This is a genomic window from Pseudomonas sp. SIMBA_068 (genome assembly GCF_046534705.1).
Taxonomy (GTDB): domain Bacteria; phylum Pseudomonadota; class Gammaproteobacteria; order Pseudomonadales; family Pseudomonadaceae; genus Aquipseudomonas; species Aquipseudomonas putida.
Genome location: NZ_JAWRYI010000003.1, coordinates 55,144 through 112,050, shown reverse-complemented (window position 1 = coordinate 112,050; position 56,907 = coordinate 55,144). Strand labels below are relative to the sequence as shown.

Below are 56,907 nucleotides of genomic sequence, written 5' to 3'. Positions count from 1 at the left end.
TCGGCACGGGCCGCTGCCACTTGGCTGATGGCCTGGTCGCGGGTGGCCTGGGCGCCTTCCAGGCGGCGCACCGATACCGTGCCTGGGTCCTCATCGATCAGGCGCTTGAGCCGCTCGGCATCCTGCCGCGCCTTGCGCTCGTTGGCCTGAGCGGCCACCAGCGCTGCTTGGGCCGAATCGATGCCGGCGGTACTGGCGCCGATCTGCCGGCGCACCGTATCGAGGTCTGCTTTGGCGCGGGCTAAGGCAATGCGGTACTGCTGCTGGTCGAGTTCGAACAGCACATCGCCCTGGCGCACGTCCTGGTTGTTGCCTACTGCCACCCGCTTGATCTGCCCTGCCACCTCGGCGGCCACCGGCACCACGTAGGCCTGCAGGCGCGCCTGCTGGGTGTAAGGCGTGAAGCGGTCGGCCAGCAGGTACCAGAGCAGGCTCACGGCGATCAGCAGCAGTACCCAGCGCATGCCGCGATCAGGGGCTGGCGGGGGCGTGGCGTCGCTCATTGGCTTTCACCTTCTGCATGTGCGGTGGGGGCTGGCGGGTCGAGCAGGTCGCCCCAGTCGGTACGTTGTTGCATCTGCTGACGCGTGGCTGGGTCGATTGGTGCGCGGCTGGTGTCCCAGCCACCGCCCAAGGCCTTGTACAAGGTCACCAGGCTGCTTACGGCATTACCGCGGCTGACCAGGTAGCCGTCCTGTTGTTGCAATAGCAGTTGCTGGGCGTCGAGCACGCGCTGGAAGTCGGCGAAGCCTTCGCGGTACTGCGAGCTGGCCAGGTTCAGCGAGCGTTGCGCAGCCTGGGAGGCCTGGTCGCGAATGGTTGCACTCTGCAGCGAGCGCACCAGCCCGCTGGCGGCATCGTCGGCCTCACGGGCGGCTTCGCGCACGCTCAGGTGGTACAACTCGATCAGTTGCTGCAAGCGGGCATCTTCTACGCGCACAGCGTTCTTGCGCCGGCCATAGTCGAACGGGTTCCAGATCAGGCTGGGCCCGGCGGCGATGTCGAAGGTATTGGGCAGGTGGCTGGCCGAGACAAAGCTCCAGCCGATGCTGCCCAGCAGGCTCAGCTGTGGATAAAGATCCGCCTCGGCCACGCCGACCAACGCCGACTGCGCCGCCACTGCCTGCTCGGCGGCGCGGATATCCGGGCGACGCTGCAGCAGGCTGGCAGGTACGTCCTGCAGCACGGCGCGGTCTGGCAACGGCAGCTGGCCATGGCCGCCATCCAGCTGCGGCAGCGGCCCGGGTGGGCGGCCCAGCAACGTGCACAACACATTACGCAGGGCGTTGAGCTGGTTCTCGAATTCGGGGATGGTGGCCAGGGTTGCCAGATATTGAGTACGCGCTTGCTGCCAGTCGAGTTCGTCATTTTCGCCATGGCGGAACAACCGTTCGGTGATCTCCAGGCTGCGCGCCTGGCGCTTGCCGTTCTCTTGCGCGATATCCAGCCGCGCCTCGGCAGTACGCAGGGCAAAGTAGGTGTCGGCCACTTGGGCACGCAGCAGCAGCATGGCGTCGGCATAGTTGGCCTGAGAGGCGAAGTACAGAGCATCGGCGCTTTCGATGGCGCGACTGAAGCGGCCCCAGAAGTCGATTTCCCAGCCAATGTCGAAGCCGACACTGGATTGCCAGAACACCGAGTCGCGCGCAGTGGCAGTGCCGGACTGGTTCTGCTTCAGGTACAGGCTCTGCGCACTCAGCTGCTGCAGCTGTGGATAACGCCCGGTCTGCACGATGGCCAACTGGGCGCGGGCTTCAGCGATGCGCAGGCCAGCCAGGCGCAGGTTGGTGTTGTTGGCGTCGGCCTCGGCAATCAGCGCGTCCAGCATCGGGTCGGCAAACACCGCCCACCACTGGCGCAGGTCGGGTGTTGCGGCGCTACGCCCTGCCTGTTCCAGCAATGGCGTGCTCCAGCCGTCCAGCCACGGCGCCTGGGGCTTTTCGAAATCCGGGCCGACCTGGGTGCAGCCGGCCAGCACCATCAGCAGGCCCAGGCCACAGCGGCGGTTGGGCATGGCTCAGGCAGCAGGTGGTGCCGGTTGCTCCGGCACCTGCAGCGCAACCCATTGCCAGAACAACACGTAAGTTACGCCAAGGATCACCGGGCCGATGAACAAGCCGATGATGCCTTTGACCACCATGCCGCCCAGTGCCCCGATCAGCACCACCGGCATGGGTACGTCCACACCGCGCCCCAGCAGCAGCGGCTTGAGCACGTTGTCGGCCAGCCCGGCGACAAAGGTGTAGATGGCGAAGATGATGGTCGCCACAGTGAAGCCTTCGACGTTGAACACGTAGATGATCACCGGCACCGTGACCAGGGTAGCGGGTGCCTGGGCAATCCCCAGCATGAGGATGACGATGGCCAGCATGCCGGCCCCGGGCACCCCTTTGACCACAAAACCGACGCCGATCAGCAGCATCTGGATGAAGGCGATGCCGATCACGCCCTGCGCCACCGCGCGAATGGTCGCGGTGCACAGCCTGGCCAGTGGCTTGCCCCGCTCTTCGCCCGATACCCGCATGGCGATGCGCTGCGCCGCGACCTGGCCGCGGTCACCAAAGGCCATGATCACCCCGGAGACAATGATCGCGCCGATAAACAGCAGGAAGGCCGCACCAGCGCTGGCTGCCGCCCCCAACAGGGTGCGCCCGGCGCCCTTGAGCTGGGGCATCCACTGGTTCAGCACACTGGCCATGTTTTCGGAAGCCGCCAACCACAGCGCGTATACCTTTGGCCCGATCAATGGCCAAGCCTGCACGGACTCGGCAGGTGCAGGCACGCTCCAGGCACCGCTCTTGAGCAATGCCACCAGGCTGTCCACCGATTCGCCGATCGACATCACCACCAGGTATATCGGCACCAGCAGCACGAGCAGTACCAGCAGCACGACCAGCGTTGCCGCATACCCTTGCCTGAACCCGGTACGGCGCTGGAGGCGGCAATGCAACGGGTACAAGGTAACCGCCAGGATCACCCCCCACAGCATCAGCTCAAGGAACGGCTGGAACACCTGGAAGGCGAATATCACCAAGGCGGCCACCAGGCCAGCCTTGATCAACACATCGAGCAAGCCACGCGACAGCGCGCTGTCCAGCTTGATACCCGGTTGCATGCTGCACCTCCGAACATTCCGTTCGCCGTGTGTTTCGATTCAGGGGTCCGTTTCCGGGGTTGCCTGCGCGGGGGGGACGTCGCGCAGCCGCCGCGCCAAGGCCATCATCACCAACGGCACCACGGCCATCGACAGGGTGATGGCCAGTACCAGCAAGTCATGCACCTGGGGCGATAACACCTGGTGGTCCCGCGCCAGCTTGAACACCACGAAGGCAAACTCGCCCCCGGAGGCCAGCACCACGCCCAGGCACAACGCCTGGGACGGGTTCAGGCCACCGGCCATGCGCCCCAGGCCATACAGCAACGGCAGCTTGATGCTCACCAGCAGTAGCGTCAGCCCCAACACCGCCAGCGGCATGCCGAACAGCAGGTGCAGGTCGGCACTCATCCCCACGCCCACGAAAAACAGCCCCAGCAGCAAGCCCTTGATCGGTTCGATCTGGGTTTCCAGCTCGTGGCGAAACGGCGACTCGGCCATCAGCACGCCGGCCAGAAATGCCCCTAGCGCCATCGACACGCCCACGTGTTCCATCAACCAGGCGGTGCCAAGCACCACCAGCAAGGCCGTGGCGGTGGACAGCTCGGGCAGGCCCGAACCCACCGTCCACTTGAACACCGGGGTCAACAGATAGCGACCAAAGATAATCAGCACACCAATGCCCACAGCCACAGCCAGCAGCGGCCAGGCCCCTTCGTCGGCGGTGCTGACATTGCCACCGAGCAGCGGCACCACGGCAATCAAGGGAATGGCGGCGATGTCCTGAAACAGCAGGATGGCCACAGCCAGGCGGCCGTGCGGTTTGCCCAGGTCCTTGCGCTCGGCCAGTACCTGCAAACCAAAGGCAGTGGAAGACAGCGCCAGGCCAACGCCCAGCACGATGGCGGCCGGCCTGGACTGGTCGAACAGCCAATAGGCCAGCAGCCCAAGCACCACGGCGGTCAGCCCCACTTGCAGGGTACCTACACCGAACAGCGCCCGGCGCATGGTCCACAACCGCCGGGGCGACAGCTCCAGACCAATGACGAACAACAGCATCACCACGCCCATCTCCGACAGACGCGCCACGTTGTCGGGGTTGTTCAGCAGGCCGAACACTGATGGGCCGATAAGCATGCCTGCCAGCAGATACCCAGGCACAGCGCCCATCCGCAAACGCTGCGCCAGTGGCACCAGAAGCACCACGGCCAGCAGGAACACCACCGTCGCCTGCAACAGGCTGCCGTCATGTGGCATGAGCTCTTACCCTCGCAGCTCCCCGCAGGGAGGGGTTCAGAAGCGTTCTTCGACGACCTTGAACGGGTAGGCCACAGCCTTGTACTTGCCGATCTTGCCCCGCTTGGGCAGCTTCACCACCTGGTCACGGGTGATGTCCTTGTACGGAATCCGGCTGAGCAGATGGCTGATGATGTTCAGGCGGGCGCGGCGTTTATCGTTGGAATGGGCCATGAACCACGGCGCCCAGGCGGTATCCGAGGCGGTGAACATGTCGTCACGCGCCTGGGTGTAGTCATCCCAGCGGGTATACGACTTGAGGTCCATGGGCGAAAGCTTCCACAGCTTGCGGCCATCGTTGATGCGATCCTGCAGGCGCAGGGTCTGCTCCTCGGCGCTGACCTCGAGCCAGTACTTGATGAGGATGATCCCCGACTCGACCATGACCTTTTCGAACACGGGCACACCGGTGAGGAACTTGTCGACGAGTTCGTCGGAGCAAAAGCCCATTACCCGCTCGACGCCCGCACGGTTGTACCAGCTGCGATCGAAGATCACCACCTCGCCCGCTGCGGGCAAATGCCCCAGGTAGCGCTGCAGGTACATCTGGGTTTTTTCCCGCTCGGTCGGTGCCGGCAGCGCCACCACGCGAAACACCCGCGGGCTGACGCGCTCGGTAATGGCCTTGATGGTGCCGCCCTTGCCGGCGCCATCGCGGCCTTCGAAGACGATGCATACCTTCAGCCCCTTGGCCACCACCCACTCCTGCAACTTCACCAGCTCCACATGCAGGTGCTTGAGCGCTTTCTCGTACGCCTTGCCGCCCAGTTTCTCTGGCTGTTCCTGGGTGGGTTTCTTCCTGGACGGCTTCGACATGACACTCTCCTGAAGGCGAATGAAGAGTCAGTATGGTCGATTCATGACGGTTTGCCGCTTCGCTTGCAGATTGGTGAGGGGCTGCCTTGCAGCCCCCACGAGGCGCTATTTGGCCAACTTGTTATAACTGGTCATCAGGTTGCGATAGTCCGGGATATGGTTGGAGAACAGCGTCCCCAACCCTTCGATGTCATTGCGCCAGTCGCGGTGCAGCTCGCAGGCCACGCCAAACCAGGTCATCAACTGCGCCCCGGCCGCCTCCATGCGCCGCCAGGCCGAATCACGGGTCAGTTCGTTGAAGGTGCCGGAGGCGTCGGTGACGACGAACACCTCAAAGCCCTCCTCCAGCGCCGACAAGGCCGGGAAGGCCACGCACACCTCGGTGACCACACCAGCAATCAACAGCTGCTTCTTGCCAGTGGCTTTTACCGCTTTGACGAAATCTTCGTTGTCCCAGGCGTTGATGTTGCCGGGGCGTGCGATGTAGGGGGCGTCAGGGAACTGCTCTTTCAGCTCCGGCACCAGCGGGCCGTTGGGGCCGGTCTCGAAGCTGGTGGTGAGGATGGTTGGCAGCTTGAAATACTTGGCCAGGTCGGACAGGGCCAGCACGTTGTTCTTGAAGCGGTCGGGGTCGATGTCCCTTACCAGCGATAACAGACCGGTCTGGTGATCGACCAGCAGCACGGCGACGTTGTTCTTGTCCAGACGCTTGTATTGGAAGGCCACGGTGAACTCCTTGCTTCAGCGGGTTGGGAGTATCAGCGTAGGCAAGGATCAAGGGTGGGACAGACCGTCAGTCGGTTCGCTTGTTGCTGCGTGTACCGGCCTCATCGCCGGCAAGCCAGCTCCCACAAGGTACTGTGTCTTCCTTAGGCATCAGGCACGGGGAGATGGCAGAAATGCGACTGAACATTCGCTGCTGTGAGATGACAGTTGGATAACTGCGGCAGATCTCAATGGGAGCGGGACGTAGCCTACTTTGCAACCCGACGATACTGCTGCTTGGGACTGCGAGGTGAATCGGGATCTGTCATTTCGATCAACCCAGCAGCCAAGGCCGGGTGCAAATAACTCTTACGGAATGTGGCACGGTGCGAGAGGCCCAGCTGATGCATGAGATCACTTGTCTTCAAAGCAACACCAGCAGGCAGCACCTTGAGAAGATTTGCTACTTGGTCGGTTACTTGGTCGGTTACTTGGTCGCTCTCTTTGGCTTCTACAAGCGCACTTAGCAATGCTTCAAGCATGTACTCGACAAACGGGGTAGCTTCAGCAGCCTGGTCAGCCGCAGCCAGCGCAGCGTAGTAAGCGTCCTGCTGCTCACGGATAACAGTTTCGACCGGCAGGTATGCCATCGCTGGTCGCCACCGGCTAAGCAGCAGGGTTTGCCATAGCCGTCCCATGCGCCCGTTGCCGTCAGCAAACGGGTGGATGAATTCGAATTCGTAGTGGAATACACAGCTGGTAATCAGCGGATGCCAATCGTTGTTCGAGAGCCAATACAGTAAATCGTGCACCAGTGTCGCCACCCGGCTGGCCGGTGGTGCCATATGTAACAGGCGAGAACCCCGATAAATCCCCACACCACCGCGCCGGTAACGCCCAGCGTCGTCTATCAGGCCATGCATCAGCATCCCGTGCGCGGCAAGCAGGTCGCTCCGGGATTCGGCACGCCAGTCAGGCATCGCATCGTAGGTAGCAAATGCATTGCGGACCTCCTGAATTTCACGCGGCAGACCTAGAACACGCTTGCCATCCAGCAGCGCGGTTACCTGCTCGACACTCAGGGTGTTGTTTTCAATGGCAAGCGATGCCTGAATGGTACGAATCCGGTTGCCTCGCCGAAGTTGCGGCGTAAGCGCTGCATTGCGATAGGCAGTCAATAACCCCACTTGCTCGCTGACTTCGGCAACCAGAGCCAGAATCCGGGGGGTCACCGTCAGCGGTGGTTGGTAATTGCTCATTGCCTGCAACCTGAAGGAATGGTGAACGACCCCGGCCATGGAAGGGATCGTCCAAATGCTGGATGCCATAGCTGCAGACACCTTAGTCGACACATTACGCGAGGGTAAAGGAAGCATTGCCATCACTTCACAAATTCCTGAACTGATTATTTGCCTCCAGCGATTTGTTCCCTCGCCAACCATCACCAGAATCGCTTCACCATAATCACAAAAACCGTGAGGCCACTCCCGTGGACCAGACCCTTCAGGTGCGCCAAGCCGCCGCCGACCTCGTTGCCGCGTTCGCCAGCAACGACACCGCCCGCTATTTCGCCTGTTTCAGCGAAGACGCCACGTTCCTTTTCCACACCTTGCCGCAACCGCTGCTGTCGCGCCGTGCCTACGAAGACCTCTGGGCGCAGTGGCAGGCCGAAGGTTTTGCCGTGCTCGCCTGCGAGTCGGGCAATGCCCACGTGAGCCTGCAAGGTGACGTAGCGATCTTCATGCACGATGTGGCCACGCATATCCGCATCGCCGGCGAAGAACACCAGTTGAGCGAACGCGAGACCATCGTCTTCCGCCGCCAGGGTGACCAGTGGCTGGCCTGCCATGAGCACCTGTCGGTCGTCTCGCCGGCCTGATCACCTTTTTACGCGGCCCTGCCGCCCTGCCATCGCACCCACAAGAAGGCCCGCGCACGCGCAGGCCCACAACAACCGCGCTGGAGCATCACCATGAGCCACTCGACCGGTATCGAGACCAACGGCGTCGAACAGATCCCCGACGATCAACGCGACGCCTCCCCGCTGGACCTGTTCCGCCTGATTTTCGGCGGGGCCAATACCTTCGCCACCGCCGTGCTGGGCAGCTTCCCCGTGCTGTTCGGGCTGTCGTTCCAGGCGGGCGTGTGGGCCATTCTGCTCGGCGTTGGCGTGGGCGCGCTGATTCTTGCGCCAATGGGGTTGTTTGGTGCGCTTAACGGCACCAACAACGCCGTGTCGTCGGGCGCACACTTTGGCGTGCACGGGCGTATCGTCGGCTCGTTCCTGTCGCTGCTCACGGCGGTGGCGTTCTTCTCGCTGTCGGTGTGGAGCTCGGGCGATGCCCTGGTCGGCGGCGCCAAGCGCCTGGCCGGCCTGCCGGAAACCGACCTCACCCTGGGCCTGGCCTACGGCCTGTTCGCGGTGCTGGTACTGGTGGTGTGCATCTTCGGCTTCCGCTTCATGCTGTGGGTCAACAAGATTGCCGTGTGGGCTTCAAGCCTGCTGTTCCTGCTGGGCATCGTTGCCTTTGCCGGGCCGTTCGACGCCAGCTACGCAGGTAGCGTCAACCACGGCCAGGCGGGCTTCTGGGCGGCGTTCGTCGGCGCAGCGATCCTGGCCATGAGCAACCCGGTGTCGTTCGGCGCCTTCCTGGGCGACTGGTCGCGCTATATCCCGCGTGCAACACCCAAGACGCGCATCATGCTGGCGGTAATTGCCGCCCAGGGCGCAACGCTGATTCCGTTCCTGTTCGGCCTGTGCACCGCCACCTTGGTAGCGACCCAGGCACCGGACTACATCGCCGCCAACAACTATGTGGGTGGCCTGCTGGCGGTGGCGCCAAGCTGGTTCTTCCTGCCGGTGTGCCTGATTGCGGTGATCGGCGGCATGTCCACCGGCACCACTGCGCTGTATGGCACCGGCCTGGACATGTCCAGCGTGTTCCCGCGCCTGCTCAGCCGCGCCGGCGCCACGCTGCTGATCGGTGTGCTGGCGATCGGCTTCATCTTCGTCGGCCGTTTCACCTTCAACCTGGTGCAGAGCGTGTCGACCTTTGCGGTACTCATCATCACCTGCACCAGCCCGTGGATGGTGATCATGATCCTCGGCCTGATCACTCGCCGCGGCTTCTACCACGCCGATGACCTGCAGGTATTCACCCGCGGCCAGCGTGGCGGCCATTACTGGTTCCTGCATGGCTGGAACTGGCGCGGCATGGGGGCGTGGCTGCCCAGCGCGGCGGTCGGCCTGTGTTTCGTCAATCTGCCGGGGCAGTTCGTCGGCCCGCTGGGCGACCTGGCTGGCGGCATCGACCTGAGCCTGCCGGTCACCCTGGGGCTGGCTGGCGTGCTGTACCTGCTGCTGCTCAACCTGTTCCCTGAACCTGCTGGCGTGTATGGCCCCCGGGGCCCGCGTTGGGTGCGTTGCAAAAGCACCGCGCACACGCCTGTGACCACTGCCGAAATGGCCTGACTGGAAACCGACCATGACCAATTCCCACTACATCGCCGGCCGCTGGGTCGAAGGGCAAGGCAGCGACTGCATCAGCGTCAACGACCCTGCGCTGGGGCAACCGTTCGCCGAGTTCATGGCTGCCAGCGTGGCCCAGGTCGACCAGGCCGTAACCGCTGCCCGCAGCGCCCTGCCCGCCTGGAAAACTACCAGCGCCAGCGAACGCGCGGCCTACCTGCGCGGCTTTGCCGAACAGCTCGGGCAACGCCGCGAAGCGTTGATCACCTTGCAAATGCGCAACAACGGCAAGCCGCGCCACGAAGCCGAGATCGACCTGGACGACGCCATCGCCACCTTCGGCTACTACGCCGAGCTGGCCGAGCAACTGCCTGCGAAGAATCGCGACGTGCCACTGGCCGCCCCAGGCTTCACCGCGCGCACTCGCCTTGAGCCGGTGGGTGTAGTCGGCCTGATCGTGCCATGGAACTTCCCGCTGGTGACCAGCGCCTGGAAGCTAGCCCCGGCGCTGGCTGCCGGCTGCACCGTGGTGCTCAAGCCATCGGAAGTCACCCCGCTGATCGAACAGGCCTACGGCCACATCGCCGACGCCCTGGGCCTGCCGGCCGGGGTGCTGAACATCGTCAACGGCAAGGCCGAGACCGGCGCCGCGCTGAGCAATCACAATGGCCTGGACAAACTGTCGTTCACCGGCAGCAACAGCGTCGGCAGCCAGGTAATGCGCAGCGCGTCGGCACAGTGCCGGCCGGTGACGCTGGAGCTGGGCGGCAAGTCGGCCATCGTGGTGTTTGACGATTGCGATGTCGATCAGGCGGTCGAGTGGATTGTCGCTGGTATCAGCTGGAACGCGGGGCAGATGTGTTCGGCCACCTCGCGGCTGCTGGTGCAGGACGGTATTGCCGATGCGCTGCTGCCACGCTTGCAGGCGGCACTGGAAAACCTGCGGGTTGGCAACCCGTTGACCGAAGAGGTCGACATGGGCCCGCTGACCAGCCAGGCCCAGTGGCTGAAGGTGGCCAGCTACTTTGCCACGGCGCGGGAAGAAGGCTTGCAGTGCCTGGCCGGTGGCAAGGCGTTGGACCGCGACGGCTGGTTCGTCAGCCCTACGCTGTATACCGATGTGCCGAAACACAGCCGCTTGTGGACCGAGGAAATCTTTGGCCCGGTGCTGTGCGCACGCCGGTTTGCCAGTGAAGAGCAGGCGATTGCCGAGGCCAACGACAGCCGCTTCGGGCTGGTGGCGACGGTTTGCTCTGCCGACCTGGCGCGCGCCGAGCGCGTGGCCGATGCGCTGGAGGTTGGCCATGTGTGGATCAACTCGGTGCAGGCGGTGTTCGTCGAAACCTCGTGGGGCGGTACCAAGGGTAGTGGCATCGGCCGCGAGCTGGGGCCTTGGGGCTTGTCCGCCTACCAATCGGTCAAGCATGTGACCCGGTGTCTGGGCTGAATTATCAGGGGCCGCTTTGCGGCCCTTTCGCAGGCAAGCCAGCTCCCACCTCGACCGCATATACCTCAAGCTGTGTGCTCCCCTGTGGGAGCGGGCGTGCCCGCGAAGAGGCCGTCACAGGTGGAACAAAACTCCGCCCCGCGTGACTTTCCCCGCCCGCTGCAAAGTCCCACCTCCTGGTACCCCAACAATCACAACACCAGGCCGGACCACCCATGCACCCTCAACGCGCCGCCTTGCACAACGAATTGCACGCCCGCCCGTCGCTGTACTTCGACGGCCCTGCGCATGTCTTCCACCTGGCCTTGCTCGGCGGTGATGCTGCCTGTGCAGCGCTGCTGCAACGCTGCTGCCCGGAGGCCCTGGACACCGCTGCCGCCCAAGGCATTACCCGCCTGGATGGCCACCCGTTCAAGTGGGAACGGCACACCGAGTTCTTCACCCTGACACTGGTGGTGCCGTGCGCTGCCACCGACACCGAATGGCGCCCCCTGCCTCCCGTGCTGGCCGAAGCCATCGCCCCGCAGGCGGCGCAGGTGATCAACGCCGTGCAGGTGCTGGTGCGTGACGAACAGGGGCTTGAGCTGCCTCGCTACGGTTTCAAAGACCCGTGCGGCTCGTGCGTTGGCGGGGGCGATGCGGTGGTGTGGAGCGATTTCCGCCTGACCGAAGATGGCACCAACCGTTTCCTGTTCATCAACCGCCGCCTCAATGCCTACCGCCAGGGCCGCATGATCCGCCGTCTGCTGGAAATCGAGACGTACCGCATGATGGCCTCGCTGACCCTGGCCACGGCCAAGGCCCTGAGCCAAGAACTGGACACTTTCGACAAGACTTTGGTCAGCCTCTCGGAGCGCAGTGCCGGGGGGGACGGCCATGACTCCAAAGGGCTGCTGGACGCCATTGCCCACTTGTCACGCCAGGTGGTCAGCCACACGGTAAAAACCCGCCACCGCTTCGGCGCCACCCAGGCCTATGCGCAACTGGTGTTCGAACGCCTGGGCGAGCTGCGGGAAAGCCATGTGGGCGACTGCCAGCGCCTGGGAGTGTTCATCGAGCGTCGGTTCAAGCCGACTGTGCGCTACTGCGCGGCGACCGAGCAGCGGCTGGAGCAACTGGCGAAGAACGTGGCAAACCTGGGCGACCTGTTGCAGGCGCGGGTGCAGGTAGAAATGGAAGAACAGAACGCCGAGATCCTGCGCAGCCTCAATGCCCGGGCCGATGCCCAGGTGAAGATCCAGCGGGCGGTGGAGGGGCTGTCGATCATTGCCATCACCTACTACCTGCTGAATTTGTTCAAGCTGCTGTATGGCGGGCTGAATGTGCTGGGGTTGGGGCTGACGGCGCGGGATGGGTTGCTGGCCATGGCGCCGCCGGTGCTGCTGGTATTGTTGGTGATTCTGCTGAGGATCAAGCAGGCCAAGCAGCATTGAATTCGGGGGCGCTATGCGCCCCTTTCGCGGCACGAGGCCGCTCCTGCAAGGGATCGCGTGCCCTGATAGCGTTCGCATTCCCTGTAGGAGCGGCCTTGTGCCGCGAAAGGGCTGCGCAGCAGCCCCGCGCTTTACACCGACTCGTCAGCGGGGCGCGTACCCTCTTGCACCAGCACCATGCTCTGCGGCGAAGACAGCGGAATGCCTTCATCACGCAGGCGACCAAGAATGGTGAACAGCAGGTCGCTACGGGTGCCTGACACCTGCCGCGGTCCCGCCACGTAACCACTGACGCCAATCACCATGCCACTGGCCGTCAGGTCCTTGAACGACACCGAAGTGGCGGGCGCATCCAGAATCGCCTCATGCTCGTGGTACGCCGTCAGCAGCAACTCGCGTACCCGGTTGGCATCGGTCTCCAGTGGCAGGGTCAGGGTAATGCCGACCACGCCCAGCGCATTGCCCATGGTCACGTTGCGCACGTTCTGCGAAATGAACTGCGAATTGGGCACGATCACCGTCGAGCGGTCGGACATCTGGATTTCGGTGGCACGCACATTGATGCGGCGGATATCACCCTCGACGCCCGCCAGGCTGACCCAGTCGCCCACCTTGACGGGGCGCTCGGTGAGCAGGATCAGGCCGGAGATGAAGTTCTGCACGATCTGCTGCAGACCAAAACCGATACCTACCGACAGGGCACTGACTACCCAGGTGAGGCTGGTGAGGTTGATGCGCAGGGTCGACATGACCAGCATGGCCAGGAACAGGAAGCCCAGGTAACCGACCAGGGTCACCAGCGAGGCGCGCATGCCGGCGTCCATATCGGTTTCCGGCAGCAGGCGTTCACTCAGCCAGCGCTTGACTACGCGAATGGCGAACAGGCCACCGAAGAAAATCGCCAAGGCCAGCAGGATGTCCTGCGGCACGATGTTGAGATTGCCAAGCAGCTTGCCGCCGGTGCCGTCCCAGTCGCCCAGGCTCATCAGCAGCTCGCTGGGGCTGGTGCCCGACGGCATCAGCGCCAGCAATAGTGCCAGGAACAGCACGATGGTACGGCCGATGCCGGCCAGGATGGTGCTGGCCTGCGCCTGGTGGCGAGGCGCCAGGCCCAAGGTGGAGGCCAGCGCCAAACCACCTGGCTGACGTGGCGACAGCAAGGTTTCGCACAGGTCACCGAAGAAGGTGGTCAGCAAGTACGCACAGGTGACCACCAGGCTGACCCACAGCAATTTGGCGGTGAGGAAGTAGGCGAGCGTCAGGTAGCCGGTAAGCAGTGCCAGCAAGATCAGTGTCAGCCAGACGACCATCACGAACGGGATCAGCCCGACCAGACCGGTGGGGCGCTCCAGGTCATGCTTGCGCAGGGTTCGGCGATAACGCAGCAGCGCGCCGGCAAAGATCAACGCCACGACCAGCGCGGTGAGGCCATTGACCGCCACGGTCAACGCCAGGCTGGCGCCGATGACGCTGTTGATGCGCTCCATGGTCATCATCACCATCAGCGCCAAGGCCAGTACCTTGGGGAACCAACCGAGCGCACTGGCCACTTCGTCATGCATCGGCGGCAGGCGCCAGGACGGGCGCTGCAGCATCAGCATGGCGCGGCCCAGGCCGGTGATGAAGGCGCTGAACACCACCAGGGTGAGAATGTGGTTGACCAGGCTGGCGATATCCGAGCCCAACTCGGCGCTGCTCTCCAGCCCCCAGCGCAGCAGCGATACAGAGCCGGCAATGGTACCCAGGGTTGCCAGGCTGACGCCCAGCGCCAGGGCGCTGCGGCGCAAGCGGCCCTCGGGCAACCAGCCGACCATGGCACTGGCCAGCAGGCGCTCGAGCACGCGCCGCACCAAGGTCCAGACCAGAATCGCCGCCACCAGGCTGGTAATGAACAGCCAGCGGTTTTCGGCGCTGAAGGCACTGCCGATGGCGTCGGCCGCCTCGCCGCGCAGGTCACGCAGACGCGCCACGTCGTCCTGGGTGGGGCGGATGATGCTCTGCCAGAACGCCGGGGTCAGTGGCGAGGCCGCACGGCTGGTAATTTGCGAGTTGAACTGGCTACGGCGCAGGTTGACGATTTGCGTGGAAAGGTCGCGGGCCGACTGATTCAGCTTGGTGGCCTGGTCCTGCTGCGCTACCAGCGCTTTTTTCTCGGCCTCCAGCGCTTTGCGCTGCTGGGTCAGGGTGGCGGCCTCGTCCGGCTGCACCGGGCCGATGACCTTGAGCTTGTCCTCGAGCTTTTCCAGGTCGGCGGTGCGCTGTGCACTCAATGCATCAGCCTGGCGCTGAACCTGCATCGCCGCCAGGCGCAACTGCGACAGCAAGTCGTCGTTGGCCTCACTGGTGACGCCCTGGCGGATCAGGTCCAGCCGGTCGCTCAGCTGTTCGATGCTGGCGTTTTCATCCAGCGCTGGCGCTTCGGCAGCCGCCAGATTAGACAATGGCGTGGCCGGGGCCGACCAGGCCGGGCTGGCAATAACCAGCATCAGGGCCAGCAGGGCCATCAGGCCTGGGCAATAACGGGCAAGGCTGACACGCCTCATCGAAGTTTCCTCTTTACAACTCGATTTGGCGGGGGATTCTACGCGGCTTCAGGCAATCAGGAGAGTGCCGTCTCTCGCTTGAGGAGTTGCTGTTTGCGCTCGACCCCCCAACGGTAGCCACTGATGTCGCCGTCCCGGCGCACCACCCGATGGCAGGGGATGGCCACCGCGATGTGGTTGGCCGCGCAGGCCTTGGCCACCGCGCGTACCGCTTTGGGCGCACCGATACGTTCGGCAATATCGGTGTAGCTGACCCGGCTGCCGGCCGGCACCTCGCGCAACGCCTGCCACACCCGCTCCTGAAACGCCGTACCTTGCACATCCAGCGGCAGCGCCAGGCCCAACGCCGGGGCTTCGACAAAGCCCACCACTTCGGCGACCAACTGTTCGTAGGCGCTATCGCCACCAATCAGGCGGGCCTTGGGGAACTGGTCCTGCAGGTCGTGCAGAAGGCCTTCAGGGTCGTCGCCCAGCAAAATCGCGCAAATGCCCTTCTCGCTCTGGGCCACCAGGATCGCCCCCAGCGAACACTGGCCGAGGGCGAAGTGGATGGTGGCCCCTGCGCCACCGGCGCGGTACTGGCGGGGGCGCATGCCCAGGCGCTGATCGGCGCTTTCGTAGAAGCGGCTGTTGGAGTTGAAGCCGGCATCGTAGATGGCGTCGGTGACTGAACGCTGCCCGTCTTCCAGGTGCTCACGCAGGCGCCGGGCACGAAAGGCGGTGGCATAGGCCTTGGGGGTAACGCCGGTTTCGGCCTTGAACAGGCGGTGCAGGTGGAAGGGGCTGACGGCGAGTTGCGCACCGAGCTGGTCGAGGCTGGGGGCGGGGTCGCTGGTTTCGATCAGGCGGCAGGCGCGGGTGACCAGTTGGCTGCGGCGGGTGGTGCTGGCCTTGCTGATACAGCGCTTGCAGGCACGGTAGCCCGCAGCTTCGGCACCAGCAGGGGTGTCGTAGAACTCGACATTGGTGCGCTTGGCCATGCGTGATTTGCAGCCGGGGTGGCAGTAGACGCCGGTGGTGCGTACGGCGTAGACGAAGTGGCCCGTGGCGGTGGAGTCACGGGACTCCACGGCTTGCCAGCGTTGGTCGGGGGTGGTGTAGAGATTCATGGGTTAGCATCCAGATAAGTTGTCGCCTGAACGGGCCCCCTTCGCGGGCATGCCCGCGAAGGGGCCCGTTCAGGCGATGCAAAAACCTCAGGCCCGCCACAGGTACCAGGCCGCCACGGTTCGAAACGGCCGCCAGCCGCCGCCCAGCGAGCGCATCTGCGCAGGTGTCGGCGCCTTGTCCAGCCCCTTCAGCCGTCGGTACCCCTCGCGCACGCCAAAATCGTCCACCGGCAGAATGTCCGAACGCTCCAGGCTATAGATCAGCAGCATCTCCACCGTCCATCGCCCTACCCCACGCAAGGCCACCAGGCGTTCGATCAGTGCCTCGTCGGCCATGGCCAATGCCTCTTCCCGCGTCGGCACCAGGCCTTCCAGCCGTGCCTGGGCAATGCCTTGCACCGTGGCCATCTTGCTTGCCGAGAACCCACAGGCGCGCAAGGTTTGCGGGCTGACCGACAGCAACTGCTGTGGCGTCGGGAACGCAACCTCCGGGAACAACGCCAGCAACCGGCCAAGGATTGCTTCGGCAGCACGGGCATGCAGTTGCTGGTAGGCGATGGCCCGCACCAATGCCTCGTAGGGCTCACGCCCGGGCGTGGCCTGGTGCAGGCAAGGCCCGATTGCAGCAATGTGCCGCGACCAGTCCGAGTCGAGTGCTGCCAGGTATTCAGTGGCCTCGCAGTAGGCCTCGGGCGAAAGGTCGGCCAGGATCATGACGCCTCCAACAGGTTGAACGCAGGCCCAGCTTAGCTCAGCCGTTCATCGGGTAAACGCCGGTTCTTGCGCGGCGAATTCCTGGCATACCATTGCCCTGCGCCGCTTTCCCCGCATAGAATTGAGAACTATTCACAATCGCACAGTTCACAGGGCCGGGCCTTCGCTACGATGCAGATCAACGACACGCTCAAGCCGACCGAGGTCGCTCTGCTCTACCAGGCCCACCATAGCTGGCTTCGCGGCTGGTTGCGCAACCGGGTAGGTTGCAGCGAGCATGCCGCCGACCTGGCCCAGGATACCTTCGTGCGGCTGCTGCGGGCCCGCCAGGTTTCACCGCTGAAAGAGCCACGCGCTTATCTCAGCAGCATCGCCCGTGGCCTGATGATCGACCAGTTCCGCCGTCGCGCACTGGAGCACGCCTACCAGCAAAGCCTGGCCCACCTGCCCGAAGCCGAGGTACCCAGCGAAGAGCACCGCCTGGTCATTCTCGATGCCCTGGGCCGCCTCGACCGTGCCCTGCACCAGCTCAAGCCGCGTGTTCGCCAGGCGTTTCTGCTGGCTCAACTGGACGGCTTGAGCATCGTGCAGATCGCTCAGCAGCTGGAAGTGTCGCGGGCCACCGTCGAGCGCGACCTGGCCAAAGCCTTGGGCGTCTGCTACCGGTTACGTTATGCCGATGCATGAGCCCGCGCCAGCGCAGTCGCAGGTCGACCAGGCCATCGACTGGCTGGTGAAGCTGCGCTTCGACCGCCCCAGCCCACGTACCGAGCAGCAATTTCAGCACTGGCTGGCCAGCCACCCGCACAACCCGCTGGCCTGGCAACGGGTCAGTCAACTCGGCGACGAACTGGCCGGGCTGCCCAAGGACCTGAGCCGGCGCACCCTGGACGGCAGCCAGCGCCAGCGCAGCAGCCGGCGTGACCACCTCAAGCTACTGGCCCTGCTGGCCGTGGGTGGCAGCCTGGGTTGGGCCACGCGCGAACCTCTGGGCCTGCCGCAACTGCTGGCCGACAGCAGCACCGCCACGGGTGAACGGCGCCAGTGGCAAGTCAGCGATGGCAGCCACATATTGCTAAACACTGCCAGCGCCATCGACCTGCATTACAGCGCCGAGCAACGCCAGTTGGAACTGGTACGTGGCGAGGTCAGCCTGGACAGCAACCCCAACGATACCCGCCCGTTCTACATCGACACCCGCATCGGCCCGCTGACCACCCTCAACGGCCAGTTGCTGCTGCGTGAAAACAACCAAGGCCTGCTGCTGGCAGTGCGACGTGGTGAAGTTACGCTGTTTCCCACGTCGGCCTCACCGCGTCAGGTGCATTCGGGCGAAACGGTACAGGTTGGGGCCAATGGCAGTGTCCACACGGTGGCGCTGCACAGCGACCCTTGGGGCTGGACCGACGGTGTGCTCAGCGTGCAGCAGATGCCACTGGGCGAGTTTGTCGCAGAGCTCGCCCGCTACCGCCCGGGCCTGTTGCGCTGCGCCCCTGAGGTGGCGAACTTGAGGGTGTCAGGCACCTATCAGTTGGCCGATACCGGTCAGATCCTGCAGTTGCTCACCCGCAGCCTGCCGGTGCGTGTCGACTACAAAACGCGCTACTGGGTAAGCATTGGCGCAGCCTGAAAAGCACTTCACTCCGCCACGGCGCGCATCCGGCCCGCGCGTCGGTACGATTGCCGGGCAAAACACACGAACAACCCGGCCATCAGCGCCAGCGCCATAGGCAGGCCGTGCGGGGCCACATCCATCGCCGCACCACTCACCAGCGGGCCGATCAGGCTACCAACGCCCCACAACAACCCCACACTGGCATTGGCAGTGACCAGATCCTGGCCTTTGAAACGTTGCCCGATCAGCACCAGCGCCAGGGTATAAATGCCCCCCGCAACCGCGCCCAGCACCACCAGCAGCGGCCACAGCAGCCAGGTCATGTTCAGCAGCCACGGCAGGCCGATGCCAATCGACATCGCCATCAACCCGCACACCAGGTGCAGCCCGGTGCGCTCCACTCGGTCGGCCAGCCAACCCAACGGCAGCTGGAACAGCATGTCGCCGGCAAACACCACCGTCACCATCAGCGCCGCCACGCCCACGGCAAAGCCATGGCTGGTGGCGTACACCGGCAACAGCGACAGCACCACGGCATCGAAGAACGAGAAGAACAGCACCGCCACGCACAACGCCGGTGCCACGCGGAAGAAGCCGGCCAGGCCGAAGCTCTTGTCGCCCTCTTCATGTTCGACATGGTCATTGGGAACGGTCAGCACGATGCACAGCAACGCCAGGCCATAGCAGACGGTGACCACTCCGGTGATCCACGGGCTGTTGGCGCCCAGCACCGCGAGCATGGCCGGGCCCAGCACCTGGAAGCCGGTAAAGCTGGTGGCATAAAGGGCCATGATCTTGCCGCGATTGTGCTCAGGGCACAGCTCGTTGACCCACGACTCGCCGAGGATGATCGCGATACCCATGCCCAGCCCCAGGCCCAGGCGCAGCAGGGCCAGCAACCACAGCGAGCCGAAGGCCGATTCGAGGAGGGCGATGCTGACGGTGCACAGGCTGAAACTCAGCAGGTAGATGGTGCGCCGGGTGAGGTGGCGGCAGCAGGCGTCGACCAGAAACGCCGAGAGCATCATGCCCGCAGCGGGGATGGCCGAGATGATGCCGATTTCCAGGGTACTGGCGCCGGCCTCATGCAGGCGCAACGACACCAGCGGCAGGCTGGCCCCCAGGCTGAAACCCACGACGGAAACGGCGAACAACAGGCCCGCCAGCAAACGCATGTTCATGTACCACTCCTTGCAAACCAGAAAGACGTGCAGACACAGGCGCGCTCGCCGGGGGGGCGAGCGACGCAAAAGCGCAGATCAGTTCAGGCGAGGTGTGGCGAGAAGGTGAAGGCGAACAGCACGCTGCGGCGACGCTTGAGCACCGTGTCTCTCGGCCAGGCACGACGCAAGGCCTGGAGGGCAGGCTGGCGGGCATGTGGGAGGGACGGGTTACGGCGCATTGCTCTGGCTACTACGCAGGTGGTGGGTAAAAAGAGGCGGCACTCTAGCCACCTGAAGGAGGGTAGTCAACCGCCCTGGGGCCTCTACGAGGCCCATTCGCAGCACAAGGCTGCTCCTACAACGAGCGCGTGCTGCCTGTAGGAGCAGCCTTGTGCTGCGAATGAGCTGCAAAGCAGCCCCCAGCGATTTCAGCGTTTACCTGTAGACGGCAAGAACACCGCCAATAACCCGAACAACGGCAGGAACGAGCACAGCCCGTACACATACTCGATACCGCGCAGGTCCGCCACATACCCCAGCAGCGCCGCGCCAATGCCGCCAAAGCCGAACATCAGCCCGAAGAAGATGCCGGCGATCATGCCCACGCTACCCGGCACCAGTTCCTGCGCATACACCACGATCGCGGAAAACGCCGAGGCCAGGATAAAGCCGATCACCACGCTCAGCACGGTGGTCCAGAACAGGTCGGCATACGGCAGCGCCAGGGTGAACGGCGTCACCCCCAGGATCGAGAACCAGATCACGGCCTTGCGCCCGATGCGGTCCCCGATCGGGCCGCCAAAGAACGTGCCCGCCGCCACTGCACCCAGGAACAGGAACAGGTGCAACTGCGAGCTGGCCACCGACACATCGAACTTCTCGATCAGGTAGAAGGTGAAGTAGCTGGTGAAGCTGGCCATGTAGAAGTACTTGGAGAACACCAGCAGGCCCAGCACGATCAGCGCCGCGATCACCCGATTCCGTGAAATGCCATGGGTGGCCTGCACCGCCTTGCGCGCCTTGGCCTGGTTGAGGTGTTCCTTGTACCAGCCGCGCAGCATCAGGGTTACACCGAGGAAGAACAATGCGGCCAGGCCGAACCAGGCCACGTGGGTCTGGCCGAACGGAATGACGATGGCCGCCGCCAGCAGTGGGCCCAGTGCGGAGCCGGTGTTGCCGCCCACCTGGAAGGTCGACTGGGCCAGGCCGAAGCGCCCGCCAGAGGCCAGGCGCGCTATACGCGAGGTTTCCGGGTGGAACGTCGACGAGCCGATGCCCACCAGCGCCGAAGCCAGCAGAATCATCGGGAAGCTGCCGACGAAGGCCAGCATCACGATCCCCACCAGCGTGCACAGGGTGCCCATCGGCAACAGGTTCGGCGCTGGCCGGCGGTCAGTAAAAAAGCCGACCCAGGGTTGCAGCAGCGAAGCGGTGATCTGGAACGTCAGGGTGATCAGGCCGATCTGGGCGAAGCTCAGGTCGTAATTGGCCTTGAGCATCGGGTAGATCGCCGGCAGCACCGACTGGATCAGATCGTTGATCAAGTGCGCCAGGGCGCAGAAGCCGATGATGCGCATTACCAGCGGCGTCGCTTGGCTCGCCGCTGCGCTGGTGGATGCCGTGGAGGCGCTACTGGTGGCCATGTGCCTGAATCTCCGTCCTCAGTTTGGGATCCGATTATCGGGAAACAAATAGATACATAGCTACCTTTTTTATCCCTCCGTCGCAACGTACTTGAAAATGGTTCTCAATATAATTAGCATCCTCGGCCCATACCCCTGTCATCGTTGGGCGAAACGGCCCCTATCGTGAGCAGACTGAACCCATGAGCCCGATGCCCGCCAAGCAGCTGCAGCAGCCCGACCCACAGCAGGAAGCGCTGGAATGGTTTTCGCTGTTGCGCCAGCCCGGTTGCGACGAAACCCAGCGCCAGGCATTCGCAGCCTGGTGCCAGGCACCCGAAAACTCCCAGGCCTACGCCGAGCTGGAAACGTTCTGGCAACAACTGCAGCCACCACCCGCCCGCCCTCGCCCACGGCACGTCACGGTACGCCGCAGCCACCTGGGTAAATGGCTGGCGCTGGGGTTCCTGGTCGGGTTGGGCGCCGCAGCCTACCTGTACTGGCCGCTGCTGCAGCGCCTGGCCAGCGAGCTGCACACCGACGTGGGCGAGCGGCGTAGCACACGCCTGGCGGATGGCACGACCCTGAACCTGGACAGCGCCAGCGCAATGAACATCGACCTGCGCGGCCGCACCCGCCAACTGCATTTGGTGCAGGGCCAGGTGTACCTGGAAGTCGTGCTCGACGGCCGGGCCATGGAAGTGGACGTGGGCAACGCACGCATCCAGGTGTTCGGCACCCGCCTGCAGGTAGCCCGCCATGCCGGTCATGATGAACTTGTGGTACTCAGTGGCAAGGCCATGGTCACCCAGGGGGGTGAACAGCGCATGGTCTCTGCGGGCGAGCGGGTCACCTTCAATGACACACGCATCGACCCGGTGCAGAAGGCTGACCTGAAAACCTCAGACAGCTGGCGCAACGGCCGTCTGAAAGCCACCGACATGCCATTGGGCCAGGTGCTGGAGCGCCTGGCCAGCTACCAAGGGCAGCGCGTGTGGATGGTGGATGAACAAATGGCCCATCGGCGCGTGAGCGGTGATTTCAACCTAGACCACCCTCGCGAAAGCCTGCAATCTCTGGCGGCGGCCCAGCATCTGCAGCTTCAGGGCGTGCTCGGGCACTGGCTTGTGGTGCACTGAAACCAAGCCCGGCCGCTAAGTTTTTGAAAGCGTGCAAATTTTTTTTGAAATGAGTGTTGACAGAGGGTCCGTTCAAGAGAATAATGCGCGCCATCGGCTACATAGCTCAGTTGGTTAGAGCATAGCATTCATAATGCTGGGGTCCGGGGTTCAAGTCCCTGTGTAGCCACCAAACAAGACGAAGGGCTTACCGCAAGGTAAGCCCTTTTTCTTTGCCTGCGAAAAAGCTGCACGCTTTCAATTTGAGCAAGCAGCTACCCCTAACATGCAATCGCCCCTCAACGAATCCCCGTCACCGCCACTGCCAGCCCAAGGCCGATCAGCGCCAGCCCGATGACGCGGTCCACCAGCACTTGCCGGTCGATCATCGCCTTGCGCAACGCAGTACTGGAGAAAAACACTGCAACCAGGCTGAACCACAGCCAATGGGCAAAGGACATGAACGCGCCGTAGGCGAAATCCAGCGCCAGCGGGCTGCCCGGCTGCACCACCTGGGTGAAAGCGCTGATAACGAACAACATGGTCTTGGGGTTCAGGGCATTGGTCAGAAAGCCCGTGCGCAGGGCGTTCAGCACGCTGGCAGCGGGTTGACTGCCGCCCTCGAGGTGGATGCGCTGAGTGTTGGTCAGCGACTTGTAGCCCAGGTAGATCAGGTAACCCGCACCGAGCACTTTCATGACCAGGAACAGCGCCGGGCTCTGGCTGATGATCACGGCAATGCCCAGCACCGTGTACAGCACGTGCACCTGCACCCCCAACGCGATGCCGATCGCGGCGGCCAGCCCGGCCTTGCGGCCTTGTGCATAACTGCTGCGGGTGACCATGGCGAAATCGGCGCCAGGGCTGATGACGGCGAGCAAGGTGAACAGGGCGACGGCGATAATTTCGGTCATGCTGATGGCTCTCGATAGGCGATGAAAATGCACAGACTTGGGGATTATCGAGGGCTTATGAACCAGGAAAAATCGATTTATAGTGAGGCATATCTGATAGTTTTCCTCACAGATATTTAGACCCTGTACCGGCCTCTTCGCGGGTTCACCCGCGAAGAGGCCGGCACAGGCAAAAAGGGATGCCATGAAACTGCCGCCGCTCAACGCCTTCCGCTACTTCGACATCGCCGCCCAGACCGAGAGCTTCGTGCGCGCCGCCGAGCACCTGCACGTCACCCACGGCGCGGTCAGCCGCCAAATACGCCTGCTTGAAGAAAGCCTTGGCGTGGCGCTGTTCGAGCGCCGTAACCGGGCCATTTTCCTCACCTCCGCCGGCCGTGCCCTGCAAGGCACCACCCAGGCGATTTTCGAACAGCTCGAAGGCGCCGTGCAGCGCTTGCAACAACAGGCCCGCGACAATGTGCTGGTGCTGTCCTGCGAGCCGACCATCGCCATGCGCTGGCTGATCCCGCGCCTGCCCCGCTTCCATGCGGACCACCCCGACCTGCAGTTGCACCTGGTGGCCGCCGGCGGGCCGCTGGACTTCGCCCGCAGCGGTGTCGACCTGGCCATCCGCCGCGACGACTTCCACTGGGACAACCAGCTGTTCAATCAAAAAATCTGCGACGAATGGATCGGCCCGGTGTGCCACCCCACCTCCCCCACCCAGCTCGACGGCCAACGCCTGCTGCACAGCACCACCCGCGCCGCTGCCTGGCCCACCTGGCTGCGCCTCAGCGGCCAGCAGGCGCGGCACAACGAACGCAGCGACTACGAACACTTCTACCTGACGATCCAGGCCGCCAGCGCCGGCCTGGGCCTGGCCATGGCCTCAGCCCTGATGGTGCGCGACGAACTCGACAGCGGGCAGCTGCAGGCACCGTTCGGTTTTGTGCGCGATGGCTCGGCTTATCACCTGCTTAGCCCACAGCCCCTGGACGACAGCGGCAAGCGCCAGCGCTTCGCAGAGTGGGTAATGGGCGAGTGCCAGCGCTGCCTGGCTCACCTGGGTTTGACGCAAAACGACGACCCCGCGCTGCCATCGCCGCCCCAGGTGCGATAGCCCGCGGTATCCAGATGGATGCGCCCCGACGGGTAGCGCCCCAGGCCCATGCTCCACGCCTGGCCATGCTGCTGCCAGAAACGGCACAGCGGGTTAGGGTCAGCCCAGGCCGGCAACAGAATATCGACGGCGAAGGCGCGGGTATGGGCACTGTCGGCAGCACCGCCTGCGCACGCATTCAGACGAGGGTCGCGATAGGCCGAAACCACCTCGAACTGACGCAGGATGCCTTGGCCGTCGAGCACCTTGATCAGCGAGAGGGTCGAGCGTACAGCCGGCCAGTTGCTCACAGGCGGCACGGCGAAGGGAGACGCGTGGCACAGCTTCCAGTCCGAGGCCGAACGCAGCAGTTGGTGGATAGGCACCACACCGTAAAGACGGGCATCCACCAGCATTTCACGGAAGGGACGGGTTTGATGGTCGCCGGCCCACTGGGCGAACATCCACAGGTCGCGTTGGTCGGCGTGGGCAGTACCCGCTATCAGCAGGCCTGCCGCCAGAAGCAGTTTTTTCATTCTTTATCCATCCCTGCATAGAGAACAAAGAAAGCTACGCGGTGGATGGCGCCGACTGTGCGAGGTCAGTCTTCAAGCAGCGTGCAGGCCATCACCAGGGCATCTTCACGGCCCCCGGCAATCGGATAATAGTCGCGACGGCGGCCGATTTCGTTGAAACCGTAGCGCTCGTACAAACGATAGGCCGACTGGTTGCTGGCGCGTACTTCCAGGAAGCATTCGCGGCCATTGAGCTGGTAAGCCCGGGCCATCAGGTGCTCCAGCAGGCGCAGGCCCAGGCCGCGCCCCTGGTTTTCCGGTTTGACGGTGATATTGAGCAGGTGCGCCTCGTCGATGATCACGTTGATCACCCCATGGCCAACCTGCTGCTGGCCATCGAACATCAGCCAGACTTCGTACGACTTGAGCGCATCCTGAAAGATCCCGCGGGTCCAGGGGTGACTGAACGCGGCATATTCGATCTTAAGTACGGCATCCAGATCCGCCTCGGTCATCGGGCGAAAACTGATCGATTCACTCATTCAACGCTCTTCCAGCGCGCCATCAGCTGGCGCATGGCTTTCCAGACGTCCGCCTTGCGCTGCGGCTCGTCCATCAACAATTCAAGGCCCGGCAGCGCCCAGGCATCGCCCAGGCCGTCCAGCTCAAGGGTTTGGTAATAGGCCTCGGCATCAGCATTGGCGGCAAAGCGCAGTGCCGGCAAGCCGATCAGCCACAGGCAGGTACTCGGGGCGTCTTCCAGGCGCGCCTGGACAAAGCCCTGGACGAAGTCGCGCGCGGCTTCGGGGCCCTGGTCCATGTTGCCGCGTACCAGCAACGGCCAGCGCACCGGTTCGCCGATGATCTGCGGGGCGTCAGGCAGGCCGGCGGCGCGCAGCATGTCCTTTAGCAGCAGGTAGGACGGGTCGCGACTCTGGAACGGCTGGCCGGTGGCCAGTTCTACCAGCAGCAGGCAGCTGCCAGCGCGCAGCAACTGCAGCGAGAAGCGCGGTGGCGGCACCGGGGCCGGCCTTGGCGGTGCGGGCTGCTCTTCGGCCTCGACGGGCTTGGCGGCAGGCTTGGGCACGCTACCCGGGCGCGGGATCTCGATTTTCGGCCGCTCACCGGAGCGGGCCTGGGGGCTGGCGGGCGTTTCGTTTGCAGCCGGTGCCGGCCTGACCTCGAAATCGATGTCCTCGACCGGCACCACCGGCAATAGCAGCTCGGGGCGCGACGGTGCGGCGAACGGCAGTTCGGCGCGCGGCAGCCAGTGCACCACTTGCATGGCGGAAAGGTAGGCGCGGCGACGGGGTTCGGTCAGCAAGGGGCGGGTATCCGGGGGGCTCAAGACAGTTGGGCATTCTAACGTGTACGCCGTGGTTTTTGCAGCGCCTATCAGACCGAGCGCCGCCCGCGCGGCGCTTCGCAGCACAAGGCTGCTCCTACATCTGTTTCGGGCCAGTTATTCCTGAGACAAAGGCGCGCGCCCCCTGGTGTTCACCTGGACATCGTGTCGAACAAACCAGGCGGTCGCGCGCACGGGTACAGGCGTCACTGGCCCGAAACAGATGTAGGAGCAGCCTTGTGTTGCGAAGCGCCGCGCGGGCGGCGCTCGATTTCAACCCCCCCCAAAAACAACGCCATACACCTACTGGCCATAAGGTTATCTCTCATTACAGACCAAGGGGTGAAAACCTCCCCCCCGGATGCAGTACAATCGCCCCCTTTTTCTTGGCAACGAGTCGAAGCCAATGATCGAACCCAAGCGCGTCCTGCGCGCCCTAGCCGAACACTGGGCCCTGATCGAGCCGCTGTGCGAGCGTTTCGACCAGGGCACCCTGAGCCTGGTCGAGTTGCGCCAGCATGTGGGCCGCCAGCAGCTCGAAAGCACCCCGCAGGACATCACCCAGCTACTCGACGTATGGATCCGCCTGGATATCCTGGTCCCGGTGGCCAAGAGCCCGAACCGCTTCGAGCTCAACGCGCAGATCCACGACTTTCTTGCGTACCTGCGCCGCGAACACCGCCTGGGCCTGTGCCTGGAGATCGAAGCCTACCTGCGCCACCTCGAACGCCTCGCCGGCCATATCCAGGACGCCTTCGACAACCGCGACAGCGACGACCTGGCGCGCCAGCTGCGCCTGCTCGACATGCGCGTGCGCGATGTGCTGAAAAAGCTCGATAACGACGAACAGGCACTGGTCGCCGTGGCCGAGCGGGCCAAGACCAGCAACCGCCAGATCCCGCTGCGCCAGCGTTATGCCGAAGTACTGGCCACCTGGGATGAATACGTCGAGCCGATGATCCAGCTGGTGAACGCCGACGGCGCCTTCGAACAAGGCGTGCGCAAGGTCGAGACCGTGCTGCTGAAGCTGCTGGGCGAACAGGCCCGCCTGGGCCACCTGGTCGACGACGACATGCTGCTGCGCACCCACGCACGTATCCTGGAAATGCAGACCAGCGCCCAGCTGACCCTGCGCCACGCCCGTGAACTGCTGCTGCCGCTGCGCGAAGAAGCCCGCCGTCACAACGCCGTGACCCGTGGCGCCGCGCTGGCCCTGTCGGTGATCCGGCGCAAGGGCATCGACGCCGTGCCGCAGGCGGCCATGCCGATGTTCACCCGCCCGCAGAGCACCTTCCTCGGCAGTGCCAGCCAGGTCGAAGCCTATGTGTACGCCCTGGCGCGCTTCGAGCCCAAGCCGGCGCGCTTCCCCAAGGCCCACAAGACCCAGTCCGGCGCCCTGCCCCGTGCACCTCGCACGGTCAAGGAAATGGCCGAACGCTGCGAACAGGCCCTGCCGCTGCCCGACCTGATGGTCTGGCTGCTGGAGCAGGAACCCGAAGGCGCCACCGACGAACTGCTGTACTGGTTCTCACGCCTGTCGCGGGAAAAGCGCTTCAAGCGCGAACGCCTCGACCGCCGCGAATACACCACCCAGGAACACCTGGTCAGCCTGCGCTCGTACGCCCTGACCTCCAGCCGCGAAGACGCCACCAGCGCGACTACCGAACCCAACGCGAGCCCAGCCCATGCATCTTGATCTTTCCGAACTGTCCCAGCTCGCGCCGATCTTCCGCGAGCTGTTCAAAGGCTTCCACGTCAGCCGCCGCGATCCCGAGTTGTACGCGCAGCTGTCAAACTTCCAGGACCAGTACCGCACTCTGTTCAAGGCCCTGGGCTTCGAGCTGGTGTGCGACACCCGCGGTTTCTATTACTTCGTGCCGGACATGACCGCCGCGCAGGTCAACAAGACCGCGCAGCGCCTGTCGCTGTTCACCTTCATCCTGGTCGAGCACCTGGCCGACCAGGGCCGTGACCCGATGGCCGTGCTGGACGGCGGCAGCATCGGCCGCGACGAACTCCCCTCGCTGCTGGACAAGTACCGCGACCTGTTCCTGCAGGCCGAAGTGCAAACCGTGGACGAGCTGGAAGAAAAAATCCTGCGCCGCATGACCCAACTTGGCTTCGCCCATGAAGAAGGCGGCATCTACCGCTTCCTGCCGCCGATGCACCGCTTCCTCGATGTGTGCCTTTCGGTGCAGCAGGACCGCGACCTGGCCGCCACCCTGCATAGCGTGCTGCCGCTGCCGACCCCGGTGCTGGTCGAGGAAGAAAGCCCCGAAGAACTCAACCGCACCGACGATCCGCTCGACCTCACGCCCTTCGAGGGCGAGGAAAGCGAAGAGGACGCCCTGGCCCGGGCCATCCGCGAAGAGCAACAGGAGATTGACGCATGAGCCAGGAACGCTACGGCATCCGCCGCTTTGCATTGCTCAACACCGCCGGCTACAGCCTTGGCCTGTTCCCCCTGGAACACCCGCTGTCGGTCTACGGTGCCAACAACCTGGGTAAGTCGGCGTCGATCAACGCCCTGCAGTTCCCGATCCTGGCACGCATGTCAGACATGAGTTTCGGCAAGTACAGCCTCGAGCAGTCGCGCCGCTTCTACTTCGCCAGCGACACCTCGTACATTCTCTGTGAGCTGAGCCTGCCCCACGGCCCGCACGTGATCGGCGTGGTCGGCCGCGGCCCGGGCGGCGGTTTCGGTCACCAGTTCTTCGCCTACAAAGGCGAATTGGACCTGGCCCATTACCAGAAGAACGACACCTGCCTGCGCCAGAAAGAGCTGTTCACCAACCTGGAGCGGCTGGGCATCAAAGCCTACGAGCTGAAGCCGGACGAACTGCGCCGCCTGCTGGTTGGCGGCCACACCTCGGTGCCGCTGGACCTGACCATGATCCCGCTGCGCTCCACCAGCGAGCAAAGCCTGAAAACCTTCCGCGCGCTGTTCATCAACCTGCTGCACATGCGCGAAATCACTGCGGCCAAGCTCAAGCAACTGTTCCTTGACGCCTTCGAGCACAGCCTGCGTTCGGGCAGCGTCGACTACATCGCCGCGTGCGAGGAAGCCTTCCGCGACGTGCGCCGCATGGAGCAGGACTACAACGCCCTGGTCGCCGCCGGCCCGCTGGTCGAGGCCCTGGCCGGTGGTGTAGCCCAGCGCGACATCCTGCGTGGCAAGCTGCACCGCATTTCGCCAGTGCTCGACACCCTGCTGGGCACCTGGCAGGAATACGCCATGGCGCGCAAGGAAGAGCTGGTCATCCAGTCCGAGCACTACCGTGGCGAGCAGGACCGCCTGCAGAACGACCAGCGCGGCGGCACCCAGGAGCTGATGCGCCTGGAGCGTGAAATCACCGGCATCCAGCGCTGGCTGGGCGAGCTGTCGGTGCTCAAGCACCGCTTTGCCCTGGTCGATGACGTCAAGGTACTGGAGCAGCAGCTGCTGGCGGCCAAGGACGCCCACGACGAACTGGCCGGCGCCTTGGCGCAGTCGCGCCAGTTCAGTGCCGAAGACCTGGACGAGCGCGTACGCGACCTGGAAAAACGCCTGAAGCAGGTCAAGCAGCAACTGGACCACGCTGACAACAACAGCTACGCCCGCCTGCGCGAGGAGTTCTCGCAGCAGGACGTCGACCGCCTGATGCGCCTGTTCAACGGTGCACTGTTCAGCCTGCCGCTGGGCGACCGTGGCATCGAGCTGGACGACAGCGCCCTCTGGGTAAAATCGCTGGAAGCGGTGTTGGACGGTTTCAAGGGCGAGCGTTTCGAAGCCCCGGGCCTGTCCATCGACCTCACCCACATCGACCCACCGGCGCTGCAGGCCCTGGCCGACCGCGCCGCCCTGCGCGACCAGAAAGAGCGCCTGGAAAAGGAGCTGAAACAGCTCAAGACCCAGCAGGCTGTAACCGCCGACCGCACCGCCTCGAAGGCGCAGACCGAAACCCTGTACCAGCAAGTGCTGGACGCGCAGAAGGCGCTGGAAGACTTCCGCCGCAGCGAAACCCTGGCAGCCGAAGAGCCCGAGAAGCTGGAACAGCTGTCGCAACTGGAAGCCGCCCAGGACGAACTCAAGCGCTCCAGTGATGCCTTCACCGAGCGCGTCCAGCAGCTGTCGGCCAAGCTGCAGCTGGTCGGCCGCCAGATCGGCGACCTCGAGTCCAAGCAGCGCACCCTGGAAGACGCCCTGCGCCGTCGCCAGCTGCTGCCGGCCGACCTGCCTTACGGCACCCCGTTCATGGAAGCCATCGACGACTCGATGGACAACCTGCTGCCCCTGCTCAACGATTACCAGGACAGCTGGCAAGGCCTGCAACGGGTAGACAACCAGATCGAGGCGCTGTATGCCCAGGTGCGCCTGAAAGGCGTGGCCAAATTCGACAGCGAAGACGACATGGAGCGCCGTCTGCAGCTGCTGGTGAACGCCTATGCGCACCGTACCGAAGAAGCCCTGACCCTCGCCAAGGCACGCCGCGCCGCGGTCACCGACATCGCCCGGACCCTGCGCAACATCCGCAGTGACTACGACAGCCTCGAGCACCAGCTGGCGCTGTTCAACCGCGAGATCAACAAGCGCCAGGTTTCCAACCTGGAGAGCTTCCGCGTGGTGCTGGCGCCGAACAAGGAAGCGCTCAAGCACATCGACCAGATCATCCACAGTGCCGGCCAGTACGAAGAAGGCGAAACCTTGTCGGTGTTCGACCTGACCCAAAGCGCCGAGCAGGACAACAAGAACGAAGAGGCCAAGGAATACCTGGCACGCCTTGTGGCAGCCAACCACAACCAGCTGGGCCTGAAAGACCTGTTCGAGCTGGCGTTCGAGATCACCAAGGTCAACGGCCAGCCGATCATCCACGCCGACATCGACGGCGCTGCGTCCAACGGCACCACCATGACCATCAAGGCGCTGACCAACATGTACTTGTTGCTGCACCTGATGGACCGCGACCTGGCCGGGCGCATTCGCCTGCCGTACTACCTGGACGAAGCAGCGGACATCGACGAACGCAACCAGGCCGCACTGCTGGAGACCAGTTTGCAGCTGGGCTTCGTACCGATTCTGGCGAGTGTGAAGCCCCAGGTATCCGCGCACGTGGCGATCGACCTGGAAGGCGGCAGCGGCCCGAACGGCATCTACATCGACGAGGCGGACTGGAAGTTCATCAGCCGGCTGGATGAGGTAAAGGCGGTTGTGCGCGAGGATAAGGCCGAGGAACTGGCCTGACATTTGTGTATGGGGCCGCGTTGCGGCCCATTCGCGGCACAAGGCCGCTCCTACAAGGGGACGCATATCCCTGTAGGAGCGGCCTTGTGCCGCGAACGGAGGCCGTAGGCCTCCCGCGATTCAACGGGCTATCAATGAGCCCAAGGCAGGATCGGGATCGCGGTCACTGCGTTCTGCGGGCTGCCTTCGATCATGCGGTCGCTGTACACCAGGTACACCAGCGTATTGCGCTTCTTGTCCAGGAAGCGCACCACCTGCATGGTCTTGAACACCAGCGAGGTGCGTTCCTTGAACACTTCCTCGCCGTCTTTCAACTCACCCTTGAAGTTGATCGGCCCGACCTGACGACAGGCAATCGACGCCTCCGCACGGTCCTCCGCCAGCCCCAGGCCACCCTTCATGCCGCCAGTCTTGGCCCGCGACAGGTAGCAGGTCACGCCCTCCACCTTGGGGTCGTCAAACGCTTCGACCACGATGCGGTCGTTCGGCCCCAGGAACTTGAAGACAGTGGACACCTGGCCGACTTCCTCGGCCCCGGCCAGCATTGGCAGCGCCAGCGCCACCACGGCAATCACTCGCTTGAACAGGCTCATACCAGCACCAGATTGTCACGGTGTACCAGCTCGGGCTCAGCGCTGTAGCCAAGGATCGACTCGATACCATCGGACGACTGACCGATGATCTTCTGCGCCTCCAGGGCGCTGTAGTTGGCCAACCCGCGGGCCACTTCAACACCGTCCGGGCCAACGCACACCACCATCTCGCCACGGCGGAAGCTGCCCTGCACGGTCTTCACGCCAACCGGCAACAGGCTCTTGTTGGCCTGGCGCAGCGCCTGCACGGCGCCGGCATCCAGCACCAGGGTGCCACGGGTCTGCAGGTGGCCGGCCAGCCACTGCTTGCGCGCAGCGAGCATGCCGCGCTCGGGCGAAAGCAAGGTACCCAGGCGCTCGCCCGCCTTGAGGCGGTCCAGCACGCGCTCGATGCGGCCACCGATGATGATGGTGTGGGCACCGGAACGGGCGGCCAGGCGCGCGGCGCGCAGTTTAGTCTGCATGCCGCCACGGCCCAGGGCACCACCGGTACCACCGGCCACGGCATCCAGCGTCGGGTCGTCGGCACGGGCTTCGTAGATCAGCTGGGCTTCGGGGTTGTTGCGCGGGTCGGCGTCGAACATGCCATCGCGGTCGGTGAGGATCACCAGCAGGTCGGCCTCGACCAGGTTGGCCACCAGCGCTGCCAGGGTGTCGTTGTCGCCGAAGCGGATTTCGTCGGTGACCACGGTGTCGTTTTCGTTGATCACCGGCACCACGCCCAGGTCGACCAAGGTGCGCAGGGTGCTGCGGGCGTTCAGGTAACGCTTGCGGTCGGACAGGTCGTCATGGGTCAGCAGGATTTGCGCGGTGTGCTTGCCGTGTTCGCCGAAGCTCGACTCCCAGGCCTGCACCAGGCGCATCTGGCCGAGCGCGGCAGCGGCCTGCAGCTCGTTCATCGCGCTCGGTCGCGAAGTCCAACCCAGCTGGCTCATGCCGGCAGCCACGGCCCCGGAGGAGACCAGTACCAACTCCACGCCTGCCTCACGCAGCGCGACCATCTGCTCGACCCAAACGGCCATGGCACCGCGGTCGAGGCCCTTGCCATCGGCGGTCAGCAGAGCACTGCCAATCTTCACGACCCAGCGCTTGGCGCCCGTCACCTTGCTTCGCATCTTCTTCCAACCTATGTCGAATCTGTAGATACCGTGGATACAAAAACGCCGCTCCAGAGAGCGGCGTTTAGTGTACTGCAACCGGTCAGTCGCGCACGTAAATGATTTCCGGACCGTCTTCGTCGTCCTCGAAATCATCGTCCCAAGCGTCATCGTCACCGATGTCGTGCACGCTCTTGACGCCAGTACGGCGCAGGGTACGCGCGTCGTCCAGGGCCTGCAGCTGGGCACGGGCTTCGTCTTCAATGCGCTGGTCGAGGTCGGCCAGCTCGGCGGCGTAGGCCGGGTCGTTGGCCAGGCGGTCGGCGCGGTCTTCGAGGTAGCGCATCAGGTCGTGGCTGAGCTTGTCGGTACCCTGCTTGGAGATCGCCGAGATCACGTAGACCGGGCCTTCCCACTCCAGGCGATCGATCACCTCCTGAACACGCTCATCGCGCTCGTCGTCCATGACCATGTCCGACTTGTTCAGTACCAGCCAACGCTCACGCTCGGCCAGCGACGGGCTGAAGCGGGTCAGCTCGTTGACGATCACTTCGGCAGCATCGGCCGGGCTGCTTTCGTCCAGCGGCGCAATGTCCACCAGGTGCAGCAGCACGCGGGTGCGCGCCAGGTGCTTGAGGAAGCGGATACCCAGGCCGGCACCGTCGGAAGCACCTTCGATCAGGCCGGGGATGTCGGCGATGACGAAGCTCTTCCAGCGGTCGACGCTGACCACGCCCAGGTTTGGCACCAGGGTGGTGAACGGGTAGTCGGCCACTTTCGGCTTGGCGGCCGAGACCGAGCGGATGAAGGTACTCTTGCCGGCGTTGGGCAGGCCCAGCAGGCCAACGTCAGCCAACACCTTCATTTCCATCTTCAGGTCGCGCTGGTCACCCGGCTTGCCTGGCGTGGTCTGGCGCGGTGCACGGTTGGTGCTGGACTTGAAACGGGTGTTGCCCAGGCCGTGCCAGCCGCCTTGGGCGACCATCAGCTTCTGGCCAGGGGTGACCAGGTCACCGATCACTTCCTGGGTGGAAGCGTCAATCACGGTGGTACCGACCGGCACGCGCAGGAACAGGTCTTCACCCTTCTTGCCGGTGCAGTCGGTGCTGCCACCATTGGAGCCGCGCTGGGCTTCGTGGTGACGGGTGTAGCGGTAGTCGACCAGGGTGTTCAGGTTTTCGTCGGCGACCATGTACACCGAGCCGCCGTCACCGCCGTCACCGCCGTTAGGGCCACCGTTCTCGATGAACTTCTCGCGACGGAAGCTCATGCAACCGTTGCCGCCGTCACCGGCCTTGACCCGAATCGATACTTCGTCAACAAACTTCATTAAAACCGCCTCTCGTCGGTAGACGAGTTGAATGAATCAAAAACATGAGGCTCTTGCAAAAATGAGCGCGGCGGCCCCGTACGACCGTAGAAACCAACGCCGGCAACCCAGACAAACAGCTTTGCAAGAGGCTCACCACAAACGAAAAAGCCCCGTCGCATGACGGGGCTTCTGGAGCGACGTCGCGATTAAGCGGCGACGATGCTCACGTAACGGCGCATGAACTCGCCTTTCTTCTCGAACTTGATCACGCCTTCGATCTTGGCGAACAAGGTGTGGTCCTTGCCCATGCCAACGCCGTAGCCAGCGTGGAATTCAGTGCCGCGCTGACGGACGATGATGTTGCCTGGCTTGATAACCTGGCCGCCATACATCTTCACGCCAAGGCGTTTAGATTCTGAGTCGCGACCGTTACGAGTACTACCACCAGCCTTCTTGTGAGCCATGGTTCAATTCTCCAAATAAATTCAGGGGATCTAGGGGATTAAGCCTGGATGCCGGTGATTTTGATCTCGGTGAACCACTGGCGGTGGCCCATACGCTTCATGTGGTGCTTACGACGACGGAACTTGATGATGCGAACCTTGTCGTGGCGGCCTTGCGAAACGACTTCGGCCACTACTTTAGCGCCAGCAACAACTGGAGCACCGATGGTGACTTCTTCACCGTTGGCGACCAGCAGAACGCGATCGAAAGTCACGGATTCGCCAGTGGCGACTTCCAGTTTTTCGATCTTGAGGAATTCACCTTCAGCGACTTTGTACTGCTTGCCGCCGGTAACGATTACTGCGTAAGACATGGTATTTCTCCGATAATCCTGCTCACCCAGCGCTTTATATGATGAGTATTGGCTGGCATGGCTGCACAAGGCTGGAACGGCCCGGCGCAATTGCGTAAGGCAGGTGCTGCCCAGGAAGTTAGGGTGCGCGATTGTACGCAACCCTGGTTTTGCTTGCAAGTGCCGCCCCCGGCCCGCTGGCACCGCGCCTTGACACACCGGTACCCGCGACCTAGCATGCCGCGCAACCTCACTGGAGCAGCCGATGCAACCCCAAACCTTCTACCGCGCGGTGGCTGATGATTTCAGCGCCGTCGACGAGATCATCAAGAAGCAGCTGACCTCGCGCGTGCCGCTGGTATCGAAGATCGGCGACTATATCACGTCGGCCGGTGGCAAGCGCCTGCGTCCCCTGCTGGTACTGCTGTGTGGCAAGGCCCTGGGCCGCGAAGGCGACGACCTGCGCCTGCTGGCTGCCACCATCGAATTCCTGCACACCGCCACCCTGCTGCACGACGACGTGGTGGACATGTCCGGCATGCGCCGCGGCCGCTCCACCGCCAACGCTCTGTGGGGCAACGCGCCGAGCGTGCTGGTGGGCGACTTCCTTTATTCGCGCTCGTTCGAAATGATGGTCGAACTGGGTTCGATGCCGGTCATGCAGATCCTGTCCAAGGCCACCCGTGTGATTGCCGAAGGTGAAGTGCTGCAGTTGTCGCGGGTACGCGATGCCAGCACCACCGAGGAAATCTACATGGAGGTCATCCGCGGCAAGACCGCGATGCTGTTCGAAGCCTCGACCCACAGCGCCGCCGCGCTGGCCGAAGCCACCGACGAGCAGCGCGAAGCCTTGCGCACCTTCGGTGACCACCTGGGCGTGGCCTTCCAGCTGGTCGACGACCTGCTGGACTACAAGGGCGACTCGCAAACCCTGGGCAAGAACGTCGGTGACGACCTGGCCGAGGGCAAGCCTACCCTGCCGCTGATCTACACCATGCGCGAAGGCACTGCCGAGCAGGCTGCGCTGGTACGCCAGGCGATCCAGAAAGGTGGCCTCGAGGATCTGGAACAGATCCGCGTGGCGGTCGAAGCGTCGGGCGCGCTTAAGTACACAGCAGAGCTGGCGCGCGACTATGTGAAGCGCGCCATTGCATGCCTCGAAGTGCTGCCGGCCAGTGAATACCGGGATGCCCTGGTCGAGCTGAGCGAGTTTGCGGTCGCGCGTACTCACTGACAGACCGAGTCGTCTTCATTCGCGGGCAAGCCCGCTCCTACAGGATTGCGTCACCTGGAGGAGCGGACTTGCCCGCGATGCTTTTTGTCCGGACATAATCACTTCTGGAAAAATACCTTTTACAATGTGGGTTTTTAACCGCCCGTCTGTTTGTTTGAGGAACCGAAGTGAGCACTCTGCCACCCTGCCCAAAATGCAATTCCGAGTACACCTATGAGGATGGCACTCAGCTGATCTGCCCTGAATGCGCCCACGAGTGGTCTGCCAGTGGCGACGCCGAAGCGGCCAGCGACGAGGCGGTGAAGAAAGACTCGGTCGGCAACGTCCTGCAGGATGGCGACACTGTCACCGTGATCAAGGACCTCAAGGTCAAGGGTTCGTCCCTGGTGGTGAAGGTCGGCACAAAGGTCAAGAACATCCGCCTGTGCGACGGCGACCACGATATCGACTGCAAGATCGATGGCATCGGCGCCATGAAACTGAAGTCCGAGTTCGTTCGCAAAGTCTGATTACAGAAAAAAAGGCCAATAGGCGCTTGCTATTCTGATAATAAGAATTATTCTCATTGGGACTGATATCCAAGGAGAATAGCCATGACTTATCTGATTGACGCCTGGCTTGACCGCCCTCACCCCTACCTGCGCATTCTTCATCGCGAAACCGGCGAAGTGTGCGCGGTGCTCGAAGAAGAAGCGCTGGACGAACTGCGTGACCAGGGCGACCTGGACATGAGCGGGTTGAATTCGAGTGAACCGGGGGTGCTCAAGGAGCTGGTGCGCAATCTGTTTCTGTTCTGCTATGCGCGGGCATTGCGCCCGATGGGAACAGACTGGAACTGAGGGCCCTGGCGAGGGCTTCGCCCTCGATCGCGGCGCAAGGCCGCTCCTACAGGGAACGCATCCCGCCGAGGGATCGCATATTCCTGTAGGAGCGGCCTTGTGCCGCGAATGGGCCGCAACGCGGCCCCAAGCGGTATTACAGAACGTCGAGCAGCTCGACGTCGAACACCAGCACGCTGTGCGGCGGGATGCTGCCAACGCCTTGGGCGCCGTAGGCCAGCTCGCTCGGCACGTACAGGCGCCATTTGCTGCCGGCATTCATCAGCTGCAGGGCTTCGGTCCAGCCAGCAATCACGCCACCAACCGGGAATTCAGCCGGCTGGCCACGCTCGTAGGAGCTGTCGAACACGGTGCCGTCGATCAGGGTGCCGTGGTAGTGCGTACGCACGTTGTCTTCGCGAGTCGGCTTGGCGCCTTCACCTGCGGTCAGTACTTCGAACTGCAGGCCCGAAGCCAGGGTGGTGATGCCTTCACGCTTGGCGTTTTCAGCCAGGAATTCCTTGCCAGCGCCAGCAGCTGCTTCAGCCTTGGCAGCCGCTTCGGCTTGCATGATGTCGCGGATCACTTTGAAGCTGGCCGACAGGTCGGCTTCGCTGACGCGGCTGTCGGCGCCGTTGAAGGCGTCGGTCAGGCCGGCCAGGATGGCTTCCAGGCTTACGCCTGGTGGCGGGTTGTCGCGCAGCTGGCCGCCCAGCTGACGGCCGATACCGTAGCTGACGCGCGTTTCGTCGGTAGACAGATTGAGTTCGGACATTGTCGTGCTCCACTGCAGGGCGCAGTGCAGCCGCGCCCTTGATGAAAAGGGCGAGCAGCCTAGCACACTGATGAGCTGCGAGCAGCTACCAGGCCGAACGCTGGGAAATCGGCACCTTGAGGTCTTCTTCCGGGTGCGAACCCATGCCGCACATTTCATCCTGCACCGACCAGTGCACCAGGTTCATCGAGACCATGGGGATGGTTTGCAGCAACTTGCGGGCATCCTCCACCGAGTGCACGCGCAAACGCTCGCCACGGGTGTCAGACAGCGGGTGGGCGCGGCCTTTGAGCCGGGCTTCAATGAGGTAATCGCCGCCTTCGATGGCGATCAGGTTCACTTCGTCGACATGGCCAGCCCTGGCCTCGAGATTGAGCTGATGCAGGTTCATGTAAGCACCTCGCGATGAGAACCACGCATGAGTGCTCATTTTTCGTACAGGCGGGCCGAAAGCACAAGCCAGAAACGACACCGCCCGTCCGTTTTGCAACAGACGGGCGGTGCAGGCAACAACGGGGCTCAGTGCTTGGTCAGCTTGTCCAGGTAGCCCATGCAGAACGCCGAAACCACAAAGGTCATGTGGATGATCACGTACCACATCAGGTAGTCGGTGGAGATGTTCTGCGCATCCATGAACACCCGCAGCAGGTGAATGGAAGAAATCGCCACGATCGACGCAGCCACCTTCATCTTCAGCGACGAGGAGTCCATCTTGCCCAGCCAGTTGAGCTTTTCCTTGCTGTCGTCGATGTCCAGTTGCGAGACGAAGTTCTCGTAGCCGGAGATCATCACCATCACCAGCAGGCCACCCACTAGCGACATGTCGATCAGCGAGAGGATCACCAGGATCAGGTCAGCTTCGCTCAAGGCAAAGACGTTGGGCAGGACGTGGACCACTTCCTGAAAGAATTTCAGCGCCAGGGCCAGCAGGCCGAGGGACAGGCCGAAGTAGATGGGGGCGAGCAGCCAGCGCGAGGCATACATCGCGTTTTCGAGAATACGTTCCATGGAGGGTTTGGGACTCGTCAGGTGACTAAAAAAACGACAGCGAGTATAGCCAGCCACCTGTTACAGCAAAAGCCCGGTGAGTGGGGGCTGCTTTGCAGCCCATTCGCAGCACAAGGCTGCTCCTACAACCGACCGCGATTTCCTGTAGGAGCAGCCTTGTGCTGCGAATGGGCCGCAAAGCGGCCCCTACAAGCGACCGCGATTTCCTGTAGGAGCAGCCTTGTGCTGCGAATGGGCCGCAAAGCGGCCCCCGGCATCAATCAGGTCTCAGGATGAAACTGATAATCCCCCAGATTCCGGCACCGCTCGCCATTGATCCGGCGCAACTGGGCCTGCAGGTGCAAGCACCAGATCTGCGGGTCTTCGGATACCTGGTAGCCATGCAAGGTCAGGCTGTCGACAATGGCGTTAAGCACCGATTCGGCCACCAACGGCCCATGAAACGGCCCTTGAGCCTTGATCGCGGAAGGTTGCTCACCGGCCATGCCGGCGGCGAACAGCAGCGTCCACATGCCGTTATCCCCGGCCAGTGGGCGAATGCTGCATTCGATGCGGGTCACCAGGCCCAGGCACTGGCGTGTGAGGCTGAGGTTGCGCATGGCCGCGTCCCCTCCAATAAGCCTTGTTCAGCCTGAACACCAGGCTGTTTCCATCCTGAACGCTGATACCGTCCTTAAGTTCCAGCATAGAATAACAGCACAAAAAGATGGAAAACCGGCGCTGAACGGTAGCACATCGCCGCCAGCGCCGGTTTATTGACTCAGGCCGGTTTGGCCTGGGCAATCACCTCTTCCAGGCGTTCTTTTTCTGCCTTTTCGATATCTTCCTCGCTGATCATTTCGGCGATTTCACGCAGGCGTTCCACCACCCGGGCGTTGACGCTGCCCTCGGTAAACAGGCCCTGGTCATCAAGTACCCCGGCCTCCTCGCCCACCAGCAGGCTCAGCGCCTCATCGGCCTGGCTGACCGCGTAAACGTGGAACATGCCGTTCTCCACAGCCTGCAGCACGCGCTCGTCGAGCATGAGGGTGGCTACGTTGGCACGCGGAATGATCACCCCCTGCTCGCCGGTCAGGCCACGCGCCTCACACAGGCGGAAGAAGCCCTCGATCTTCTCGTTGACCCCGCCCACGGCCTGCACTTCACCGAACTGGTTGATGGAACCGGTGATGGCGAAGCACTGCTTGAGCGGCGTGCGCGACAAGGCCGAGATCAGCGTGCACGCTTCGCCCAGCGAGGCGCTGTCACCGTCCACATAACCGTAGGACTGCTCCAGGGCGATACTCGCGGAAATCGCCAGCGGGAATTCCTGGGCATAGCGGCTGCCCAGGTATCCGGTGAGGATCATCACACCCTTGGAGTGGATCGGCTGGCCAAGGTTGACCTCGCGTTCGATGTCGACAATGCCGCTGCCGCCCGGGTACACGGTGGCAGAGATACGGGCCGGCATACCGAACGCCGAATCGCCCACTTCCAGCACGGTCAGGCCGTTGCACTTGCCGATGGCCGCCCCTTCGGTATCAATCAGGATGATGCCGGCCAGCATGTCGTCCAGCACCCGCTGCGAAACACGCCCGGTGCGGGTGGCCTTGGCCTTGAGCGCACGTTCGATGTGCCCGGCGTCGGTCATTTCGTCACTGGCCAGCTGACGGATGAAATCGGCTTCGCTGACCAGCTGGAACAGGTCGCCGATACGCGCCGACAGGCGTGACTGGTTCTCTGCCAGGCGGGCGCTGTAGGTGGCCAGGCGTGCTACCGCGTCACTGGTCAGCGGCGCCATGCCCTCTTCGTTGGTACGGGTGCGCAACAGCTGGGCGAACTGCTCCAGGTTCTCGTCGACCATGGGCATGTCTTCGTCGAAGTCCACCAGCACGCGGAACATCTCCTGGAAGTCCGGGTCGTGGTCCTGCAGCGCGTAGTACAGCTGGCGTGAGCCGATGATCACCAGTTTCACGTTCAGCGGAATCATCTGCGGCTGAAGGCTGACGCTGGCCACACGGCCCAGTTCACCGATGGGTGACTCCATCTTCAGCTTGCGCGACTGCAGCGCACGCTTGAGCGCATCCCACACGAACGGCTCGCCGAGCATTTTCTCGGCTTCAAGAATCAGGAAGCCGCCGTTGGCACGGTGCAACGCGCCTGGGCGCAACTGGCGGTACGAAGTGTAAAGCGCGCCCTGGTCGGTGCTGTATTCGATACGGCCGAACAGGTTGTCGTACGTCGGGTGCGGCTCGAACACGACCGGCGCGCCCCCGGCGGCATGGTGGCCGACCACCAGGCTTGGAGCGTACTGCTCTTCAAGCAGCTTGCGCGCAGCGGCGTCGGTCTTGCTGTCGTCGACCAGTTGCTCGACCACGGTGCGCAGCAGGTTCAGCTGCACCGACTGCAGGTAGGCGCACACCGCTGCGTTCTCGGCGTACTTTTCCGACAGCGGCGCGAGCAACGGCTGCAAGGCCAGGGTGATGGTTTCTTCGTTGAGCTGGCGCAGCTGGTTGTTCGACTCGCGCTTCCATTGCGGCAGGCTGGCCAGCTCTTCGTTCAGCTGTTCCTCGAGCGAGGCAATGTCTTGGTGGAACTGCTCGCGCACCGCTTCCGGCAACTGGGCGAACTCGGCTTCATCCAACGCCTTGCCATCGGCCATCGGCGTGAAGGCGACGTTGCTGGCGTCGCGGTACAAAGCCACGTCCTTTTCCAGCGAGGCCCGCTCGATTACATCCAGGGCACGGTCGTAGCGCTGGTTGAAGGCACGGTCGATAGCGCCTTTCTTCTGTTGGTACGAGGGGTGCTCGAACACTGCCGGGAAGGTGGACAGCAGGTTGTCGATCAATCCGCCCATGTCGCTGATGAACTCGGCAGCGCTGCCAGACGGCAGCTCCAGCGCGCGGGGTTCCCGGGTATCGTCGAAGTGGTTGACGTAGACCCAGTCGGCCGGGGTCTGCTGGCGCTTGCCCTCAGCCTTGAGGTAGCGCTTGACGAACGAGAAGCGCCCAGTGCCGGGCTCGCCCATCACGTACACGTTGTAACCGGGGCGCGGCATGGCCACGCCGAACTGCAGGGCCTCGACAGCACGTTCCTGGCCCAGTACTCCGCGAAACGGCTCCAGATCGTCGGTATGGGTAAAGGCAAACTGCTCGGGGGAGAAACGCCGGGTCAGGGCTTCAGGCGCGAGACGCAGGCGCGCAGCGACAGGATCGGGCATTGGGTTTCCTTACTTCGGCGGGGCAGATGAGCAGCATTCTGGCGCTGCCCGCGCGCGCCTTGCAAGGCTCCATGGGACTTTATGTCGCAGCCGGTGCAGGTCATGTCACAGCAAATTTTTCGCAATCAACAACGCAACCTTTAGATCGTGCCTAAACTCCAAGCTGCGCGGGTGGGTGAAAAGCTTTCCCGACCTGGCAACCGAGTTGCCAGAAACCCTGACCCTTGGTTAAGACAAAGAGAACAAATGCTATGAAACGGATTCTTCTGGGTACTCTGTTCACCGTGGTCTCGCTGAACGCCATGGCCGAAGCGCCAGGCGGCCCGAACTGCGGTTGGGGCAACATGCTGTTCGAAGGCCAGCGTGGCACTCCGGCACACTTCCTGGCTTCTACCACCAACGGCACATCCGGTAACGCCACCTTCGGCATGACCTCCGGCACCAACGGCTGCTCGACCAAGGCTTCGCTGACCTACGGCGGCAAGTCCTGGTTTGCCATGAATGGCATGATGAACGAGCTGTCCGAAGACATGGCCATGGGCCAGGGCGAAGCACTGACCACCTATGCCGTAGTGCTTGGCGTGGCCCCGGAAGACCGCGTCTACTTCAACTCGGTTACCCACCAGCACTTCAACCAGATCTTCAGCAGCGCCGATGTCACTGCCGAAACTGTCCACACCAACACCCTGGCCGTTCTGAAGAGCGACCCACGCCTGGCCAAATACGCTACCGAGGCCTAAGCACTGCTGTTCCCGCCCCCCACGGGGGCGGGTTTCGCCTTTTTCGGCATCGTGAAGAAGTAGTTGCCCGATATGCTCAAACGCCTCGCTTCCCTGGCGCTGTGTGCCTGCGCCCCTGTTCATGCCGCGCCCGTGCTGGATCAAGGCCGTCTCCAGCAACTGGCCAATACCCCTTACTGGCACGCCATTGGTCACTACGAAACCGCCAAGCTCGGCGGCTGGCGTAGCTATGTGGATGATGATGCCTTCTTCCTCGCCGAGGACGGTGCGCACCACCCCGACCAAGAGCTGCAAGCCACGGTCGAAGCGCTGTATGCCCCGGCCAGCCTCGGCGACAAGCACGCGCAGTGCGTGTTCCCCGCGCGTACCCGCTGGCTGCGCGAGCAGCTCGACCTGCAGGGCTTGCCGCAGCCGGACTGCCAGGAGTTCAAGACCTGGTACCAGTCCATAGACCCGCACAGCGCCGCGTTGATCTTCCCGGCGGCCTACCTGAACAGCCCCTCGTCAATGTTCGGCCACACCCTGCTGCGCATCGACCAGTCCAGCACCCGCAACGACGACACCACGCTGCTGAGCTACGCGATCAACTTCGGCGCCTACATCGAAGGCAGCGACAACAGCATCCTGTACGCCTGGAAGGGCCTGATGGGCGGCTACCCAGGGCTGTTCGCGCTGATGCCCTACCAGGAAAAACTGTCCGAATACCGCAGCCTGGAAAACCGCGACCTGTGGGAATACCAGCTGGACCTCACCCCCGAAGAAACCGGGCGCATGGTCGAGCATGTGTGGGAGTTGAAGCAGATCCAGTTCGACTACTTCTTCTTCGACGAAAACTGCTCCTATCGGCTGCTGGAGCTGCTGCAAGTGGCTCGGCCAAGCCTGGACCTGACCTCGCAGTTCCCGCTGACCGCCATCCCGACCGATACGGTCAAGGCCGTGAAACAGTCCGGCCTGGTCGCCAGCGAGGTCTACCGCCCTTCCCGCGAACGTGAGTTGCTGGCCCGGGCGGAGCCCCTCGACCATGGCGAAAAGCGTCAGGTGCTGGCCGTGAGTGCCAACACCGCACAGCTGCAAAGCCCCGAATTCAAGGCCCTGCCCCGCGAACGCCAGGCGTTGGTGCAAGATGCCGCGTATCGCCTTGAGCGCTACCGTGCCAACGGCCAGGAACGCGACCCCGGCCAAGCCAAGCGCAGCTTCGAGCTGCTGCGGGCGATCAACAGCAACCCGCCGCCGCCCTTGCAGATCGAGCGCCCCGGCCTGCCTGAAGACGGCCATGACTCACGCACCTGGCAACTGGGCGTGGGCACCCGTGAAGACCGCGCCTACGCCGAGTACGGCCTGCGCATGGCTTACCACGACCTGAACGACAATGCCTACGGCTTCCCGCTGGGTGCGCAAATCGAGATCCTGCAGCTGAAGGTGCGCCAGTACGAGGGTAATGACTGGCAGGTGCAGCGCCTGGACCTGGCCACCATTCGCTCGCTGACACCCCGCAACGAGCTGCTCAAACCGTGGTCGTGGCAAGTGGCTGGCGGCCTGGAGCGGGTGCCGGGCAAACATGATGACGAGGTGCTGGTAAGCCACGTGAACGGCGGCGCCGGTGGCACCTGGCAACTGGCCGACGGGTTGCTGGGTTTTGCCCTGGGCACGGTGCGGGTCGAGCATCACAACGACTTCGCCCAGTTCATCGCCCCGGCAGCGGGGTTCAATGGCGGGCTGCTGTGGCGCAACGGCTTGGGCAACCTGACGCTGGAGGCCAAGGGTGATTACTTCACCAATGGCGAAGTGCGGCGCAGCGTGAGCCTGAACCAGCAGTGGGAGATCAGCCAGAACCTGGGGCTGCGGTTGAGCGCTTCGCGCGAGTTCAGCCACCTGGCTACCGCACAGAACGAGGTAATGCTCGAATTGAAGTGGTACCACTACTGAGTGATCCAATCGACTCTTTGACACCGTTTTGACAGCTCCTCGACAAATGGCCACCTAGACTTTCCACTATCTACGGGAGGGTCTGGTGGCCATGTCGCGGTACTGGTTCGGCGTGTGCATTGCGTTATTGCTGTCAGGTTGCGAAACCACCCACGAGCAAATGCTCAACCACGGTTATCCCCCTGCCTATGCCGATGGCTTCCAGGACGGCTGCAGCAGCGGCCGCCAGGCGGCCGGGCTGATGGTGGGCGGCTTCAGCAAGAACGTGCCGCGCTACCTGCACGAACGCCAGTACGAAACCGGCTGGGACGACGGCTTCCGCCAGTGTCATGCCATGCAGAACAGTGAAGAACAGCGTGAGTACCACGAACGCTTCTGGGACCAGCGCGACCGCGATTGGGAACAGGAAAAGGACCGTGGCGCCGCCAAGGCTTATCGCCACAACTGAGTCGCAAACGGACATTCCTTGAAACCGGCGGCCTGCCATGATGGTCTCCTGCACAAGGAGGCCCTGCATGAGCCGAGCATTCGTCAACGAAGACCAGGCTGCCGCCCAGGCCGACCAGCCGGTCGAGCGTCGCGTCAGCGAACAACCCAACTACGTCACCGCAAACGGCCTGCGCCAGCTCCAGGCCCGCGTGGCCGAGCTTAATGCCTTGCGCAGCGAACTGCAGGCGCAGGGCGAACGGGGCGACAAGCAGCGGCTGGCCGATACCGAACGGGACCTGCGTTACTACAATGCGCGAGTGCAGAGTGCCCAGGTGGTGCCGCCAGCCACCTCACACAGCAAGGTGCAGATTGGTAGCCGGGTGCGGTTTGTCGATGCCAAGGACCAGGAGCAGGTGGTGCAACTGGTGGGCGAGGACGAAGCGGATGCCGGGCGGGGGTTGATCAACTGGGGTTCGCCGCTGGGGCGGGCGTTGCTGGGCGCGGGGCCTGGGGATGAAGTGGTTTGGCGGCGGCCGGTGGGGGATCAGGTGATTGAAGTGGTCGGGATCGAGGGTGAGCCCTGAGGAGGCCGCCGTGCGGCCCCCAAAAACTTCAGGTCAGACTACGCCTTGGGCCAGCATCGCATCAGCCACTTTCACAAAGCCTGCGATGTTCGCACCTTTGACGTAGTTGATACGGCCATCCGCTTCTTCACCGTAGTGCACGCAAGCATGATGAATCGACTGCATGATGTTGTGCAGCTTGCTGTCCACTTCCCCGGCAGTCCACAGCAGGCGCATGGCGTTCTGCGACATTTCCAGGCCCGACACAGCCACGCCGCCGGCGTTGGAGGCTTTGCCCGGGGCATACAGGATGCCGGCGTCCAGGAAGATATCCACAGCTTCGAGGGTGGTCGGCATGTTGGCGCCTTCGGCCACGCAGATGCAGCCGTTGCGCAGCAGGGTGCGGGCGTCTTCGGCGCCCAGCTCGTTCTGCGTGGCGCACGGCAGGGCGATGTCGCACGGCAGGCTCCACGGGGTCTGGCCCTTGCGGAACTCCAGGCCGTACTGCCCGGCCAGTTCGCTCAGGCGGCCACGCTTGACGTTCTTCAGCTCCATCAAGGCGTCCCACTGGGCATCGGACAGGCCGGCTTCGACGTACAGGGTGCCTTCGGAGTCGGACAGCGAGATCACCTTGCCGCCCAGGTCCATCACTTTACGCGCCGCATACTGGGCCACGTTGCCCGAGCCGGAAACCGCCACGCGGCGGCCGTCGATACGCTTGTCCTGGCGCTTGAGCATTTCTTCGGCGAAGTACACGCAGCCGAAGCCGGTGGCTTCCGGGCGGATCAGGCTACCGCCGTAGGTCATGCCTTTACCGGTCAGCACCGACGTGAACTGGTTGGCCAGGCGCTTGTACTGGCCAAACATGAAGCCGATTTCGCGGGCACCCACGCCGATGTCGCCGGCCGGTACGTCGCAGTCAGCACCGATGTGGCGGTACAGCTCGCTCATGAACGCCTGGCAGAAGCGCATCACTTCGGCGTCGCTCTTGCCTTTCGGGTCGAAGTCCGAGCCGCCCTTGCCGCCGCCCATGGGCAGCGAGGTCAGGGAGTTCTTGAACACCTGCTCGAAAGCCAGGAACTTCAGCACGCTGAGGTTTACCGACGGGTGGAAGCGCAGGCCGCCCTTGTACGGGCCGATGGCGCTGCTCATCTGGATGCGGTAGCCGCGGTTGACCTGCACCTTGCCCTGGTCATCGACCCAGGAAACGCGGAACAGCACCGCCCGCTCAGGCTCGACCATACGCTCGAGGATGCCCGATTGCAGGTAGTGAGGGTTGGCTTCAAGGAACGGCCACAGGGTGCGCAGCACCTCTTCCACCGCCTGGTGGAATTCCGGTTGGCCGGGGTCACGCTGTTGCAGGCGTGCAAGGAAATGGTCGACAGATTCGATCATGGTAGACATCTCACCAAGAGGATTGGACTTATTGGTTTTTTTTCGAATGTACCAAGAAGCAATCGCACTGGAATAGGGCGAAATGTCGTTTTTTTGAAATTATTTGGTGCGTTTTATATAAATGTATACAAAGCACGCGCTTGATCAGCTGTTTTCCCGCTTGAGCCAGGCACAAAAATGGGGCCACCAAGGGCCCCATTCTTGTGCATCAAAAAACCGGCTTACTGGGCCAGTTTCTTGTGCCGTACACGGTGCGGCTGGGCAGCAGCATCGCCCAGGCGCTTCTTGCGGTCAGCTTCATACTCGGTGTAGTTGCCTTCGAAGAACACCACGTTCGAGTCGTCTTCGTACGCCAGGATGTGGGTAGCCACACGGTCCAGGAACCAACGGTCGTGGGAAATCACGATCGCAGCGCCCGGGAAGTCCAGCAGGGCTTCTTCCAGCGAACGCAGGGTTTCGACGTCGAGGTCGTTGGACGGTTCGTCGAGCAGCAGGACGTTACCGCCCTCCTTCAGGGTCAGGGCCAGGTGCAGGCGGCCACGCTCACCACCGGACAGGTCCTTGACGAACTTCTGCTGGTCGCCACCTTTGAAGTTGAAGCGGCCAACGTAAGTACGCGACGGGATCTCGTAGTTGCCGATGCGGATCTGGTCGGAACCGTCGGAAATCTGCTGGAACACGGTCTTGGCGCCGTCCAGGTCTTCGCGGCTCTGGTCCACGCAGGCCAGTTGCACGGTTTCACCGATCTCGATGCTGCCCGAGTCCGGCTGTTCCTTGCCCATCAGCATGCGGAACAGGGTCGACTTACCGGCACCGTTACCACCGATCACGCCGACGATGGCGCCTTTAGGCATGGCGAACGACAGGTTGTCGATCAGCACGCGGTCGCCGTAGCCTTTGGAGACGTTCTTGAACTCGATGACCTTGTCGCCCAGGCGCGGACCAGCCGGGATGTAGATCTCGTTGGTCTCGCTGCGTTTCTGGAATTCCTGCGACTGCATTTCTTCGAAGCGCTGCAGACGGGCCTTGGATTTGGACTGGCGAGCCTTGGCGCCTTTGCGCACCCACTCCAGTTCCTCTTTCATGGCCTTCTCGTGGGCGCTCTGCTGCTTGGATTCCTGCGCCAGACGGTCCGACTTGGCTTCCAGCCAGCCCGAGTAGTTGCCTTCGTACGGGATGCCGGCGCCGCGGTCCAGTTCCAGGATCCAGCCAGCGACGTTGTCGAGGAAGTAACGGTCGTGGGTAATGGCTACCACAGTGCCCGGGAAGTCGTGCAGGAAGCGCTCAAGCCACGCCACCGAATCGGCATCCAGGTGGTTGGTCGGTTCGTCGAGCAGCAGCATGTCGGGGGCCGACAGCAGCAGGCGGCACAGGGCCACACGGCGCTTTTCACCACCGGACAGGTGTTCGATTTTTGCGTCCCAGGCCGGCAGGCGCAGGGCGTCGGCGGCCACGTCCAGCTGACGCTCCAGGTTGTGGCCGTCGGCGGCCTGCAGGATGGCTTCCAGCTTGGCCTGCTCGGCGGCCAGCTTGTCGAAGTCGGCATCCGGGTCGGCGTAGGCGGCGTAGACCTCGTCCAGGCGGGCCTGGGCGTCCTTGATCACGCTGACCGCTTCCTCGACCACTTCACGCACGGTCTTGGTCGGGTCCAGTTGTGGCTCCTGCGGCAGGTAGCCAACGTTGATGTCGGGCATCGGACGGGCTTCGCCGTCGAATTCCTTGTCGACGCCCGCCATGATCCGCAGCAGGGTCGATTTACCGGCGCCGTTCAGGCCGAGCACGCCAATCTTGGCGCCCGGGAAGAACGACAGGGAAATGTTCTTGAGAATTTCCCGCTTCGGCGGCACGACCTTGCTCAGCCGATGCATGGTGTAGACGTATTGAGCCAAAACCAAGCCCTCTAATTCAGATAGGTAAAGACATCGACGATCGCCCAGGCAGCATGGCCAGGGGGATGCGTGTTCGGGTGTCATTGAACAAAGTCGACCATTCTACGCCAACGCGCGGCGTTGCATAGGAGGGGTCGAGGGTGGGGGGATCCCAGAGAAGATGCTATTGCCTGTACCGGCCTCTTCGCGGGCACGCCCGCTCCCACAGGTTCACCACAGGGCCTGAGCAATCCGTGATCCCTGTGGGAGCGGGCGTGCCCGCGAAACGGCCGGCACAGCAGCCGAGATAGCTCAGACGTGGCGCTGTTTGGCCTTGCCCCGCGGCAAACGGCAACGGTCGCCCTGCCCGGCCAGGCGCGCGGCCCAGGCGGACTTCACGCTGAAGCCGCCGCTGCGGGCAGGTTGCTGCTCGGCCACATTGGCAGGTTTGGCCGGTTTGGCAGCCGCAGGCGCAGTGCTGACCACCTTGGCAGCAGGCTTGACCGCCGCCTCTGCCGGCGTTGGCGCTGCTGCCGCCTTGGCGGTCTTGCGCAGTTCAGCCAGCGAGGGCGCTTTGCTCTTGGCGCTGGCGCCAGCGTCAGGTTTGACCAGCGAGCGCTGGCAAGACTTGCAGGATACGTCCTCGGTCACGGCAGTGCTGACAAGGGTCTGACTGCTGCGCCCACAGGCGGAATCGAGGCCATTGGAGGAAAAGTGAGTAACCAAAACCGAACATCTCCGATGCGTTGTCATGTATAGCGGGCGCTATTCTCGCACAGGTTGCAGGGGCTTGCCGAACCACCGGGCCGGCACCATCGGTCAACACGGCTGGCACTTTGCCATAATCCTAGGCATGCTAGCCGGTTTCGGGTGTCCGGCCTTATAGTGCGCCACCGTTGTGCGCCACCAGACACCGGCATACACCGTGCATGATGCTTCCCTGCCATCGCCAGCCCAATCGCAGGATCAACGCTTGACCAACCTTACTCATCCGTCGACATTGCGTACCGCGTCACAGGCGCCCGCCGCTACCCTGCGCGGGTCGGTCAAGGGTGCGCTGGCGATGCTTGCCCTGATACTGCTAGGCCTGCTGCTGTGGCAGCTTTTTGCCCAGTTCAACCACACCCAGGCCGACCTGCGCAAACAAAGCCTGGACGCCACCGCGGAACTGGCCGACCACCTGAGCCTGAACATGGCGTTCAAGGCGCAGCAGGCGGTAAATGTGATGCAGCCTTACGTCAATCCGCCGACGCCCGACGCCCTGCCGGGCCTTGTGCATACCTTGCGCGAGCGCCTGCCTGCCCTGCAGAGCGTGGCTTGGCTGGACAGCGCAGGGCAACTGCGCGGCGACAGCCTGGCCGGCAGCCCTGACCGGAAGTTGCTTGACGAGTTGCTCACACTGAACCAGGGCCGCCCGTACTTCTTCACCAATTCCGCCGACAACCGCACCCTCTATCTGCTACTGCGTCAGTCCCCCGAGCAGGACCGTGGCTTCTGGCTGCTGCGCCTTTCGCCGGACTACTACCGCACCCTCACCGTCCACCTCGATGGCGCCGGCCACCCCCTGTGGCTGCTGGAAAACAGCCGCAGCGGCGAGGTACTGCAACGCCACGCGCCGGCCGACACCGGCAGCGAGCCGCTACAGAGCGTGATGCTGGCCTTTATCGACAACAGCACCTGGCAGCTGCGCGGCCTGTTCGACGCCCAGCTGACCCAGCAGAAACTGCTGCCTGCACTGATCGGCAAATGCCTGCTGGTGCTGTTCTGCGCCCTGCTGCCAGTGCTGGCCCTGATAAACATGCGCCGCCGCCAGCGCGCGCTGCAGGAGGACCGCCGGCGCTACCAGGAAATTTTCGAAGGCACCGGCGTGGCCTTGTGTGTGCTCGACCTGTCCAGCTTGCCCAGCCAGCTCGACCGCTACCACCTGCGCAACCGCGCCGCGCTCAAGCACAGCCTGGCCCTGGACCCGAACCTGCGCCGCTCGCTGCTGCTGGAGCTGAAAATCACCGAGGTCAACCAGGTTGCGCGCCAGTTGCTGAACATCAACTGCCACGAAGGTGCCTGGCAGCGGCTGATCGACGGCACGGGCGATGCCCGCGACAGCATCGGCATGCAACTGATCGACGCGCTGATCGAACAACGGCCACTGCTGGAGCTGGAAGTACGCCTGCCGGCGCCGCTGGGCGGCGAGCTGCACCTGTGGCTGATGGCACGCCTGCCGCAGCAGCGCCGCGACTACCAGGCGGTCATTCTCAGCATCAGCGACATCACCAGCCGCAAGCAGGTAGAGCTGTCGCTGCTGGAGCGCGAAAGCTTCTGGTCGGACGTGGTGCGCACCGTCCCCGACCAACTGTACGTGCAGGACGTGCTCAGCCAGCGGATGATCTTCAGCAATCGCCACCTGGGCCAGACCCTGGGTTACGACCGCACCGAGCTTGCACAAATGGGCGACCGCTTCTGGGAATTGCTGCTGCACCCCGAAGACGCCGCGCACTATCAGGCCCTGCGCCAGCAACAGCGCGATAGCGGCCATGACCACCCGCTGCACTGCCAGTTACGCTTTCGCCACCGTGATGGCGGCTGGCGCTGCTATGACATCCGCGAGCAGGTGCTGACCCGAGACGCCGAAGGCTTGGTAACGCGCATCATCGGCGTGGGCAAGGACGTGACGGTGCAGATAGAGGCCAGCCAGTCGCTGCGCGACAGCGAACAGCGCTACCGCATGCTCGCCGAAAGCATCAGCGACGTGATCTTCTCCACCGACAGCCTGCTCAAGCTCAACTATGTCAGCCCTTCGGTGCAGAGCGTGCTGGGCTACCAGGCCGACTGGATTTTTGCCAACGGCTGGCAGTCGATCATCGCCAACCCGGCCCAACTCACCGGCATCTACAGCCTGATGGAGCGCGTGAGCAAGGCCATGAGCGACCCGGTTCAGCTGGCCCAACTGCGCAGCCAGCTGCCGACCCAGCTGTTCGTGTTCGACTGCCTGCGCGGCGATGGCCGCAAGATCCCAATCGAGCTGCGCCTGGTGCTGGTGTGGGACGACGACCAGCGCTTCGAGGGTGTGCTTGGGGTAGGCCGTGACATCAGCCAGCAACGCCGCGCCGAAAAAGACCTGCGCATGGCCGCGACGGTGTTCGAGCATTCCACTTCGGCCATTCTCATCACCGACCCGGCCGGTTATATCGTGCAGGCCAACGAGGCGTTCAGCCGCGTCAGCGGTTACGCCGTCAGTGAAGTGCTCGACCAATTGCCGGGCATGCTCACCGTCGACGAACAGCAGGAAGGCCACCTGCGCTATGTGGTAAAGCAACTGCACCAGCGCGGCAGTTGGGAGGGCGAGGTGTGGCTCAAGCGCCGTGACGGCGACCACTACCCGGCATGGGTCGGCATTACTGCGGTACTGGACGACGAAGGCGACCTGGCCAGCTACGTGTGCTTCTTCACCGACATCAGCGAACGCAAGGCCAGCGAACAGCGCATCCACCGCCTGGCCTACTACGACGCCCTCACCCACCTGCCCAACCGCACGCTGTTCCAGGACCGCCTGTACAACGCGCTGCAGCAGGCCGAGCGGCAGAAGGCGTGGGTGGTGCTGATGTTCCTCGACCTCGACCGTTTCAAGCCGATCAACGACTCCCTCGGCCATGCCGCCGGCGACCGCATGCTCAAGGACATGGCCCTGCGCCTGCTGGCCTGCGTGGATGACGACGACACGGTGGCGCGCATGGGCGGCGACGAGTTCACCCTGTTGCTGCAACCGCGCGCCAGCCGCGAACTGGCGCTGAACCGCGCCATCCACGTGGCCGAGAACATCCTCGGCAGCCTGGTGCGGCCGTTTGTACTGGAAAACCGCGAGTTCTTCGTGACGGCCAGTATCGGCATCGCCCTCAGCCCGCAGGATGGCAGTGAGCTGAGCCAGCTGATGAAAAACGCCGACACCGCCATGTACCACGCCAAGGAACGCGGCAAGAACAACTTCCAGTTCTACCAGGCCGAGATGAACGCCAGCGCCCTGGAGCGCCTGGAGCTGGAAAGCGACCTGCGCCACGCCATGGAGCAGAACGAGTTCATTCTTTACTACCAGCCGCAATTCAGCGGCGACGGCAAGCGCCTGACCGGCGCCGAAGCACTGCTGCGCTGGCGCCACCCCACCCGGGGCCTGGTGCCGCCGGGCGACTTTATCCCGGTGATCGAGGAACTGGGCCTGGTGGTGGACGTGGGTGACTGGGTGCTGCGCGAGGCCAGCCGCCAGCTCAAGGCCTGGCACAAGGCGAAGGTGCGGGTGCCGAAGGTGTCGGTGAACATTTCGGCACGGCAGTTCTCCGACGGCCAGCTGGGCACGCGGATTGCCAACATTCTTGAAGAAAGCGGCCTGCCGCCGGCCTGCCTTGAGCTGGAGCTGACCGAAAGTATCCTGATGCGCGAAGTGAACGAGGCGCTGCAGATTCTGGCCAGCCTGAAAAACCTCGGCCTGAGCATTGCGGTTGACGACTTCGGCACCGGCTACTCATCGCTCAACTACCTCAAGCAGTTCCCCATCGACGTGCTGAAGATCGACCGCACCTTTGTCGACGGCCTGCCCGAGGGCGAGCAGGACGCGCAGATAGCCCGGGCGATCATCGCCATGGCCCACAGCCTCAACCTGGCTGTAATCGCCGAGGGCGTGGAAACCCACGAGCAGCTGGAGTTCCTGCGCGAGCATGGCTGCGACGAAGTGCAGGGCTACCTGTTCGGGCGGCCGATGCCGGCACACCAGTTCGAGGCGCAGTTCTCCAACGAGACACTGTTCATGTTCCATTGATGCGGTACCTGCACTGGCCTCATCGCCGGGCATATGCGCCCCAAAAAATGGACCTGAGAGTCAGCTCCGGCACCCACCCAGCCCAGATACGGCGCGGGATGCAACATGAGCCCCATTGGTCCGCGACTTGATGCCACTTCATATGCCAGCCGCGAATCAATCGGTTAGAATGCCCCCCCAAACTACCCCGATCCTTGAGGACCGCCATGTTCAGCCGTGATTTGACCATTGCCAAGTACGACGCCGAGCTCTTCGAAGCCATGCAGCAAGAAGCCCTGCGCCAGGAAGAGCATATCGAGCTGATCGCTTCGGAAAACTACACCAGCCCGGCAGTCATGGAAGCTCAGGGCTCGGTCCTGACCAACAAGTACGCCGAAGGCTACCCAGGCAAGCGTTACTACGGTGGTTGCGAGTACGTCGACATCGTCGAGCAACTGGCCATCGACCGTGCCAAGGAACTGTTCGGCGCCGATTACGCCAACGTCCAGCCGCACGCTGGCTCCCAGGCCAACGCCGCTGTCTACCTGGCCCTGCTGTCGGCCGGTGACACCATCCTGGGCATGAGCCTGGCCCACGGTGGCCACCTGACCCACGGTGCTTCGGTAAGCTCGTCGGGCAAGCTGTACAACGCCATCCAGTACGGCATCGACGGCAACGGCCTGATCGACTACGACGAAGTCGAGCGCCTGGCTGTCGAGCACAAGCCGAAGATGATCGTTGCCGGCTTCTCGGCCTACTCGCAGGTTCTGGACTTCGCCCGCTTCCGCGCCATTGCCGACAAGGTCGGTGCCTACCTGTTCGTCGACATGGCCCACGTTGCCGGCCTGGTTGCCGCTGGCGTGTACCCGAACCCTGTTCCGTTCGCCGACGTGGTCACCACCACCACCCACAAGACCCTGCGCGGTCCACGTGGCGGCCTGATCCTGGCCCGTGCCAACGCCGACATCGAGAAGAAGCTGAACTCCGCTGTCTTCCCAGGCGCCCAGGGCGGCCCGCTGGAGCACGTCATCGCCGCCAAGGCCATCTGCTTCAAGGAAGCCCTGCAGCCTGAGTTCAAGGCTTACCAGCAGCAGGTCGTGAAAAACGCCCAGGCCATGGCCAGCGTATTCATCGAGCGTGGCTTCGACGTGGTGTCCGGTGGCACCCAGAACCACCTGTTCCTGCTGTCGCTGATCAAGCAGGAAATCTCCGGTAAGGACGCTGACGCCGCTTTGGGCAAAGCCTTCATCACCGTCAACAAGAACTCGGTACCGAACGACCCACGTTCGCCGTTCGTCACCTCGGGCCTGCGTTTCGGCACCCCAGCCGTTACCACCCGTGGTTTCAAGGAAGCCGAGTGCAAGGAACTGGCCGGCTGGATCTGCGATATTCTGGCTGACCTGAACAACGAAGCGGTGATCGACGCCGTTCGTGAGAAGGTCAAGGCCATCTGCAAGAAGCTGCCGGTTTACGGCAACTGATTGGCGCCAGCCTGAAGTAAAAAAGCCCGGCCCAGTGCCGGGCTTTTTTGTTTGATTTCGGTTGCTTCACACGCACCGCCGCCCCCACAAAGACCGCGTTCCCAGTTCATCACCCCACACAGGCCGCACCTTGACCAGAGAACAACTCGAGACCCACCAGATCCCGATCTACTTCGCTGCCGTGCTCGCAGCCGTTGCCTTCGGCTTGATGGCCAGTGACAGCGCGCGCCACCTGGAAGCCCTGGTCACCCCCGCTATTGCCGTGCTGATGTACGCGATGTTTCTGCAAATACCCTTCCTCGACCTGCGCCAGGGCCTGGGCAATCGGCGTTTCATCGCTGCCCTGCTGCTGGCCAATTTCATCCTCGTCCCGCTGCTGGTCTGGGCAATTACCCGTGGGCTGGTCGAGCACACGGCGATCCTTGTTGGCGCGCTGCTGGTACTGCTTACACCCTGCATCGACTACGTGGTGGTGTTCACCCACATCGGCAAAGGCGACTCGCGCCTGACCTTGGCCGCCACACCCGTGCTATTGCTGGTGCAATTGGCACTGCTGCCGATCTACCTCGCCCTGATGCTGGGAGACAGCAACAACGTGGCCATTTCCATCACCCCGTTCGTGGAAGCCTTCGTACTGCTGATCGTGGTGCCCATGCTGCTTGCGGTGCTGACCAGCGCCGGTGCCCGCCGCTCGCGCACAGTCGCGGCCTGGAATGACGCCTGGGCGTGGTTGCCAGTGCCAGCCATGGCCTTGGTGCTGGTGGTCGTGATCGCTTCGCAGATTGACGTGGTGCTGCGTGATTTCGACCGCTTGCTGCCGGTGATTCCGGTGTACATCGGCTTCATGCTGCTGGCGCCAGCGCTCGGCTTCATCGCGGCGCGGCTGCTGCGCCTGCCGGCCACCGAAGCACGTTCGGTAACCTTCAGCGCCGCCACGCGTAATTCGCTGGTGGTGTTGCCGCTGGCGTTAGCTTTGCCGGAGGACATTCGCGGCCTGGCCGCAGCGGCAGTGATTACCCAGACGCTGGTGGAACTGTTGAGTGAGCTGGTTTATGTGCGCGTATTCCCCGCATTAGTGCGAGGCTGATGAATTAAGGCAGATTGAGGGAAGCTGAACCTTTTGCTTGTACGCGCGCGCCCCTACCCTGATAGAATGCGATGAATTCTCATTAACATTCATTCTATCCCGTGCAATCTACTTCATCGGTAAACCACCACCAGCATCAGGCCATCGACCAGCTCTACAGCCACCATCACAGTTGGCTGCAGAGCTGGTTGCGCAAGCGCTTGGGCAGTGCCGCCGATGCCGCAGACCTGGCCCAGGACACGTTCGTGCGGCTTCTCTGCAGTGCGGCTGGCGAACCACTGAACTGCTCGGCTCCACGCGCCTATCTGGCCACCATTGCCAATCGCCTGACCATCAACTTCTACCGCCGCCGGTCACTGGAGCAAGCCTATCTGGCCGCGCTGGCGGAAACACCGGAAGCACTGGCACCGTCGTTGGAACATCAGGCGCTGGTGCTCGAAGCCCTCGACGAAGTTGACCAGGTACTTGCGCTGCTGCCAGCCCAAAGCCGGCAGGCGTTTCTGATGGCGCAACTGGAAGGTTATACACAAGAGGAGATCGCCAGCCGGCTCAAGCTCAGCGTACGCACGGTACAACGCCACCT

53 protein-coding genes and 1 tRNA gene (2 of these 54 cut by a window edge) are annotated in these 56,907 nt (G+C 63.3%); 24 read left to right on the top strand and 30 right to left on the bottom strand.

Annotated features, from left to right (window positions below):
* From SB756_RS09650 to SB756_RS09620, 7 genes are all read right to left on the bottom strand, one after another.
* Window positions 1-503, bottom strand: the 5' portion of a protein-coding gene (locus SB756_RS09650) for an HlyD family secretion protein (protein ID WP_410910747.1). 586 nt of this gene lie to the left of the window's left edge; only the first 503 of its 1,089 coding nucleotides appear in the window; the start codon lies at window positions 501-503; the stop codon falls past the left edge of the window.
* Window positions 500-2,014, bottom strand: a complete 1,515-nt coding sequence (locus SB756_RS09645; protein ID WP_410910746.1) for an efflux transporter outer membrane subunit — start codon at window positions 2,012-2,014, stop codon at window positions 500-502. Before SB756_RS09645 ends, SB756_RS09650 begins: the two co-directional genes overlap by 4 nt.
* A 3-nt stretch (window positions 2,015-2,017) precedes the next feature.
* A complete protein-coding gene (locus SB756_RS09640) occupies window positions 2,018-3,115 on the bottom strand; it encodes an AI-2E family transporter (RefSeq protein ID WP_341797544.1) in 1,098 nt (365 codons plus the stop codon).
* 39 nt (window positions 3,116-3,154) lie between these two features.
* On the bottom strand, window positions 3,155-4,351 hold the full coding sequence (locus SB756_RS09635; RefSeq protein WP_341797543.1) for a monovalent cation:proton antiporter-2 (CPA2) family protein: 1,197 nt from the start codon (window positions 4,349-4,351) through the stop codon (window positions 3,155-3,157).
* A gap of 36 nt (window positions 4,352-4,387) precedes the next feature.
* On the bottom strand, window positions 4,388-5,206 hold the full coding sequence (gene ppk2 / locus SB756_RS09630) for a polyphosphate kinase 2 (protein WP_341797542.1): 819 nt from the start codon (window positions 5,204-5,206) through the stop codon (window positions 4,388-4,390).
* A 105-nt stretch (window positions 5,207-5,311) separates the two neighbouring features.
* Window positions 5,312-5,932 (bottom strand): isochorismate family cysteine hydrolase YcaC, encoded by a 621-nt coding sequence (ycaC, locus tag SB756_RS09625; protein WP_016501520.1) that lies wholly within the window; start codon window positions 5,930-5,932, stop codon window positions 5,312-5,314.
* A gap of 248 nt (window positions 5,933-6,180) precedes the next feature.
* A complete protein-coding gene (locus SB756_RS09620; RefSeq protein WP_410910745.1) occupies window positions 6,181-7,170 on the bottom strand; it encodes a Fic family protein in 990 nt (329 codons plus the stop codon).
* A 37-nt stretch (window positions 7,171-7,207) separates the two neighbouring features.
* On the opposite strand from SB756_RS09620, the gene SB756_RS09615 reads away from it, so the two are divergent.
* The 5 genes from SB756_RS09615 to SB756_RS09595 all read left to right on the top strand — a co-directional run bounded on the left by SB756_RS09615 (window position 7,208) and on the right by SB756_RS09595 (window position 12,260).
* A complete protein-coding gene (locus SB756_RS09615; protein WP_410910744.1) occupies window positions 7,208-7,375 on the top strand; it encodes a hypothetical protein in 168 nt (55 codons plus the stop codon).
* A 25-nt stretch (window positions 7,376-7,400) separates the two neighbouring features.
* Entirely contained in the window at window positions 7,401-7,790 is a 390-nt protein-coding gene (locus SB756_RS09610) for a YybH family protein (protein WP_341797540.1), read from the top strand.
* A gap of 93 nt (window positions 7,791-7,883) precedes the next feature.
* A complete protein-coding gene (locus tag SB756_RS09605) occupies window positions 7,884-9,383 on the top strand; it encodes a purine-cytosine permease family protein (protein ID WP_341797539.1) in 1,500 nt (499 codons plus the stop codon).
* A 13-nt stretch (window positions 9,384-9,396) separates the two neighbouring features.
* Complete coding sequence (locus SB756_RS09600; RefSeq protein WP_410910743.1) at window positions 9,397-10,827, top strand: aldehyde dehydrogenase family protein; 1,431 nt, start codon at window positions 9,397-9,399, stop codon at window positions 10,825-10,827.
* 215 nt (window positions 10,828-11,042) lie between these two features.
* Entirely contained in the window at window positions 11,043-12,260 is a 1,218-nt protein-coding gene (locus SB756_RS09595) for a DUF3422 domain-containing protein (protein ID WP_410910742.1), read from the top strand.
* 131 nt (window positions 12,261-12,391) lie between these two features.
* On the opposite strand, the gene SB756_RS09590 is transcribed toward SB756_RS09595, so the two are convergent.
* The 3 genes from SB756_RS09590 to SB756_RS09580 all read right to left on the bottom strand — a co-directional run bounded on the left by SB756_RS09590 (window position 12,392) and on the right by SB756_RS09580 (window position 16,626).
* Window positions 12,392-14,803 (bottom strand): DUF3772 domain-containing protein, encoded by a 2,412-nt coding sequence (locus tag SB756_RS09590; RefSeq protein ID WP_341797536.1) that lies wholly within the window; start codon window positions 14,801-14,803, stop codon window positions 12,392-12,394.
* 56 nt (window positions 14,804-14,859) lie between these two features.
* A complete protein-coding gene (gene ada, locus SB756_RS09585; protein WP_341797535.1) occupies window positions 14,860-15,912 on the bottom strand; it encodes a bifunctional DNA-binding transcriptional regulator/O6-methylguanine-DNA methyltransferase Ada in 1,053 nt (350 codons plus the stop codon).
* Window positions 15,913-15,999: 87 nt separating this feature from the next.
* The gene (locus SB756_RS09580; protein ID WP_341797534.1) at window positions 16,000-16,626 is read right to left on the bottom strand and encodes a DNA-3-methyladenine glycosylase family protein; all 627 of its coding nucleotides are present in this window, start codon (window positions 16,624-16,626) and stop codon (window positions 16,000-16,002) included.
* Between the two features lie 171 nt (window positions 16,627-16,797).
* Between SB756_RS09580 and SB756_RS09575 the strand changes: the two genes are divergently transcribed.
* Both SB756_RS09575 and SB756_RS09570 read left to right on the top strand, forming a co-directional pair.
* Window positions 16,798-17,313, top strand: a complete 516-nt coding sequence (locus SB756_RS09575; RefSeq protein WP_059396029.1) for a sigma-70 family RNA polymerase sigma factor — start codon at window positions 16,798-16,800, stop codon at window positions 17,311-17,313.
* Window positions 17,300-18,256, top strand: a complete 957-nt coding sequence (locus SB756_RS09570; RefSeq protein WP_410910741.1) for a FecR domain-containing protein — start codon at window positions 17,300-17,302, stop codon at window positions 18,254-18,256. The genes SB756_RS09575 and SB756_RS09570 overlap by 14 nt, the downstream gene beginning before the upstream one ends.
* An 8-nt stretch (window positions 18,257-18,264) precedes the next feature.
* On the opposite strand, the gene SB756_RS09565 is transcribed toward SB756_RS09570, so the two are convergent.
* From SB756_RS09565 to SB756_RS09555, 3 genes are all read right to left on the bottom strand, one after another.
* On the bottom strand, window positions 18,265-19,422 hold the full coding sequence (locus SB756_RS09565) for an MFS transporter (RefSeq protein WP_341797532.1): 1,158 nt from the start codon (window positions 19,420-19,422) through the stop codon (window positions 18,265-18,267).
* Between the two features lie 83 nt (window positions 19,423-19,505).
* Window positions 19,506-19,643: a hypothetical protein gene (locus tag SB756_RS09560; protein WP_341797531.1), complete on the bottom strand. Its 138-nt coding sequence runs from the start codon at window positions 19,641-19,643 to the stop codon at window positions 19,506-19,508.
* Window positions 19,644-19,832: 189 nt separating this feature from the next.
* Window positions 19,833-21,047, bottom strand: a complete 1,215-nt coding sequence (locus tag SB756_RS09555) for an MFS transporter (RefSeq protein ID WP_061202950.1) — start codon at window positions 21,045-21,047, stop codon at window positions 19,833-19,835.
* 191 nt (window positions 21,048-21,238) lie between these two features.
* On the opposite strand from SB756_RS09555, the gene SB756_RS09550 reads away from it, so the two are divergent.
* Window positions 21,239-22,165 (top strand): FecR family protein, encoded by a 927-nt coding sequence (locus SB756_RS09550; RefSeq protein WP_341798854.1) that lies wholly within the window; start codon window positions 21,239-21,241, stop codon window positions 22,163-22,165.
* 95 nt (window positions 22,166-22,260) lie between these two features.
* Window positions 22,261-22,337: transfer RNA gene (locus SB756_RS09545), tRNA-Met, on the top strand.
* 106 nt (window positions 22,338-22,443) lie between these two features.
* Here SB756_RS09545 and SB756_RS09540 read toward each other — a convergent pair.
* The gene (locus SB756_RS09540) at window positions 22,444-23,058 is read right to left on the bottom strand and encodes a LysE family translocator (protein ID WP_341797529.1); all 615 of its coding nucleotides are present in this window, start codon (window positions 23,056-23,058) and stop codon (window positions 22,444-22,446) included.
* A gap of 184 nt (window positions 23,059-23,242) precedes the next feature.
* On the opposite strand from SB756_RS09540, the gene SB756_RS09535 reads away from it, so the two are divergent.
* Window positions 23,243-24,160 (top strand): LysR substrate-binding domain-containing protein, encoded by a 918-nt coding sequence (locus tag SB756_RS09535; protein ID WP_341797528.1) that lies wholly within the window; start codon window positions 23,243-23,245, stop codon window positions 24,158-24,160.
* Here SB756_RS09535 and SB756_RS09530 read toward each other — a convergent pair.
* The 3 genes from SB756_RS09530 to SB756_RS09520 all read right to left on the bottom strand — a co-directional run bounded on the left by SB756_RS09530 (window position 24,100) and on the right by SB756_RS09520 (window position 25,978).
* A complete protein-coding gene (locus SB756_RS09530; protein ID WP_341797527.1) occupies window positions 24,100-24,675 on the bottom strand; it encodes a D-Ala-D-Ala carboxypeptidase family metallohydrolase in 576 nt (191 codons plus the stop codon). The genes SB756_RS09535 and SB756_RS09530 overlap by 61 nt on opposite strands.
* A 65-nt stretch (window positions 24,676-24,740) precedes the next feature.
* The gene (gene rimI, locus SB756_RS09525) at window positions 24,741-25,196 is read right to left on the bottom strand and encodes a ribosomal protein S18-alanine N-acetyltransferase (RefSeq protein WP_341797526.1); all 456 of its coding nucleotides are present in this window, start codon (window positions 25,194-25,196) and stop codon (window positions 24,741-24,743) included.
* Window positions 25,193-25,978, bottom strand: coding sequence for an energy transducer TonB (locus SB756_RS09520; RefSeq protein WP_341797525.1), 786 nt, complete (start codon window positions 25,976-25,978; stop codon window positions 25,193-25,195). The genes rimI and SB756_RS09520 overlap by 4 nt, the downstream gene beginning before the upstream one ends.
* A 427-nt stretch (window positions 25,979-26,405) precedes the next feature.
* Between SB756_RS09520 and mksB the strand changes: the two genes are divergently transcribed.
* From mksB to mksF, 3 genes are read left to right on the top strand one after another with little or no spacing between them, the layout of a single operon-like run.
* A complete protein-coding gene (gene mksB / locus SB756_RS09515; protein ID WP_341797524.1) occupies window positions 26,406-27,695 on the top strand; it encodes an Mks condensin complex protein MksB in 1,290 nt (429 codons plus the stop codon).
* Window positions 27,685-28,392 (top strand): Mks condensin complex protein MksE, encoded by a 708-nt coding sequence (gene mksE / locus SB756_RS09510; protein ID WP_016484836.1) that lies wholly within the window; start codon window positions 27,685-27,687, stop codon window positions 28,390-28,392. Before mksB ends, mksE begins: the two co-directional genes overlap by 11 nt.
* Complete coding sequence (mksF, locus tag SB756_RS09505; RefSeq protein WP_341797523.1) at window positions 28,389-31,220, top strand: Mks condensin complex protein MksF; 2,832 nt, start codon at window positions 28,389-28,391, stop codon at window positions 31,218-31,220. The genes mksE and mksF overlap by 4 nt, the downstream gene beginning before the upstream one ends.
* 131 nt (window positions 31,221-31,351) lie before the next feature.
* On the opposite strand, the gene SB756_RS09500 is transcribed toward mksF, so the two are convergent.
* The 5 genes from SB756_RS09500 to rplU all read right to left on the bottom strand — a co-directional run bounded on the left by SB756_RS09500 (window position 31,352) and on the right by rplU (window position 35,039).
* Window positions 31,352-31,813 carry a CreA family protein gene (locus tag SB756_RS09500; protein WP_049278050.1) on the bottom strand — a complete coding sequence of 154 codons (462 nt, stop codon included), beginning with the start codon at window positions 31,811-31,813 and terminating at the stop codon, window positions 31,352-31,354.
* Entirely contained in the window at window positions 31,810-32,928 is a 1,119-nt protein-coding gene (gene proB, locus SB756_RS09495) for a glutamate 5-kinase (RefSeq protein WP_016501542.1), read from the bottom strand. Before proB ends, SB756_RS09500 begins: the two co-directional genes overlap by 4 nt.
* Window positions 32,929-33,013: 85 nt before the next feature.
* A complete protein-coding gene (gene cgtA / locus SB756_RS09490; protein WP_016501543.1) occupies window positions 33,014-34,240 on the bottom strand; it encodes an Obg family GTPase CgtA in 1,227 nt (408 codons plus the stop codon).
* A 188-nt stretch (window positions 34,241-34,428) separates the two neighbouring features.
* The gene (gene rpmA, locus SB756_RS09485) at window positions 34,429-34,686 is read right to left on the bottom strand and encodes a 50S ribosomal protein L27 (RefSeq protein WP_003247464.1); all 258 of its coding nucleotides are present in this window, start codon (window positions 34,684-34,686) and stop codon (window positions 34,429-34,431) included.
* Window positions 34,687-34,724: 38 nt separating this feature from the next.
* Window positions 34,725-35,039 (bottom strand): 50S ribosomal protein L21, encoded by a 315-nt coding sequence (gene rplU, locus SB756_RS09480; protein WP_003247466.1) that lies wholly within the window; start codon window positions 35,037-35,039, stop codon window positions 34,725-34,727.
* Window positions 35,040-35,283: 244 nt separating this feature from the next.
* On the opposite strand from rplU, the gene SB756_RS09475 reads away from it, so the two are divergent.
* From SB756_RS09475 to SB756_RS09465, 3 genes are all read left to right on the top strand, one after another.
* Window positions 35,284-36,252, top strand: a complete 969-nt coding sequence (locus SB756_RS09475) for a polyprenyl synthetase family protein (protein WP_016501544.1) — start codon at window positions 35,284-35,286, stop codon at window positions 36,250-36,252.
* A 167-nt stretch (window positions 36,253-36,419) separates the two neighbouring features.
* A complete protein-coding gene (locus tag SB756_RS09470) occupies window positions 36,420-36,761 on the top strand; it encodes a zinc ribbon domain-containing protein YjdM (protein WP_019470643.1) in 342 nt (113 codons plus the stop codon).
* A gap of 84 nt (window positions 36,762-36,845) precedes the next feature.
* A complete protein-coding gene (locus SB756_RS09465; protein ID WP_016484829.1) occupies window positions 36,846-37,091 on the top strand; it encodes a hypothetical protein in 246 nt (81 codons plus the stop codon).
* 136 nt (window positions 37,092-37,227) lie between these two features.
* Here SB756_RS09465 and SB756_RS09460 read toward each other — a convergent pair whose 3' ends face one another.
* From SB756_RS09460 to SB756_RS09440, 5 genes are all read right to left on the bottom strand, one after another.
* Window positions 37,228-37,845, bottom strand: coding sequence for an FKBP-type peptidyl-prolyl cis-trans isomerase (locus tag SB756_RS09460; RefSeq protein WP_132846719.1), 618 nt, complete (start codon window positions 37,843-37,845; stop codon window positions 37,228-37,230).
* 85 nt (window positions 37,846-37,930) lie between these two features.
* A complete protein-coding gene (locus SB756_RS09455) occupies window positions 37,931-38,236 on the bottom strand; it encodes a DUF6482 family protein (RefSeq protein ID WP_016501545.1) in 306 nt (101 codons plus the stop codon).
* 128 nt (window positions 38,237-38,364) lie between these two features.
* The gene (locus SB756_RS09450; protein WP_016501546.1) at window positions 38,365-38,853 is read right to left on the bottom strand and encodes a TIGR00645 family protein; all 489 of its coding nucleotides are present in this window, start codon (window positions 38,851-38,853) and stop codon (window positions 38,365-38,367) included.
* A 260-nt stretch (window positions 38,854-39,113) separates the two neighbouring features.
* Entirely contained in the window at window positions 39,114-39,452 is a 339-nt protein-coding gene (locus SB756_RS09445) for a hypothetical protein (protein WP_016484826.1), read from the bottom strand.
* Between the two features lie 161 nt (window positions 39,453-39,613).
* The gene (locus tag SB756_RS09440; protein WP_341797522.1) at window positions 39,614-42,052 is read right to left on the bottom strand and encodes a Lon protease family protein; all 2,439 of its coding nucleotides are present in this window, start codon (window positions 42,050-42,052) and stop codon (window positions 39,614-39,616) included.
* 251 nt (window positions 42,053-42,303) lie between these two features.
* Between SB756_RS09440 and SB756_RS09435 the strand changes: the two genes are divergently transcribed.
* From SB756_RS09435 to SB756_RS09420, 4 genes are all read left to right on the top strand, one after another.
* Window positions 42,304-42,792, top strand: coding sequence for a DUF3015 domain-containing protein (locus tag SB756_RS09435; protein ID WP_016501548.1), 489 nt, complete (start codon window positions 42,304-42,306; stop codon window positions 42,790-42,792).
* 72 nt (window positions 42,793-42,864) lie between these two features.
* Window positions 42,865-44,718, top strand: coding sequence for a DUF4105 domain-containing protein (locus SB756_RS09430; RefSeq protein ID WP_410910740.1), 1,854 nt, complete (start codon window positions 42,865-42,867; stop codon window positions 44,716-44,718).
* A gap of 91 nt (window positions 44,719-44,809) precedes the next feature.
* Window positions 44,810-45,166 carry a hypothetical protein gene (locus SB756_RS09425; protein ID WP_368978768.1) on the top strand — a complete coding sequence of 119 codons (357 nt, stop codon included), beginning with the start codon at window positions 44,810-44,812 and terminating at the stop codon, window positions 45,164-45,166.
* A gap of 67 nt (window positions 45,167-45,233) precedes the next feature.
* A complete protein-coding gene (locus tag SB756_RS09420) occupies window positions 45,234-45,731 on the top strand; it encodes a GreA/GreB family elongation factor (RefSeq protein WP_410910739.1) in 498 nt (165 codons plus the stop codon).
* A gap of 33 nt (window positions 45,732-45,764) precedes the next feature.
* On the opposite strand, the gene gdhA is transcribed toward SB756_RS09420, so the two are convergent.
* The 3 genes from gdhA to SB756_RS09405 form a co-directional block, all read right to left on the bottom strand.
* Complete coding sequence (gdhA, locus tag SB756_RS09415; RefSeq protein WP_341797519.1) at window positions 45,765-47,105, bottom strand: NADP-specific glutamate dehydrogenase; 1,341 nt, start codon at window positions 47,103-47,105, stop codon at window positions 45,765-45,767.
* Between the two features lie 221 nt (window positions 47,106-47,326).
* Window positions 47,327-48,994, bottom strand: coding sequence for an energy-dependent translational throttle protein EttA (gene ettA / locus SB756_RS09410; RefSeq protein WP_016501553.1), 1,668 nt, complete (start codon window positions 48,992-48,994; stop codon window positions 47,327-47,329).
* A 291-nt stretch (window positions 48,995-49,285) separates the two neighbouring features.
* Window positions 49,286-49,699, bottom strand: a complete 414-nt coding sequence (locus SB756_RS09405; RefSeq protein WP_410910738.1) for a hypothetical protein — start codon at window positions 49,697-49,699, stop codon at window positions 49,286-49,288.
* Window positions 49,700-49,946: 247 nt separating this feature from the next.
* On the opposite strand from SB756_RS09405, the gene SB756_RS09400 reads away from it, so the two are divergent.
* From SB756_RS09400 to SB756_RS09385, 4 genes are all read left to right on the top strand, one after another.
* Window positions 49,947-53,777, top strand: coding sequence for an EAL domain-containing protein (locus tag SB756_RS09400; protein WP_410910737.1), 3,831 nt, complete (start codon window positions 49,947-49,949; stop codon window positions 53,775-53,777).
* Between the two features lie 206 nt (window positions 53,778-53,983).
* A complete protein-coding gene (glyA, locus tag SB756_RS09395; protein WP_012270418.1) occupies window positions 53,984-55,237 on the top strand; it encodes a serine hydroxymethyltransferase in 1,254 nt (417 codons plus the stop codon).
* Between the two features lie 130 nt (window positions 55,238-55,367).
* Window positions 55,368-56,324, top strand: coding sequence for an arsenic resistance protein (locus SB756_RS09390; RefSeq protein ID WP_410910736.1), 957 nt, complete (start codon window positions 55,368-55,370; stop codon window positions 56,322-56,324).
* Between the two features lie 101 nt (window positions 56,325-56,425).
* Window positions 56,426-56,907: the 5' portion of a sigma-70 family RNA polymerase sigma factor gene (locus SB756_RS09385; RefSeq protein WP_258655093.1), read on the top strand. Its footprint extends 58 nt past the window's final position; 482 of the gene's 540 nt are visible here — the first part of the coding sequence; its start codon is at window positions 56,426-56,428; its stop codon lies off the right edge, out of view.

Bases quoted from the DNA above. Each gene is read 5' to 3' on its own strand.
- SB756_RS09620 (WP_410910745.1), bottom strand. From the start codon at position 7,170: ATGAGCAATTACCAACCACCGCTGACGGTGACCCCCCGGATTCTGGCT.
- cgtA (WP_016501543.1), bottom strand. From the start codon at position 34,240: ATGAAGTTTGTTGACGAAGTATCGATTCGGGTCAAGGCCGGTGACGGC.
- SB756_RS09440 (WP_341797522.1), bottom strand. From the start codon at position 42,052: ATGCCCGATCCTGTCGCTGCGCGCCTGCGTCTCGCGCCTGAAGCCCTG.
- SB756_RS09560 (WP_341797531.1), bottom strand. From the start codon at position 19,643: ATGCGCCGTAACCCGTCCCTCCCACATGCCCGCCAGCCTGCCCTCCAG.
- SB756_RS09570 (WP_410910741.1), top strand. From the start codon at position 17,300: ATGCCGATGCATGAGCCCGCGCCAGCGCAGTCGCAGGTCGACCAGGCC.
- SB756_RS09430 (WP_410910740.1), top strand. From the start codon at position 42,865: ATGCTCAAACGCCTCGCTTCCCTGGCGCTGTGTGCCTGCGCCCCTGTT.
- SB756_RS09530 (WP_341797527.1), bottom strand. From the start codon at position 24,675: ATGAAAAAACTGCTTCTGGCGGCAGGCCTGCTGATAGCGGGTACTGCC.
- SB756_RS09605 (WP_341797539.1), top strand. From the start codon at position 7,884: ATGAGCCACTCGACCGGTATCGAGACCAACGGCGTCGAACAGATCCCC.
- SB756_RS09635 (WP_341797543.1), bottom strand. From the start codon at position 4,351: ATGCCACATGACGGCAGCCTGTTGCAGGCGACGGTGGTGTTCCTGCTG.
- SB756_RS09595 (WP_410910742.1), top strand. From the start codon at position 11,043: ATGCACCCTCAACGCGCCGCCTTGCACAACGAATTGCACGCCCGCCCG.
- SB756_RS09455 (WP_016501545.1), bottom strand. From the start codon at position 38,236: ATGAACCTGCATCAGCTCAATCTCGAGGCCAGGGCTGGCCATGTCGAC.
- SB756_RS09615 (WP_410910744.1), top strand. From the start codon at position 7,208: ATGGAAGGGATCGTCCAAATGCTGGATGCCATAGCTGCAGACACCTTA.
- SB756_RS09580 (WP_341797534.1), bottom strand. From the start codon at position 16,626: ATGATCCTGGCCGACCTTTCGCCCGAGGCCTACTGCGAGGCCACTGAA.
- rimI (WP_341797526.1), bottom strand. From the start codon at position 25,196: ATGAGTGAATCGATCAGTTTTCGCCCGATGACCGAGGCGGATCTGGAT.
- glyA (WP_012270418.1), top strand. From the start codon at position 53,984: ATGTTCAGCCGTGATTTGACCATTGCCAAGTACGACGCCGAGCTCTTC.
- SB756_RS09465 (WP_016484829.1), top strand. From the start codon at position 36,846: ATGACTTATCTGATTGACGCCTGGCTTGACCGCCCTCACCCCTACCTG.
- SB756_RS09435 (WP_016501548.1), top strand. From the start codon at position 42,304: ATGAAACGGATTCTTCTGGGTACTCTGTTCACCGTGGTCTCGCTGAAC.
- mksF (WP_341797523.1), top strand. From the start codon at position 28,389: ATGAGCCAGGAACGCTACGGCATCCGCCGCTTTGCATTGCTCAACACC.
- mksE (WP_016484836.1), top strand. From the start codon at position 27,685: ATGCATCTTGATCTTTCCGAACTGTCCCAGCTCGCGCCGATCTTCCGC.
- SB756_RS09565 (WP_341797532.1), bottom strand. From the start codon at position 19,422: ATGAACATGCGTTTGCTGGCGGGCCTGTTGTTCGCCGTTTCCGTCGTG.
- SB756_RS09500 (WP_049278050.1), bottom strand. From the start codon at position 31,813: ATGAGCCTGTTCAAGCGAGTGATTGCCGTGGTGGCGCTGGCGCTGCCA.
- ppk2 (WP_341797542.1), bottom strand. From the start codon at position 5,206: ATGTCGAAGCCGTCCAGGAAGAAACCCACCCAGGAACAGCCAGAGAAA.
- SB756_RS09535 (WP_341797528.1), top strand. From the start codon at position 23,243: ATGAAACTGCCGCCGCTCAACGCCTTCCGCTACTTCGACATCGCCGCC.
- SB756_RS09475 (WP_016501544.1), top strand. From the start codon at position 35,284: ATGCAACCCCAAACCTTCTACCGCGCGGTGGCTGATGATTTCAGCGCC.
- SB756_RS09600 (WP_410910743.1), top strand. From the start codon at position 9,397: ATGACCAATTCCCACTACATCGCCGGCCGCTGGGTCGAAGGGCAAGGC.
- SB756_RS09460 (WP_132846719.1), bottom strand. From the start codon at position 37,845: ATGTCCGAACTCAATCTGTCTACCGACGAAACGCGCGTCAGCTACGGT.
- SB756_RS09540 (WP_341797529.1), bottom strand. From the start codon at position 23,058: ATGACCGAAATTATCGCCGTCGCCCTGTTCACCTTGCTCGCCGTCATC.
- SB756_RS09645 (WP_410910746.1), bottom strand. From the start codon at position 2,014: ATGCCCAACCGCCGCTGTGGCCTGGGCCTGCTGATGGTGCTGGCCGGC.
- SB756_RS09450 (WP_016501546.1), bottom strand. From the start codon at position 38,853: ATGGAACGTATTCTCGAAAACGCGATGTATGCCTCGCGCTGGCTGCTC.
- ada (WP_341797535.1), bottom strand. From the start codon at position 15,912: ATGAATCTCTACACCACCCCCGACCAACGCTGGCAAGCCGTGGAGTCC.
- SB756_RS09445 (WP_016484826.1), bottom strand. From the start codon at position 39,452: ATGCGCAACCTCAGCCTCACACGCCAGTGCCTGGGCCTGGTGACCCGC.
- SB756_RS09575 (WP_059396029.1), top strand. From the start codon at position 16,798: ATGCAGATCAACGACACGCTCAAGCCGACCGAGGTCGCTCTGCTCTAC.
- mksB (WP_341797524.1), top strand. From the start codon at position 26,406: ATGATCGAACCCAAGCGCGTCCTGCGCGCCCTAGCCGAACACTGGGCC.
- rplU (WP_003247466.1), bottom strand. From the start codon at position 35,039: ATGTCTTACGCAGTAATCGTTACCGGCGGCAAGCAGTACAAAGTCGCT.
- SB756_RS09550 (WP_341798854.1), top strand. From the start codon at position 21,239: ATGCCCGCCAAGCAGCTGCAGCAGCCCGACCCACAGCAGGAAGCGCTG.
- SB756_RS09420 (WP_410910739.1), top strand. From the start codon at position 45,234: ATGAGCCGAGCATTCGTCAACGAAGACCAGGCTGCCGCCCAGGCCGAC.
- rpmA (WP_003247464.1), bottom strand. From the start codon at position 34,686: ATGGCTCACAAGAAGGCTGGTGGTAGTACTCGTAACGGTCGCGACTCA.
- SB756_RS09640 (WP_341797544.1), bottom strand. From the start codon at position 3,115: ATGCAACCGGGTATCAAGCTGGACAGCGCGCTGTCGCGTGGCTTGCTC.
- gdhA (WP_341797519.1), bottom strand. From the start codon at position 47,105: ATGATCGAATCTGTCGACCATTTCCTTGCACGCCTGCAACAGCGTGAC.
- proB (WP_016501542.1), bottom strand. From the start codon at position 32,928: ATGCGAAGCAAGGTGACGGGCGCCAAGCGCTGGGTCGTGAAGATTGGC.
- SB756_RS09590 (WP_341797536.1), bottom strand. From the start codon at position 14,803: ATGAGGCGTGTCAGCCTTGCCCGTTATTGCCCAGGCCTGATGGCCCTG.
- SB756_RS09425 (WP_368978768.1), top strand. From the start codon at position 44,810: ATGTCGCGGTACTGGTTCGGCGTGTGCATTGCGTTATTGCTGTCAGGT.
- SB756_RS09555 (WP_061202950.1), bottom strand. From the start codon at position 21,047: ATGGCCACCAGTAGCGCCTCCACGGCATCCACCAGCGCAGCGGCGAGC.